The sequence below is a fragment of the Desulfosporosinus meridiei DSM 13257 genome (assembly GCF_000231385.2).
Taxonomy (GTDB): Bacteria; Bacillota; Desulfitobacteriia; order Desulfitobacteriales; family Desulfitobacteriaceae; genus Desulfosporosinus; species Desulfosporosinus meridiei.
In genome coordinates, this window is sequence record NC_018515.1 from 661544 (window position 1) to 719214 (window position 57671).

Below are 57671 nucleotides of genomic sequence, written 5' to 3' on the forward strand. Positions count from 1 at the left end.
TAACGGTTCTAAAGACCTTGAAAGAGTATTATCCGGATTTAATGATTATCATGATGACTGCCCATGGAAGTACTGCAACAGCAGTTGGAGCTATGAAGGCCGGGGCTCATGACTATTTAATGAAACCCTTTGATATTGATGAGCTGCTCATAACCGTTGCGAAAGCTTTTGAAGTGGAAAGTTTACGTGAACAGATGGATTATTTAAAAGGAGAAGTTCGCAGCGGGGGATGGCAGCTTGTGGGGAATAGTGAAACAATGAATGGGGTCAAACATTTAGTAGAGCGAGTGGCCCTTACACCCGCTACGGTACTTATTCAGGGAGAGTCAGGAACCGGTAAGGAATTGGTTGCCCATGCGATACATACCTTAAGTCCTCGTGTTAATGGACCTTTCATCCGAGTGAACTGCGCTGCTTTGACTGAAACTCTGCTGGAAAGTGAGCTGTTTGGACATGAAAAAGGAGCTTTTACAGGAGCCCATGCTCGTAAGACTGGACGATTTGAATTAGCCGATGGAGGGACACTTTTTCTCGATGAGATCGGGGAACTGTCCTTTAATGTTCAAGCAAAGCTCTTAAGGGTTCTGCAAGAACGTACCTTCGAGCGGGTGGGTGGAGAGAAGACAATCAAGGTTGACGTGCGGATTATTGCTGCCACAAATCGTGATTTACTGAAAGAGTCTCAAGAAGGACGTTTTCGGGAAGACCTCTACTATCGACTCAGTGTCTTTCCGATTTTTATTCCGCCCTTAAAGGAACGCCGGGAAGACATTCCTTTGTTAGTGAACCATTTTTTAAAGAAACTAAGGACTTACGGGCAAGCAAAAGCCTTTAGCCCCGGAGCTCTAAAGCAGCTTATGGAGTACGACTGGCCGGGAAATGTGCGGGAATTAGAAAATGTGGTAGAGCGGATGGTGATTATTTCCCAAGGGTCGGTAATCGGAGATGAAGGGTTGCCCATTGTTAACAGTGCTCGGAAAGTAAAGGAACCTGATCTCTTTGTTTTGCCTCCCCAGGGGGTTTCGCTAGAAGAATTAGAAAAGTCTTTTCTCCAGCAGGCGATGGAACAAACGGGGGGGAACCAAAGTCAGGCTGCCAAGCGGTTGGGCCTTTCTAGGCACGCTTTTCTATACCGCTTAGAAAAATACGGAATAGATCCTCATTGGGGGATTTAGGGGGGATTTTATGCAAAACCATGAAGCTCCAGAACATAATCGTTCTCGAGCTCTCTTTGATCTCATTATAATTGGGCTTGTTATAGTGATCTTAACCACTATTCATTATACTAACTATCATTATGAAGTGGATTATCATATACTCTTGCAATTTGCCTATTATCTTCCGGTTATTTACGCGGCTATGCGCTTTGGGCCGGCTGGAGGAATTATTTCCAGCTTCATTATAACCTTGCTTTTCATACCGCTGATGACTCATATGCAGAGTAGTCTAACACCGGCGGCAAAATATACCCAATGGGTAGAAGTCGGCTTAATTAACGTCATTGGTTGGTTAACAGGCTTTCTAACAGAAGAAGAACGAATAGCCAAGCGTAAATATCAGCTCGCCCTAATGGTTCAAAAAGAATTGGTGGAAAAGTTAAAGCGAGAAGGACAGGAACGGGAACGATTAGAAGGTGAGATCCGGCAGACTGAACGAGTAACAGCACTGGGACATATGAGTGCCGGCTTAGCTCATGAAATTCGTAATCCTTTAGGGATAATGAAAGTGAGTATCCAAATGCTGGCCCAAGAAAAGTTTGGCGATGGAGTGGTTTCGGAGTATTGTCGAATACTCTTAGAAGAATGTGAAAGGTTAAATCGCTTATTAAGCGAGTTCTTGTCCTTTGCCCGCCCTAAAGAACTGCTAAGAGAGAAGATTGCTTTAGGGGAACTTTTAGATGAAGGGGTATGCTTGATCCAACCTGCGCTGCAGCAAAACCACATTGAGTTGGAACGGGTACGCAGTGAGCTGGATCAGAAGGAGGTTGAGGTGGATCCGGATCAGATTAAGCAAGTGATTTTAAACATCTTACTGAATGCTATTGAAGCCCAGGGAATAGGCGGGATGATTCATTTGCAGGTCGTGGAGGAAGAAGGATATGTAGGTTTTGCGGTTACTGATCAAGGACCGGGTATTACCCAGGAGGTCATGCCCTATCTCTATGACCCCTTTTTTACAACAAAGGATAAAGGGACGGGATTAGGGTTATCTGTTGTACACCGTATTATGGATCAACATGGAGGAAAAGTGACTATTTCAAATCATAATGAACGGGGAGCGCGGGTTGGGGTACTGTTGCCTTTGGTTTAAGTAAATAGATAAAAACGATCCCTTTAGTACGCTTTTTGTACTATAAGAATCGTTTCCTGGAAAGGCCCGTTTATCAATTGCAAACACCCACTATAGAAGTGGGTGTTCCTTATCTGCTTCGGTTGAGAGGAGAGTCCTCCTTCGCTGCAAAGTAGTCCTTTAGGGTTATAGGCGGCTCGGCGAAACCATCCACCGGAGGCTTTCGTCGCCGAAGTCTCGATGTTAAGCTTTGCTGAACCAGTTATTTGCTGATATATTTCATGCGGCTTGAACCGTAATCAGTAATTTTATACCATTGATTTAGCTGGCCGTCGCCATCTGAGGTGACGTTTGTCAGGGCGATAAGGCCAACGGCTTTTAGGGAAAGCAGATAATCGTCGATACTTTTATCATTAACATTTCTATCAAGGGGGTACTCTTTTTTTAACATTTTGGTAATTTCCCGATTTGAGAGACCTTCGTTATGGAAGATCATATCTACTACTCTAAATTTCACAGGTAGCTGTCCCATGGTAAGCCTCCTTATCGATTTCTTAGATTGACGAGATCCTTAGGATTGCCAATGGTAAGGATAGTGCCAAGGCAAATTATTATGACTCCGATAATCAGGTTAGGGGTTAATTGCAAATCATTTAACAGCCATCCGAAGAAGACTGACCATAAAGCAAAGGTAACGTTCAGGCCCATAGCGCGCCCTACTCCTGTCATATTCATTGCTCGATACCAAGACAAAAAGGAGGTAGCTCCAATCATAGCTATAACAGCAATATACCATCCAGCGGATGTGGTGAAACTATGGAAAAAAATTTGGTAGGAAACTCCTCCTATCAAAGGAAGGATGGCGAAGATATAGACAAAGAATGATGTGGCTTCCCGTATACCTATTGCTATTTCTGGATCGACTAAATCCATTCCATAAGTTGAGATAACACCTTCAACTGCCCAGCCGATGGCAGCAACCGCAGCTAGTCCTATGCCCAGATAAAAGTAAGGATAGTTTGATCCTTCAGGTGGAACCATTCCAACTACGAATGAGCCAACAATTGCTAAGCTTATCCCACCCCAAACACGAGGTGAAAGTTTTTCTTTGAGAAAGATTGCCCCCAGAATTGCGCCTATGGCTGGGTAAGCAGCGGTGATGGCGGCCGTGTAGGAAGCACCTGCAAAATAAATCCCCAGCAAATTGCCGGACATCCCAATGGGCCCTCCTAGAATAGAGGCCAGCATGATCATCTTGGCCGGGCGGGTTTTTAGAGTTCGTGCGTACTCACGCCATTTCCCCTTAATCACATTATGAATAAATAGCCATAGTGCGGCGAATCCATCGTGGATACAGGCTCCCACTAAAGGTGCAGCAAAGATACTCATATTGTTTGTGAATGGCCCTAAAGCGAGTACCATGCCCATTAAAACACCGTTTAAACCCCAACAAGCGCCAGCCAATAAGCCGCTTCTGATACCTTTTTTTGCAAAGGCGAGGTCTTTTTCTAGTAATAATGATTGTGTTTGTGCATCCATAGTGTTTATATAACTCCTTAAAATAATATTTTCTTCTAAGGGTAACCGACTATGAGAAATATTTAACAAGCCTTGACATAGAACTAAAGTATAAATTACTGAATGATCGTATTATAAGATTAGATTTGACCGAAAGTAAAATACATACTGAATATGCCCCCTATAATCAATTAAAGCTGACGATATATATCATTTATGACAATAACTAGAAAAGTCGAGATAACGAAAATTTATCTCGACTTAAAATGTGCTGTTTAGTTATCTGGACATAAATGTCAGAGAGTACGGTCTGAGGCTGCAGCTCGCAAGTTTTACTTATACCTTTTGGAGCAGACGTTTTTAATGACTTTAATAAATTCTTTTTCGACTAAGGAGAGATGATGGCGATTCAGCCATATCAAAAGGATTGTAACCTCTAAATGGGCATCACTGAGGGCGATTTTTTTTATCTTACTGGATTTGACGTATTCGTCAGCCATGAACTGAGGGACGAAGGCAATTGTTTTACCTTGAGATAGAATCTTTTCCATCATCTCTAAGTTATCAACCCTGTAAGACACATTAATATCGCCGTATTTTTGCAATACACTCGATACACCACAATCAGTAATGTATTCAGTGTTGTATAAAAGAATAGGCAAAGAGAGAGCATTCTTGAGGGTCATAGTCGAGGAGTCCTTAGTCATCTCGCAGTTATTTCCGGAAATGATGACTAACTCATCTGAAAACAATTCTTTGTAATTGATATCTTTTGCTTTGGAAAAAGCATCGGTTTTTAAGATCATCCCAAAATCAGCTTTACCAGATTGAACATCCCGTAGTATATTGTTTGATTCTCCGACTTTCAAAATGGTATCAACTTTAGGATGGTCATGTTTAAAGGTTGTCAATATTTCAGGCATTACAGTTATGTTTATGCTTGGGTCAACAGCCATTGAAATATTACCATGTAACTCAATCGAATCCCCATGAGCAATGGATTTGATTTCATCCACTTTATTGAGAACGTCCTTAGCTATGACAATAATCTGTTCACCCATTTCAGTAAGTTGGGCTCCTGCATTAGTCCTTTTTAGCAGAACAACACCCAGTTCGTCCTCCAGTTTACTGATGGCAGAGCTAAGCGCAGGTTGTGAAATGTGGGAACGTTCGGCAGCAAGAGAAATCGATTTGGATTCATGGACAGCAATTAAATAGGATAATTGTTCTAAGCGCATATTATCTAACCATCCTTGAAAGTGTATTTGCTATATTGAAAAATTTGAATCTATAAACTTAGCATTATATATCATTATACTATGAGTGGTTCAATATAACAAAAGAAAGAAAGGTGCAATAAATAACCTTTTATTGGTAGAAACTAAGTATATAAGTATTTTTCTTATTAAAATTCCTAATAGCTCGCCACAATATTAACTATAGGGGGTATAATCACTAAGTATTTTACATGGAAATGCATTTTACCGTATAATCTGCAACATAAGTGATGGAAATCACAATTAAAACACAATAAAAACACAATTATGAAGGGGGAAAGTTAACGGTCTCATTTCGATTTATGAATTTTTATAAGTGGGGTGCTATAATATGCCCCCAGGCCCTCGGAGGGACTAATTAAGTTGATTATCGTCTAGTCTAAAACCCGGTTCTCAGATTAAATCACAAGAAAGGGTGAATAACTTGTCACAAGAGAAGTCAAAAGGTCTATATGCTCGAATTAATCCTGTTGTTTTCTGGGGCAGTGCTATTTTATGTGTTCTGTTATATGCCCCAATGCTTATTTATGGTGCAGAGCTGCAACCTCATGTAGCAGTCATATTAAAAGCTATAACCTATAATATGGACTGGTTATGGTTATTATTTGCTTTGGGTTGTGTACTGTTTTCACTTTGGTTAGCTTTTGGCAAATATGGCAATGTAAAATTAGGCGGAAAAGATGATAAACCTGAATTCTCAGACTTCAGCTGGATATCGATGATGTTCACTGGCGGTGTTGGAGCTGGTTTAGTTTACTGGACCATGGCTGAGCCTCTTTATTATCTTAAGTTTCCTCCTTACTGGGCTGAACCATTTTCAGCACAAGCTGGGCAATTCGCTCTTGCTTATGGAATATTTCACTGGGGTCTTTCGGCTTGGGCTATCTTTGTCCCAGGAGCCATCGCCTTTGCCTACATGATTTACGTTAGAAAAAAACCCTACTTCTACCCAAGCTATGCTTGCCGGGGATTATTGGGAGACTTGGTAGACGGATGGGTTGGCAGAGCTATCGATATCTTTGTTGTACTCGGTCTGGTCGGAGGATTAGGAACAACCTTAGGAACGGTTATACCTATGATGTCGGCTGTAAGCGCTGGTTATCTGGGTATTGAAGATACTATGACGGTAAAAGTTGTGGTCACCCTGGTGGTGGCAGCCGTATTTACCTATAGTGCTTTCTCCGGTTTAAACAGCGGAATCAAAAAGTTATCGGAATTAAATAGTTGGTTATGTATGGGATTATTAGCTTTTGTCATGCTTGTTGGCCCAACCTTATTTATGTTATCACTTTATGTTGACAACCTAGGGGTTTTGGCTACTCACTTTTTACGGATGAGTTTATACACAGATCCCATTACCAAATCCGGTTTTCCTCAAGACTGGACAGTATTTTACTGGGCCTGGTGGGCAGCATGGGCTATGTATTTCGGCTTATTTGTTGCTAGGATCTCCAAGGGGAGAACGATCAAAAACGTTGTTATTAATATGATGGTTGTAACCTCCATCGGCTGTTCACTGTTCTTCTTAGTGTTCGGCGGCTATACAGTGGATCTTCAGCTTAATCAAGGGATGGCCCTTGATCAGATTATGAAGGACGCTGGTCCCGCGGGAATGATTTCCGCAGTCTTGCATACCTTACCCTTAACCAAAATTGTAATTCCCTATTTCCTATTTGTTATGCTTATTTTCCAAGCTACTACCATTGACTCCAATGCCTTTATTATTTCCATGATTTCTTGCAAGGAGGTTAGAAATGATCAGGAATCTCCTCGCTGGACGAGACTTTTCTGGTGTGTACTCCTGGCAGTGATCGGGGTGGCTATTATGATGGTGGGCGGATTATCCGTTGTTCAGCTTTCATCCGTTGCCACCAGTATACCCATTATAGGAATTATCATCATCTTATCGCTCTCCCTGCTCAAGTGGCTCAAGGAGGATTTTGGACAAGAAGATAAAGTGCAAGTTGTCGATTATCCGGAAGAAGACTAATTATAACAGGGCTGTCGCGGTAAGCCCAGCCCGGAAAATAGCAAAAGGCGGCTTCAGCCAGAAGCCGCCTTTTGCCGTCAAATGTCTCAATGAGGTTGGGTTTTTAGGATCTTTCTGTAAAACGAACATTAGTAACAACAAGTGATGGCATATCGTTGTCACCTGTTTCGCTTTTACATTAACACTAAACATTAACTATTAAAAATCCTAATAAGCCCTAGTTAACTTAACTATACGGGGCATAATTAGTCGGTATTTTACACATAAACGCGAATTGAATATAATTCGTGTTGAAAGTGAATGAAGTTACAAGTATTAGCAACTGCGTGTTTGGCCGTTAGGTAGCAAACTTTTCCCCACTTTGTTGGAGAATTGCAAATAAGTTAGCATTAATTCATAAGGAGTGACAATTATTATGAAAAGAACTGCACTTACCCCCAAATTATTGGTTCTAGGTGTTGACGGTATGGATCCTAGAATTACTCAGAAATTCTTGGCAGAAGGAAAAATGCCTAATTTGAAGAAATTCATTGAACGTGGATCAGCTCGTGAAGATCTTAGACTTCTCGGAGCAATTCCGACAATCACACCTCCATGTTGGACAACTCTTGCCACAGGCGCTTACCCGGGAACTCATGGCATCACTTGCTATTGGAGACAATCGCCAGAAAGCCTTGACGCAGTTGTATACAATATGGATTCCCGTAATTGCACTGCTGAACAAATCTGGAATATTACATCTGAAGCTGGAATGAAGACCCTCGTCTGGCACTGGCCAGGGAGTTCTTGGCCTCCGACCTCTCACAGTGAAAACTTAAGTGTTGTAGATGGAACTCAACCAGGTTCTGTTAATATGGGTGTCGCTCAACTAGACTGGGAAAAAGTTATCGTTGCTACACCTGACATCACAGAGGTACGCTATGCACCTAGAGTAGATAAGCCGGCTGGAGTTGGCTGTATCATTACCGATTTGGAAGATTCTTTAGATGCTGATGTGGACGATGAAATGATGGAACTTTGGTGGGGGGATACAGCTCGCCAAGGTGGCGAAATTCGCACCTATGTCATGGACGATGAAGATACAGAAGTTGTTATCGGTAGTAAAGTTGCTTATGATATCGTTAACTCTCCTCTTAAAGATGCTACAGGCTGGGCAAATGCTCCAGAAGGTGCTAAAGAGTTCACTATCCTAACTTCCGGTGGAGTTATGAGACGACCTGCCTTAATTCTGAAGAATGAAGCTGGCGAATATGATCGAGTCGCCATTTATAAGAATAAGAAAGCTGAAGAGCCGATTGTTACTTTAGTTCGGGATGTAATGGAAACAGGAATTATTGATGACGTTACCAAGAAAGAAGTCACTAAGCCTGCTTGCCGTTCTATGAAAATCTTAGAACTTGATCCAGCTGGTAACAAAGTTAGACTTTGGATTAGCAACGCACTTGATATTGCCAATGACCAATTATGGCATCCTAAAACTCTCTTTAATGAAGTCATTGAAAATGTTGGCGTAGTTCCACCTGTTAGCTTAATCGGTGGTGAAGATGCTGAATTGGTTGGCGAAATTTTTGAACCTTCATGGGTAAAATACAATAAATGGCAAGCTGACTGCATGAATTATTGCATCAAAGAGAAGGGCTATGAAGTAGTATTCTCTCATCTCCACAACATTGACTGTGCCGGTCATCAATTATGGCACCTGGGTAAGACACTTGCTCCTTGGGATCACACAGATGAAAAAACCTATCAAGGGTTCATTGAGAAATTCTATGTGCAAACAGATGATTATCTTGGCGAATTCATGCATTTGTTAGATGAAGGTTGGACTGTATTCCTTCTCAGTGACCACGGTCTGATTGTAGGGGAAAACGTACCTCCGATTATCGGAGAATACGGTGGTCTTAATACAAAAGTTATGGAAGAACTTGGCTATACAGTCATGAAAAAAGATGAAAATGGCAATTCCATCAGAGAAGTTGATTGGGAAAAGACAAGAGCCGTTCAAATCCGCAGTAACTATATTTATATCAACCTTAAAGGCCGTGATAAGTATGGCATTGTCGATCCTAAAGACAAATATGATCTAGAAGAACAAATTATTTCTGATCTGTATAATTACAGAGATGACAAAACCGGCAAACGGGTTATCGGTATTTGCTTGAGAAATAAAGACGCTGTGCTTATTGGTGCTAATGGACCGGAATGCGGTGATATATTCTTCTCAGTTGAAGAAGGATACAATAGGCTGCACGGAGATAGCATCTCAACTTCAGAAGGATATTTCGAAACATCAGTTTCCCCAATTTTCGTAGCTGCTGGTTCTGGTATTAAGTCTGGATTTACAACAGAGCGTACGATCCGACAAGTTGATGTGGCTCCTTCAGTTTCAGTATTACTTGGTCTTCGTTTCCCCGCACAATGCGAGGGAGCACCGATCTATCAAATCTTCTCCGAAGAAGTTTAATAATCTATAGAACCTGTGCAGCTATCAGAGAGCAGCTGATAGCTGCCTTTCTGATAGCTGCCTTTTAAATAGATCTACGGACATGCATGAAGATAACCCTGAAAAATGGGATATATTAAATATTAGAATTAGAGCCCAAAGAGCTTGAACCTGACATGCAATTTAACGCGGTTAACTATAATGATGTTATAAGGAGTGGAGAAATATGTCTTTGCAACAATTAAACTCAAATCAGTTCGAAGAAATTATTTATGACAATGCTGAGGCCTGCTTGGTGATGTTTTCAAGAAAAGATTGTCATGTATGCAAACAAGTTGCTCCAATGTTGGAAGAAATGAAACCTCAATATGAAGGGAAATTCGGCTTCTATTATGTAGATGTTGAAGAGGATAAAAACTTATTTCAACGGTTTTCATTGAAAGGTGTTCCGCAAGTTCTCTTTTTCAATGACGGAGAATATCAAGGTAAACTGGCGGGTAAGGTTGAAGAAGAAGGTATTGAAGAGAAAATCGCAGAAGTCCTTGGAGCCTAGTTATCAAATTATAAGGGGATGTTGAAGTCGTGGATAATAGCTATGATTTGATCATTATAGGGGGAGGCCCCGCCGGACTTTCTGCTGCCATTTATGGCGGTAGGGCTAAGCTGAAGACCCTAGTTATGTATAAAGGGACAATCGGTGGTTTAGTAGATACAACTAGAGAAATAGTTAATTATCCCGGATATATCCAGGTTAGTGGACCGGATCTCATGAAGGATTTCAAGAAACATGCAGAGCATTTTAATGTTGAATTCCTAAAAGAAGAAGTCACTAGCGTAGATTTTTCCGGAGAAGATAAAATCATTAAAACCAAAAAAGGTAAAGAGCTCTCTGCCAAAGCTGTTATCGTTGGGTGTGGCAGTGAGCCGAGAATGTTAAATATCCCTGGTGAAAAATCCCTGCGAGGGAGTGGAGTTGCTTACTGCGCTACCTGTGACGCAGAGTTTTTTGAAGGGGAGGATGTTGTTGTTCTTGGAAGTGGTGACCAGGCTATTGAAGAAGGCATGTTCATCACCAAGTATGCTCGTAAAGTAACTGTAATTGTACTACATGACGAAGGAATTCTTGATTGTAATAAAGTAAGTGCGGAGAGAGCATTTAACAATGAAAAAATGGAGTTCATTTGGAATTCGACCATCGAGGAAGTTCTCGGAGAAGATAATGTTGAAGGAGTAAAAATAAAGAATCTGAAAACCGGCAGTTCATCTGAACTTACCTGCCAAGGTGTGTTTTTCTTTGTTGGAATGATTCCCTCAACACGTTTTCTCAAGGACAGCGGACTGGAAATGGACAATAGAGGATATATTCCGGTTAATGAGAGTATGGAGACGAACTTAGAAGGGATCTATGCTATCGGCGACAATCGAGTAAAATACTTGAGACAAGTTGCCTCCGCAGTTGGTGACGGTGCAACTGCAGCTGTGGCTGCCGAAAGATATATTGAAGAATTGCAGCATTTTAATGCCAATATCCTCCAAAATGAGAAAAAGACATTGTTATTATTCTTTAATGCCTTGGTCAATGAAAGCTTGGAATTTAGCACCTTATTAGAAGGACTCATCGGTGAAAATGGTGACGAATATAAATTGGTGAAAGTTGATTTAGCAACTAAGAAAAGCCTGGCAGGCAAATATGGAATAGAAAAAGCACCCACTGTAGTCGTATTGGACAAAGGAGTAGAAATCAAACGACTTGATTGTTGCATGGATAAAGAGAAACTACAATCTCAATTATTTTAGGTTCAATTCAAGTAGTTATGAAATGAAATTTAATTACAAAATTTTAAAACGACCGCAAGGCTGACCTTTGTTGGTCGTTTTTGTTATATATTAATATCTATGAAGAGTTAACATAATGATTACCATTACTTAATGATAACTTAATTTTAATACCATATACTTGATATTAACGCAACATGCAGCTCAATAATTGTTTTAATTTGGTGAATGATGATGATTATGGTAAGATATTATTGGAAGATCTGAAATACTACTATTAAAGTTAACTGTTTATTTTAGCGTTTAATTATTCTCTAAAAGCTATTAATTATTAGTAGAGCCAATCTTACCAATTGCATTGGTAATAGAGTCTTAAGACTATTGTGATAATTATCACGAATGGGATTGCATTTCTAATCATTACATATTGGCTTTTAACCTACTATATCGTAGGTCTCCTGTGATTTTGGTGGCTTCGGTCTCCTAAATAATTAAGTTAACCAAACATAACAGCAGTGAAAGGATTGATTGAGTAATGGCAGAGAAGAAAAAGATGAATCAAAGTATTTTAGCTTTAGTAATTCTTTTAATTGTTGTAGCAGTTGGGATTGGAACCTTTAATATCATGAATATCACTCGCACTGCCAAAACAAACATGGATTTATATTCAACGACTTTAAATGCCAATTACGACCAAAACCTTCGCCTTGTGACTCAGCAAGCAATCAGCACCTTAGATGGCATTTATCAACTGCAACAGCAAGGCGTACTGACAGAGGTTCAGGCCAAGGAACAAGCAATAGAAATAATGACTAAAATGAGATATGGTGACGATGGTACCGGATATTATTGGGGAGATACCACGGATGGGATATGTGTCTTTCATGGCACAAACCCTAAGGCGCCGGGCACAGACCGCAATAATGCAGCCGATTCTAAAGGATTCCTATTTATGCAGGAGATTTTAAAAGTTGGCCAGAACAATGGAGGGTATGTGGATTATTGGTTTCCTAAGGCCGATCCTAACGATAAGCAAGAATACCCCAAGCGAGGATATGCCCTAGAATTCAAACCATGGAAATGGGTTATCGGAACGGGTAACTATATTGACGATATAAATAAAGTCATCGCTGATCGACAAGCCGCAGCCGATGAAGAAATGTGGCAAAATATTGCTTACTCAGGATTAGGAATGCTAGGGGCTATTGCCATTTCAATTGGCTTTGCCTTAATGATCAATCGCAGGATTTCTCAGAAGATTGCACCTATCGCAGAATCGGCCCTGCAAGTAGCAGGAGGGAATTTAGATATCCCTGAGATTAGTGTGACGACGGATGATGATATAGGGCTTCTAGGAAAAGCCTTTAACGATATGACTAATAATCTGCGTGAGTTAGTGGAAAAAGTCTCTCAGTCTTCTGGATTGGTTGCTTCAACTTCCCAGGAACTAACTTCTGGAGCAGAACAGTCAGCTCAAGCCTCCAATCAAATTGCCACTTCTATTTCCGAAGTCTCTGCTGGTACTGAAACCCAATTAAACGTTGTTAATAACACAACTAAAATCGTTAACCAAATGCTGGTTGGTATTAATCAGATTCTCGACAGTTCTAAAGTAGTTGCCGATACATCAGAAAGAGCTGCGCAATCTGCGCTAGATGGTATGAAGGCTATTGACAAAACCATGGATCAAATGAGTAACATCGAAAGAACCGTGAACACCTCTGCTCAGGTCATTAACAATTTAGGAGAACGATCCAAAGAAATAAGTCAAATTATCGATGCGATCTCTGGAATCGCTCAACAAACCAATCTCTTAGCTCTTAATGCTGCAATTGAAGCTGCTCGTGCCGGAGAACAGGGGCGTGGCTTTGCAGTCGTTGCAGACGAGGTACGTAAACTTGCAGAACAATCAAGTGAAGCCGCAAAACAAATCTCTGCCCTTATTCTCGAAATCCAAGAGGATACTCAAAAAGCAGTTGCTGCTATGAATAAAGGAACCCTGGAAGTCTCAATGGGAACTAAAGTTGTAAACACTGCGGATGATGCGTTTAAGGACATCAACGATTTGGTCACAACGGTGTTAAACCAAGTTCGAGAAATTACTTTAAAAATCCAACATACTGCCGAGGGAAGTAATCAAGTTGCAGAGGCAGTTACCGAGATTAATCAAGTCAGCAAATCAATTGCAGTTCAGACTCAAACAGTTTCGGCAGCAACTGAAGAGCAATCTGCTTCCATTGAAGAAATTGCTGCTGCTAGCCAAGTGCTCTCGAAAATGGCTCAAGAAGTGGAGCTGACTTTAGAAAAGTTTCGATTATAAGTCAAACAATTAATCAAGAGAAGAGTTATTCCAGAGGAAAAAATAGGAGTTAAGAGATTAAGATTCTGAAACTGGGCTAGGAGCATTTTTGCTGCTAGCCTATTTTTCTAAAGAGGTATATGGATAGGACTGTTCATTGGACATTGCATAGTAAGATGGCATGGGCATCGGTAGAATAAATAGTCCTTTCAACGGTATAGATTGAATTTCTTTTTAAGAGAAGTTCATCTTCAGATCGAATGTTGCTGATATTTTTCAAACAAGCTCCATTAAAATTCTTTGGGACCTTTAGAATAAATAGTACATCTGCAGAGTATTCTCTATTTCCGTTGAAAAATAAAGTAGTACTGGAAAAGCCCTTTTCAAGTAATTTCTTTCCATCGTAGAGGGTTGATGTACTACCCAGCCCTTGAAGCCCTTCTAGATCTATCCAGCGAAAAGCAATTACATCTTCCGGAGTGGACGCTTTATTCAAGGCTGAATCTATATGCTGTGTTTTATTTTCAAACCTCGGATATTTACAATGGCGGAAATGCTCGTTATATTTGAATGAACATGAGGTATATAGTTTAATATTCTTGACTTCTTCGGAGGTTAATTGTTGTTCCCATGCACTATAGTAATGATCACACCATTGTCTAATAGCGTCTCTACACTCGAATGTTCGAAATGAACTATTATTTTTGAGGCTTTTGAGGAATTCCAAGATCTCCTGTAAGGCATCATAAAAGTCATTGTCATTATGAAGAGATAGAGGTTCTTCTTCGAAGAAAGATTGCCATATTTCTTTAATCTTTATAAATATAGAACATAACCTCCTTTGCAGAAAGGTCGTTATGTTCTATATTTACTTGGTTTACACCAAAAAAAGACTAAGAGCAACAGCAGTGTGTTGCTCTTAGTCTTTTTACGTTCCAACTTAATCGTAGCTTCTCGCTCCCAGATAACGAGAGGAGTAAAAGCTGTCGCTAAGACTTGATATTTTAACATCGCTATTAGGATTACTGGCATGGACAAAACGTCCACCCCCGATATAGATGCCAACATGTGAGGCACCCTTAGCATAGGTTGAGAAAAATACTAAATCACCTGCTTGGAGGTTGCTCTTGTTAACCGGAGTTCCTGAGGCGAATTGGGCATAAGATGTTCGCGGGAGAGAAATCCCGGAACTAGCATACACATATTTGGTAAAACCTGAACAGTCAAAGCCTTTTTGGGTGGTTCCGCCAAAGACATAGGGGGTACCTTGCAAACTGAGTGCCCGGTCTACTACTGTTGTGGAACCGCCGCTTCCTCGAGATACTGTAGAAGCAGAAGCGACCATGACAGGCCGATTACTGGGGCCTTGGGCAACAACACGGTTTACCGGACTTTGAGTTACCTTTTCTTCTAATACTTGCTTGGTAACATCAATGCCGTTTTTCTGTACATAAGAATATGTAACGATTTTTGAACCATTACTACCTTGCTCAAGTACTTTAGTTTGGCCGACCTTTAAACTGCTATCGGTCTTTGTTACAACATCATAGGGAATTGCTTCGGGGCCGGAGTATGTCCCCTGACTTACGACAGTAAGGAAGGGAGTTGAAGAAACGAGCTTGATAACTTGCCCTGGCTGCAATTTAGTGTCCTTGGTTACTCCTGGGTTACCTGCTAATACTTCATCAGTTAACATATCATTTTTACGGGCAATAAGCCACCAAGAGTCGTTCGGTTGAACAGTATAATCCTTAGCGGATATTTTACCATCAGTCAAAATTTTAAAAGCTTGGTCAGGGGAGGTTAGCTGTTCCGGTAGGACTTCAGCCTCTTCTACACTAACCTTTTCGGCAAAACTAACAGAAGTAACCTTGTTCTCCTCACTGGGTTTAACATAATAGTCTTCGTATTCTTTGAGGAGTTTGTCGGAATCCTCTTTAGTGGGCAAAAATGCGATCACTGAGCCATCGGCTTCTAACTTATAACCATCAACATAAGTACTTAATTTATCCTCTAACGTCTCCTCGCTCAAAGTAGATGTCAGATAGACCGTGGGCTTTACCCTGAGGGATTCATAGGTTATTTGGTCGTGAGTTTTAGCAACCACTCCGAAAGGCTCGCCCTGTTGTTTGAGAATGGTTTCCACAAGGTCTTTACCATAATCAACACTTCTTACTAAACCAATCTGCTGACCGTTAACCATGACAGCAGCTGCAGAAGTTGTGGTTGAAAGATAATAGGTAAGTCCTCCGGTTAGGATAACCGCAATAGATAAACCGCTGATAACACGTGGAGATTTCCATGAGACTTTTCGCAGAGTAGTGCCGCAAAATTGTTGAATTAGCATTCGTTTCTCATTCAAACTAGGAGGCAATTGCATGTTGTTTTCACCTTTCTCGGCTTACGAGGTTAGCTGACGGATTCGGGCATAAGGTGTAAGCCCTACGCATTTGGTATGCGTTTCACCCCAAAAAAAAATCCCCCGCTCTAGGTGACTAGATTAAGCCTTCATACTTTTTATCAACGTTATATATTCGACATTATACTTAAATCTCCTTTTATTTTCATAAAGAAATACATGGCAATTGATGAAGAAATTGTGAAGTAAGTGTAGCATTGCGTTAAAAAATGGGTTTATTATTTTTGTTTCAGAGAATTAATGGGATAGGCCTCGTGTAATAATATCTCGTACTTTTCCTGGTAATTCGGCAGCATCTTCTTTGCTGAGACCAGTGGTGGGGATTGGTTTAAAAATAGTTACCTTAACATGGGCGGGTTTAATCTTAAAGCCGTTTTGTTCCATTATCTTATAAGAGCCGCAAATCGAGATCGGAACAATTGGGACGCCAGCCTTTAAGGCTAACTTTAAGCTGCCAGGCTTAAAGTCTCCAATCATATCACCTTTGCTGCGAGTGCCTTCAGGGAAAATGACCATAGAGTAACCTGCTTTAAGTTGTTCCGCAGCTTGATTAATTACTTTAAGGGATTGGCGAATGTCTGAACGATCCATAAAAACGCATTTTAAATGAGTCATCCAACTTCTAATCAAAGGCAATTTAAGGAGCTCAATTTTTGCAATAAATGCCTTTGGTTTATCGATATAACCGAGGAGAATTGGAATATCGAAATTACCTTGGTGATTGCTTACAAAGAGAACCGAGCCATTAGCCGGGATGTTTTCTTCGCCTTGGATCTCAACAGTAACACCTGCAAGCTTAACAAGTGAATGGGCCCATTTTTTTGCTGTTTGATTTGTAAGTCTGTCATGTTCAAGGATTCTATCCATTCTTTCTAATCGATTAACTTTTAAAAGCGTTGGTTGTATGGACAAAAGATACGCCCAAAAATATGTAAACCAGAGGAAGGTTCGAAACATTGGGATTCTCCTCATCTTGTTTTAAAATTATTCTAGCAAAAATTTATATACTCAAAAGTATGTGCTGGAACTAAAAATACTATTACATAAAATTACCAGAAGATGTGTTGATCTTCATTTTCGAATACATGCTTAAGTGAAGTGATGATATAAACAATAAAAATAAAGGCAGCCAGTGATACCATTGGAGCAAAGTATGCAAAGGGCTGTGCCCATAAAATTGTGCCATGAGCCCATAAATACCATAATGACATATTAACACCTCATTCTATTGTTATCAATGTAGCAATATATTTGATACTTTTTCTTGTATTAAATTACTAATATGGCCTGTAAGGAAAAGTCCCATCGCTAACACCATTACAGCCAACTGCATTGGGTAGGGGGAATAAAGGTCGATGAATCTTATTAAGCTAAAAATTGTTTCGTTGGGCTCTAGCACTTGTTTAACGCTCATTTCAATATGCCTGAAATCAATGGTGAGAAACCCAATGGATGTGAAACCGTTAATAACTGGGAAGTATATTGACATTTTAGGGAGCAGGTTAGTGGGTGAGAGTTCTTTCGTTCTTTCAGGTTCATTTGAAGGGTTAGACTCACTTGATTGAAAAAGTTTGTTGATTCCATCTAATATGACCAATCCGCTGGCGGAAAATAGAACTAACATAGTTAGGGGGAATGGTAGTCGGAGGCTTAAGAGGTTAAACATAAGATAAACTGTTTCATTAGGCTCCATCTGCTGTCTCCAAAACAGCCTAACTTCTTTTAAGCTCATAATGGAAACACCTATAGCATTGTATGGTTCAATCAAAAACCAGAAATAAATTGAAAATGGACATAGCTTGAAAGGATTGATCTGACTAACAAATCTCTTAATTTGCGTAAGGATCAGTGGGGGATAATTATGAAGGGTTCTATTTTCCCAGAGAATTGACTTTAATAAAGCCGGGTGTCTATAAAGGTACTTATTCAAATATTGTTGTAGGACTGTACTTATATTAATCACACCTTGCAAAATCAGTACCCCACTTATTAAAACTTTTCTATGATTTTTTGGTTTGCCCTTTCAATTGGATCTGTAGTATAGCCAACAGTGTTTAGCAAAAGCCAAGTCCAAAAGAATGAATTAAGGATAGCGATAATGGTGGGGACTGGTAGCCAAATACCCCAAAACTTCGTACTTGGGTAGAAGGCGTTGGGCTCTTTAGAAGAGGAATAAACATGAACAGGTTTACTGCTCGGCGAGTAGTGCTGATTTCTAGGTGTATTAAAAGTTAACTTCAGGATGCTACACTCATCCACATGCTTATTTGGCTTTTTCATAGTTGCGGAAGATGACACCCCCTAAGAACATTGCGACTATAAAAGATCCAGTTAACCAGAAAATCCAATAAAACTGGATGATCCACAATGAGTATCCTTGCAAAAACGTTGCCTCCCTTGTTAATAATAACCATATTATTCCTTTCGATTATTGGCTGTGAAAATATTTTTAATGCTCAGTAAGATAGAAATGGCTTTTCATCAAAGGGCGACGAGGTTTTGTATATAATTTTCTCCTATGCCCCCTCTAAATAAAATATATTTGTTATTTTCTGATATTTATATTAGAATTATTTTAAAGTAAGTATATTTAAAAATATTTAAACTGCCAAAGAATTAATTTGCAATCCATTTAATAATTTACTGTATTTTGCAAAAGGTATGAGAGGGGGATTTGTATGCTATTACGCAATCGCAAACCAAAAACTACGGTAGCTCTTCGCCAGCGACAATTATTTCAGGTAGGAGATCGTGTCAAGACTAGTAATCATTATGTAGGAACCGTTGTTCGAGTTGATCGTGATGAAGTTGGGGAGTATATTGTTGCTCGATTAGATGAAATACCGCAAGATTTTGCATACGATCCAGACGATCTTTTGAGAATCTAAATAATCTTTGAATATTGAAAGAAGCACCCATTTCTAAAGTGGGTGCTTCTTATTGTGCACTAGGTTAATTGAGAAAAATACTTTTTTGAAGGAGTATTTGGAAACATGTTGAAATCTTAAAGGGAATTTGCTGTACTAAACTTCTCTTTAAGGGAGGGAAAGCTAAATGTACATTAGGAGTAATAATAAGCCGGATATAATAATTATCGGCGCTGGAATCATTGGCTTAAGCATCGCTTACAACTTGTTGGAAATAGACCCGAAACTTTCGATAACTCTTCTGGAAAAGGAGAAATTATTGGGAATAGGTTCCACTGGAAAATGCACAGGAAGTATTAGCTATCAATTGAGTAGCCCACTTCAGCGTCGCCTGAGTCTGCTCAGCAGAGATTTTTTTCGGAATTTTGATGCTGTCTTTGATACTCCCAGTTGGTATTGGGAGAAGGGGCATTTATTATTAGCGGATAACGAAGGCTTATTGAAGGATCTCCAATCGATCTCAGTTCAAGCCGACGCTGACAACATCCCCATGAACCTAATGAATCAAGAAGAATTGCAAAGGGAGTTCCCATATTTGCACAGAGACCGGTTCTTAGGAGGGGCTTTTTGTTCATGGGATGCCTATGCCGACCCCTATGCTGTTTTGGCAGCCCTGTACTCAGTGGTGCGCCGTAAAGGTGTCGGGGTATATTTTGAACATGAAGTAAGGAAAATCATCATTGATGGCGATACTATTAAAGGTGTTGAAACTAGACAGGGAGTATTTCAAAGTCCCCTCGTCGTGAATGCTGCTGGCCCTCATGCTGCACAATTAGCTGAAATGTCTGGCCTTACTCTTAAAATCCAGCCTTACCGTCGTCAGGTTTACGTCTGTACAAACCCTAAAGATGTTCCCAAAGCTTCTCCTACAATCATGGATTTATCCTCTGGCTTTTATCTCCATCAGGAAACTAGTGGGAAAACAGTGTTATTAGGGGGAACAGATAAGTACACTTGGCCGGGATTGCAAGAAACAGTAGACAAATCCGTGGCAGAAGACTTTTTTATGACGACCATGGAAATAATACCTTCTACGCTTGATATAAAGTGGCTGCGAACTTATACGGGACTTTGTGAACTAACCCCTGATTTTCATCCGATTGTTGGTGAAGCATCAGGATTGAAGGGGATGTTTTTCGCTAACGGGTTCAGCGGACATGGCTTTATGCATGCCCCAGCCATCGGGCGGATTCTAGCAGATCTGATTTTAAAGGGTAGTACTGACCAGATCGATGCTAGTTTACTTCATCCAGACCGATTTCTTAAAGAAAATCCATAAGTAAATTTCCTGGTACCACTGATAGTATAACCTTCGTGCATACCAGCGAGCTTCAACTTATGTTCACGAACCAGTTTACACTCATGCCGTAAGAAGATTGAATAGAGGAGAAGGATACTGAAGGTAATGAACAATATTTTTAAAAATGCTGTCCAAATATCTAAGATAATCTGTAGAGCAAAATTATCCCCAGGAGATATTGCTGTTGATTGTACCATGGGGAATGGAAATGATACGGAATTTCTATGCAGTTTAGTTGGCGAAAAGGGAAAAGTTTATGCTTTCGACATCCAAGAAGAGGCCGTTATAACTACTAGAAAGAGACTTCAAGAACTCAACTTACTAGCAAGAACCGAAATAGTATTGGATGGTCACCAGAATATTGATAAATACATCAAGGGAAATGTGGAATTAGTGATCTTTAATTTAGGCTATCTGCCTAAAGGAAATCATGCTATTACCACGAAAAAAGAGACTACCATTGAAGCAGTTCAGAAATCTATGGGGTTGCTCAAACCTAATGGAATAATACTAATAGTTGTATACTCAGGACATGAGAATGGCAAACTTGAAAAGGAAGCTTTAATAAATTTCACCACAACAATAAACCAGAAGGAATATAATGTTGCTGAAATTTGCTTCCCAAACCAGATTAATAGTCCCCCGGAACTTATTTGTATTGAAAAGGTTTAAAGGGCAAGGCTAGGTAAATATTTCTATTTGCCATTCCATTATATGTTGCGTACAATTAGATTGTAAAAAATATAAAAGAAAAAGGTGACTAGCATGTCTATTTATGATTATTCATTTCAGTCCATCGAAGGTAAAACAGTCTCTCTTTCTGATTTTCAAGGTAAGGTGATGTTGATTGTCAACACCGCCAGCAAATGCGGTTTTACTCCCCAATATGAGGGACTAGAGAAACTTTATGAAGCTTATAAAGATCAAGGTTTAGTGGTGATCGGTTTCCCCTGTAACCAATTTGCTGAGCAGGAGCCGGGGACCAATAGTGAGGTTCAGGAGTTTTGTAAGATAAGATATGGGGTTACCTTCCCGCTTACGGAAAAGGTGAATGTACGGGATGAAAATGCTGATCCAATCTTTCAATATCTTACTGAAAACACAACCTTTAAGGGGTTAGGTAAAGGCCTTAAAAACAAAGCCCTTGAACTTATGCTCAAACAGAAATACGGAAAGCAGTTCTCTGATAACTCTGTTAAATGGAACTTTACAAAATTCCTCATTGGCAGAGACGGAAAAATAGCAGGCCGTTTTGAGCCCACTGTCTCACCGGAAAGCATGGTATCCTCGATTGAGGAGTGCTTGTAAATTGAACTGGGACGCGAAGGAAATGCTCAAACTTGACAATCAGTTGTGTTTTGCTCTTTATGCCTGTTCAAAAGAAATTATTGCCTTGTATAAACCATACCTGAACTCTCAGGGACTAACCTACACTCAATATATTACACTTTTAGTATTGTGGGAGGAGGATGGACTCAATATCTCTGAGCTTGGGAACAAGCTCTTGCTAGATTCAGGAACACTTACCCCTCTTCTGAAAAAACTTGAAAAATTTCAGCTGGTAGAGAGAGTAAGGGATAGAGACGATGAGAGAGTGGTTAAAGTTTTCTTGACGGAAAAAGGAAAAATGCTGCAGGAAACTTTTAGTGATCTACCGCAAAAGATGTTTTGCAATACAGGAATCCGGGTGGAGGAAGCCATAAAGCTTAAGGCCATGCTGAATCAGCTGCTGGGAAACATTCGAAAGTTATAATGCTCCAGTTATATTGACAGCTGTAATTACTTGGCATATAATAGCTAGTATTATATTTGAATATTATACAAAATGACTGATGATGAGAAATAGTATGTCTTATGAGGGTGTCTTAGCGAGTCAGAGGTGGTGAGAGTCTGATACAAGTCTCTTAGACAGAATGGTTCTCAGAGGTGTGATCCGAAAACCGTAAAAGTTAGTAGGTGATTCCGGGGGTTTCCCGTTACAGAGACAAAGGTATCGAGAATTGTATTCTCCGTACCTGATAGATTAAGGTATTTGGTAGATTGTTTGCTTAAGTCCAATTGGTTGGTTGATTGGATTTGGAGGAAAATAATTGCCTTATACGAATTAAGGTGGTACCACGGAGCTTTCCGTCCTTTTAGGACAGAAGGCTCTTTTTTATTGTAATAAGAAAGGAGCGTTCAAATGGTTAAGGAAAAGTTACATGTACTGTCTGATGGCGGCTACGAAACAAAGGGGCATTTTGGTCCATATGGAGGTGCCTATGTTCCAGAGACCTTAGTTCCTGCTTTGCGAGAATTAGAAGAGGCCTACATGAGATCTGGCCGAGATGAGAGCTTTCAGAAAGAGTTTCGAGACCTGTTACAAAGGTATGTTGGACGACCATCTTTATTCTATGAAGCCAAGCGCTTATCAGAACAATTGGGTGGTGCCCGAATTTATCTTAAAAGAGAAGATCTCAATCATACCGGTGCACATAAAATTAACAACACTTTAGGGCAGATTTTGCTCGCTAAAGCTATGGGTAAGAAAAGAGTGATTGCTGAGACAGGAGCAGGACAGCATGGGGTAGCTACTGCTACGGCTTGTGCATTATTTGCTCTTCCGTGTGTAGTTTATATGGGAGAAGAAGATGTTCGCCGACAGAAGTTAAACGTCTTGCGGATGAAGTTATTGGGTGCAGAGGTTCGTACTGTGACTCATGGATCATGTACTCTAAAAGATGCTATTAATGAAGCACTGCGGGACTGGGTGACTAATGTTGAGGAGACGTTTTATTGCTTTGGGACGGCAGCCGGACCACATCCCTATCCAACAATTGTTCGAGATTTTCAGGCAGTAATTGGACATGAGACCAGGGAGCAAGCCTTAAAGGAATTAGGAAAACTTCCAGACGCGATCATTGCCTGTATTGGAGGTGGGAGTAATGCCATTGGTATCTTCCATCCTTTCATCTCCGACCCAGAGGTAAGACTAATTGGAGTCGAAGCAGGGGGAACAGGAAATAAGACGGGGGAAAATGCTGCGACACTTTGTTTGGGTGAACCCGGTGTTTTGCATGGAGCTTATAGCTATTTGCTGCAAGATGATGATGGACAAATTGTTGTAACCACATCTGTCTCTGCCGGACTTGACTATCCCGGCGTAGGACCAGAGCACAGCAATCTGAAGGAAACGGGTCGAGCAGACTATGTCAGTATTTCGGATCAAGAAGCGTTAGATGCTTGCTCCTTGCTTTGTCAGACTGAGGGAATCCTGCCGGCCCTGGAAAGTGCCCATGCCATCGCCTATGCAGCTAAACTTGCCCCCAGACTCTCGAAAGATCAAGTGATCGTAGTTAATCTTTCGGGCAGAGGAGATAAAGATGTAGAAACCTTAGCTCAGTATTTAGAAGGAGGTGCAGATCATGAGTGAGAGACTTAAGGCGGTTTTTCAAACTAAACCTGCAGGGGTAACTCGTCTGATTTCATATATTATGGCGGGAGATCCTACCGTAGAGGTCAGTCTGCGACGCCTAAGGGGGCTGGCTGATCACGGAGTGGATGTTTTAGAACTGGGAGTTCCCTTCAGTGATCCAATGGCCGATGGGGTGGTGATTCAAGCTGCGGCTGAGAGAGCTTTAAATGCTCAGATGACGGTGAAAAAAACCTTAGAACTGGTAGAGGAATTTCGTAAAACTCACAACACCCCCCTTCTTTTGATGAGTTATCTGAACCCACTTCTTCGTTATGGGTGGGATCGATTTGTTGAAGATGCAGCTGAGGCAGGAGTCGATGGGTTTATCTTACCGGATTTACCTTGGAGGGAAGGTCAAGGGCTTAGAACAAGAACTGAGAAAAGTGTCGGTAACAAACTATCTTTTATCCCGATGATTGCCCAAACTAGCCGTGAGCAAGATATTGAGGCTGTCTCTCAGGTAACCGAAGGATTTGCTTACGTTCTATCGCGTAATGGGATTACCGGAGGAGAAGTTGAAATCCCTGACAACGTTAGCGTGTTTATAGAAAGCTTGAGGGATAGCCTTCAAATCCCGCGTTGTGTCGGTTTTGGGATTCAGAAAGCCGAACAAGTCCGTGCATTAGCAAAAATTTGCGACGGAGTTGTCGTTGGCAGTGCTTTAGTAAAAGCCTTTGCCAAACTTGATCAAGAGGGATTAGAGGAAAAAGACTTAATCGAGCAGGAAAAAGAAGTATTTACTTGGTTGGCAAGCCTGAAGCAGTAGGCAAGCGCTTTCGAGGGATGCTTCTCAATGTCAATTAAACCCTTCACCATAACACCAGATTTTTCTGGTGTTATTCCTTATTCCCCTACCACCGAGTCTCCATGTTCAGCTTTAGCTGAACGAGTTCACTGTCGACTAAGCTAACCATACACTCTATTTAGAGCTTGCTAATTTATTGAAAAGTCTAGATTCCTAAGGGTTTACGGGTAGTGTCTTAATAAATGTGCATTAAAAACAGACTTTGGCGTCAAAAAATGTGCCCATGGTGTTAAAATCAAATGTTGCACCGGTGCACCATTTGGCCTCTCTTCCCCCACGGGAGAGTAAATCACGATTTATTAGCAAGCCCAATTTAAATCGTTAATACTTAATTAATAAACTGTTTAGAAAAAATCAATAGATTTGGCCTAGAATATAGCTTAGGAAGTTTTTGTAAATCTTCAAAACCAAAGTAAAAATAATAACTATTACACAAGTATGTGAAGTATCAGGCCAAGATTTCTCGTCTAATTAGATATAACTGATTAACTCTTATTTTGCTAAGGAAAAAAGATAAGAGTCGGTTTGCTATGGTCAATTTTCGATTAAGGGGGTGCGTAATGGAATCAGCTATTGAAACAGTAGATTTAGGGAAGATGTATAAACTAGGAACAGTCGATGTGGAGGTATTAAAGGATGTTAATGTAATTATTCACAAAGGTGAGTTTGTTTCAATTATGGGACCATCTGGTTCAGGGAAAAGTACCCTTTTATATTTGATAGGTGGGCTTGATAAACCAACCTCAGGCTGCATCAGGGTCAATGGCAAAGAGATTTCTAAAATGAAGGATAAAGAAGAAAGCTCCATGCGCAGAAAAGAAATAGGATTCGTCTTTCAATTTTATAACCTAATACCCAATTTGACTGTAGAAGAAAATATTGTACTACCAATTTTATTAGACAGTAAAAAAATAAAAAATTATAAGCAGGAGCTCAATGAAATTTTGACAATTGTAGGGCTTTCAGATAGAAGAAACCATACTCCTAAGGAATTGTCGGGAGGTCAGCAGCAAAGAGTAGCTATTGCCCGAGCGCTAATTAACGAGCCTGAAATCATTTTAGCAGATGAGCCCATAGGAAATCTCGATTCCAAAACGGGAACAGAGGTTATGGAACTTTTGAAGACAATTAATCTGGAAAGAGGAAGAACTATTATCCAGGTTACTCACTCCCGAGAAGCCGCGGATTATGGTCAACGAATCATCAACCTAAGGGATGGGAAGGTATGTCAATGATGAAAAAAGTAGTGATAGGACTCACCTTGATCTTAACGATATCAGGATGTAGTAAAGAACCCGTAAAAAATAATGAAGAAAACGTGACAAAAGTTGAAACTACGCAGGTAGTCGAAGCTTTTGGCACAGTTAAGTCTACAGATGTTAAAACGATAACTATCGATTTCATGACAGTTGTTTCCAAAATTAACGTTGTAGAAGGGCAAAGAGTCTCTAAGGGCGATGTTTTGGTTAGCTTAAACTCTCAAAACTATCTGACCCAAATTAGAAACAAGGAACTTGATATAAAAACATTACAAATTGAATTGGCTGGTTTAAATAGGGATTACGAGACGAAAAGAAGTAGTTTAGAAAAAAGCGCTGATCCAGAAATTATGAGATATATCAATGATCAGAAACATGCCCAGGTTTTACTTAGTAAAGCTCTTGAGGACTTAAAGGCCAGAGAATCTTTGTATGCTGCAGGCGCTTTATCCTTAAAAGAGCTCAATGAGTATCAACAAACTGTCAAAGACAAGGAAAAGGCCGTTGCCGATGCAGTTTTTTCGGAAGAAAACACTAGGAAAAGAATTCAGCAAGAGATAGACCAGTTGCGAACATCTATTGATCAGAAAAGCCTTCAAGTTACCTCTAAGGAGCTTGAGCTTAAAGCAATGCAGGAAAAGATGAACAAAAGCTACATACAGGGTAATGAGATTATCGCAGATGTTTCTAATGGAGTAGTCACTGATCTTGGCTGCACTCAGGGAGATATAATTATTGATCCGGAGAAAAAACTTTTGAGTATTCTCAATAAAGACAGTGTTTTGATTGAGGCGAATGTGGCGGAGGAATTTATTAAGGATGTAAAGATCGGCGCAGAAGTTATCATAAGCCCTGACGCCGATAAATCGCGAACTTACAACGGAAAAGTATTATTTATTGCAGAGAAAGCAGTTCTGAAAAACAATGAAACGACTATTCCTGTGCGCATATCCATTGAAAATCCGGATGACTTTCTGCTTCCCGAATTTAATGTCGGTGTAAAGATAAGTTTCGATAGTCCAAAAGTTGATGCCAAAGAATAATCAAGGTGCTGCGCAGGTTCTTGGTTTAGGACTGGGGAGTTTCTTTAGGAGTGATAAGATTGGGCATAATCATCAAGTTTATATTTAAAAGTATCGGTGAAAAGAAACTGCGGACTTTTCTGATCGTTTTATCAATTGTTTTATCCTCGGGAGTATTTTTTGCCTCAATAGCTATTTCCGGGAGTCTAGAGGAAATGATTATCAAGGGAATTAAAGATTCAATTGGTAATGCTGATATAATAATTACGCCCACTGAAAAATCCTCTTCTCCGTTTTTCTATATCAATAAAGCAGAGAGTTACAAAGATCGTACAGAATATATTATTGGAGAGATTCAGGAAAATGCGGTTTTCAAACCCGATAGGAATGAAGAAATAAGCATTAACTTGACAGGAGCATCTATCGAAGATGTCCAAACAATGAACCCCTTTACAATTGAGCAACAGTATAATTTATATCCTTTTGAGGGCAGGAAGATCTTCATTGGCAAATCAGCTGCAGAAAAGTATCAATTGAATGTAGGCGACAGCCTGGAACTGGAATTCGGACAAGGACAACAAACCTCTAGACAAAAGTTCACGGTGAGTGGAATAGGCTCCTCGACTGGCTTTTTTAAAGGAACCTCAAAATCAATCCCTGCCGTCGTACCCCGGGACTTCTTAAGTAATTATAATAATGCACGAGGTAAGGTAGGGACTGTCTATATTAAGCTGCTTAAGCCTGAAGATAAACAGGAAATGATTCAGCTGTTGTCAAATGACTATAAAGACTACAGGGTGTTTGAACTATTCCCTTTTGAAGAAATAAAACAGGAAACTTTGATGATCTCGGCTATATTTCTAATGTTGTCATCCATTGTTTTTTTTATGAGCATTTTCATTATTTACTCATCATTTAAGGTGATTACGACAGAAAAGCTGCCAATCATAGGAACCTTTAGAAGTATTGGGGCTACCAAAAGGATGACAAACTTTTTATTATTAGGAGAAAGTCTTCTTTATGGTATCGTTGGCGGCATTTTAGGATGTGGAGTAGGAGTAGGGATCTTATATCTTATGTCTTATGCCTTAAGTAGAATGGTCAATGGTTCTGAAGGAATGGAATTTCAAACTACAATTCAGTTTTCGGGATTGAATTTTGTACTTGCCTTTATGATGGCAGTAGTTCTTTGTTTTGTCAGCTCAATCATCCCTATCTTAAAGGTATCTAAAATCCCAATCAAGGATATCGTTCTGAACTCAGTGCAAAAGAATACTACACGAAAAAGGTTATGGCTGATACTGGGCCTAGTATTTATGGTTGCTGCTTTGGCGTCTTCCTTTATTGAATCCAACGATTTAAGGCCGATCTTTGGCAGCATAGGTATGATAATGACTCTTACTGCTATCGTAATGCTTGTACCCTATATTACTTCCGTTTTTGTAAAGATCTTTGAAACCTTGTATGTTTTTGTCTTTGGGAACATAGGTATACTTGCGGCTAAAAATTTGAGAGAGAATCAAAACATAATTAATAATATTTCTATGTTGGCAATAGGCATAGCCTGCTTACTTCTAATTAATACAGCCAGCTATGATAATGTCATAAGCATAACTGATCAGTTCAAGAATTCTTTATATGATATCGAAATGTATACGAATAAAGCGGATAGGAATATTGAGAAGCGATTACTTATTATTGATGGTGTACAAGAAGTATATGGGGATTATGAGGCTTATGGAATAGAACTGACAGATAGAAATGATCGGATTTCTCGCCTTAAAGGGATTGATAAAAGCAAGATTTTAGATTTCTGGAATATCGAGATGAATGGAGATATTGATGAAACCTTTGAAAGACTTGATGAAGGTCGCAATATTTTAATAACCCATACATTAAGAGAAAAGTTGAATTTAAAAGAAGGGGATCTGGTAAACTTAAAATTAAAAAGTGGCGAAAAGGGCTACAAAGTGATTGGATTCTTCGATGATTTTGCAACAAATAAAAATATTGGTTTGATCTCTCAAAGATTTTTTAAAGCTGACATGCAGTATAAGTATTATTCAAGTATTTATATTAAGACATCCAAAAATCCTGAGGACGTGCTGAAAAGAATTGAAGCTGAATTTATAAGACTAAAGCCCTACTTACAGACTAAAAGCAAACTTCAAGAAGAATATTTGAGTTCCAATCAACAAGTAACTTTACTGATGTCTGGTTTTTCGATTCTAGCAATCGTTATTGGTGTTTTTGGAGTATTGAACAATCTGCTAATAAGTTTTCTTGTCCGTAAACGTTCTCTTGCAGTTTTTAAATCAATAGGAATGAGTAAAGTTCAAACAGTTAAGATGATTTTTATTGAAGCTGTTACCGGGGGTGCGATAGGAGGACTTTTAGGTGTAATAGCAGGAACCTTAATGATTGTAATTTTAGCTGGAACAAATAACTCAAAGAACATACATTTCCCGATAAGTTCCTATATAATATACGTTTTCGGTGGTATAATTCTAATGGTTATAGCCTCAATAATTCCTGCCCTAAAATCTTCAAAACTTGATATTGTCTCGTCCATAAAACTTGAATAGATCCACTGCACAAGATAATATCAATATCTGAGAAATTATTAGGTATAAACCACTAATGAGGCTCGATGTTTATTGTTAAAAGGAGATTTAAGAAATGTTATTAATTGAGATTTTGAAAGCGGTTATTCTGGGTATCGTTGAGGGAGTTACAGAGTGGCTGCCTATTAGTAGTACGGGGCATATGATTTTAGTCGACCAGTTTATACAACTTAATATGAGTGAAGCTTTTAAAGAGATGTTCTTTGTCGTTATTCAACTTGGGGCAATCCTTTCAGTCGTTGTTTTATATTGGAAAAAGCTAATCCCGGTATCATTTACAAAGAAGGCATCTATAAAATACGATACAATCATACTATGGTTAAAAATTCTTACTGCCTGTCTGCCAGCGGCAATTATTGGTCTGTTGTTTGATGATCAAATAGATGCTCAGTTTTATAACTATCAGACGGTTGCTGTTACCTTAATTTTGTACGGGATACTGTTTGTCGTTATCGAAAATCGAAATTCTAATTTCAGGCCTAGGATCAATAATTTATCCCAAATCACCTATAAAACCGCTATGATCATTGGAGTATTTCAAGTTTTGGCACTAATCCCGGGCACATCCCGTTCGGGTGCAACTATTTTGGGGGCTATCTTAATAGGTACATCCAGAACGGTCGCTGCAGAGTTCACCTTTTTCTTAGCTATTCCAATTATGTTCGGAGCTAGCCTTCTCAAAATATTAAAATTTGGTTTAGTGTTTACTAATGCTGAACTTGTAATTTTATTAACTGGAATGGTAGTTGCTTACATGGTATCAATATTATCTATCAAATTTTTAGTCGGATACATTAAGAAGAATGACTTTAAGGCCTTCGGTTGGTATAGAATTATCTTGGGAATTATTGTTTTGCTTTACTTTTTAATTGTAAGTTAGTCCTTACTAAGTACTAAAAGAGGAAATTATCAAAACTGTGAGCTAAGAAAAGGAAGAGGAAGTCCTCTCCTTTTCTTTTATATAGGGATTTTGTCGTTTTTCCAGGGAGTTCTTAACAGTTAAAGAACGTAGCTATGATAAACCCTTGCATTCCAATCAAGCTAAGACACCTGTTTCTTAAGCAGGTGTTTTTTATTTTGCTTAGGTGGAGTTAGAGTCCTCCAAGTCTCTATGTACCCTTTAGTTGAAGGGGCTCACTGTATTATTACGCGGTAATAATTTTCTTCGAGGAGCTTTTTGAGGGTCATGACCTGAGCTGCGTCGATGGTCTCTAATTCTAGTTCTACCTTTGCGTAACTGATGGGTATATCTAAGGTTTCTCGCCGATGGGAAACGGCAAGCACATTCGCCCCCTTACTTGCAATTAACTGTAAGAGTTGAGCTAGAGCACCGGGGCGATCACTAATAACAGTCGTAAGAAAGCACTTACGACCATTTTTAACGAGTCCTTTGTCAATGGTGCGCGCCAGGATATTAACATCGACGTTGCCGCCGCTTAGAACTGCAACGATTTTGCGATTTTTGTAATGTGACAACCTATGTATTATTCCCGCAGCAGCGGCGGCCCCTGCGCCTTCGGAAACAACTTTAGCACTCTCTAGGAACAATAACATTGTACTGGCAATTTCATCCTCATCCACGGCCACTATATCGTCAACATATTTACTTACAAGTTCAAAAGTAAGTTCACCAGGTGTTTTAACGGCAATCCCATCAGCAATGCTTGGAGTCCCATTAATTGTAATTGGGTGCTGATTGTTAATCGATTCAATCATCGAAGGATTATTTTTACTTTGCACACCAATAATTTTGATGGTGGGATTTATAGTTTTGAGTGCCAGAGCAACACCTGAAATTAATCCGCCGCCACCAATTGGCAAGACGACAACTTCGACATCAGGCAGATCATCAAGAATTTCCAAGGCAATAGTACCTTGCCCGGCAATTACCTGTGGATCATTAAAGGGGTGTATAAATGTTGCTTGGGTTTCCGACTGAATGCGTCGTGCTTCATTGTAAGCCTCATCGTAGGCTTCGCCATGCAGAATGACTTCTGCACCATACTTGCGTGTGGCAGTTACTTTGGAAAGGGGAGCGTGCAAAGGCATGACAATTTTTGCTTCGATTCCGTAAATTGCGGCGGCTACTGCGACCCCTTGAGCATGGTTGCCAGCCGAAGATGCGATCACACCCAGTGCCTTTTCTTGGTCAGTCAAGTTAGCAATTCTATTGTACGCTCCTCTAATCTTGAAAGACCCGGTGCGTTGAAGATTTTCCATCTTTACAAAGACCTGATTACCACTCATATTACTTAAACGAGGATTAAAGACTAAAGCTGTTTTATAGGATACTCCTTGGAGAGTAGTTTTGGCATTTTTAATATCTGCTAGAGAAATATTCATAGAGTGGTTCCTTCCCTTGTAATTTATTGGTTCAAGCTATGTGAACATTACTTTAGTTTGTTCATTCGGAGTATGATCTATGAAAAAAATGTAAAAAAGATAGTCAGAACATCCAGTGTTCTGACTATCTTTTATGGGCAGTATAAGTTTTTAACTATAATCTATTATTCAATGATTCCAAAGCCTCTCATAGCGTGTATTATGTGGAGTTTCATTGCGGTTTTTGCTCCTTCAGCATCTCTTTTTGCTAAAAACTCCATAATCATACGGTGATCATTCAAAGTGTTTTGAATCATTTCCTCATTTGTGTCAGATAATAGAACTCCCTTATCAATCGCTTGATAGAGGATAGGCATCAGCCGATTCATAAATTCATTGTGGGTCGCCTTAGCTATGGATTTGTGAAATGCTTGTTCTGCCTCTGTTCGATCTTCCTTTTTTAAAATTAATTCTTCTTCGAGTCTGCCATAATATAAAATTCGTTCGAGCTCCCGATCGTTGGCCCGTTTAGCTGCGTAATAGGCTGATTGAGGCTCAAAGATCAGACGCATTTCATAGAGATCCTTTACGTCTGGTTGGAGTGTGGAAAGTTCTTTGAGGCCCAAATCTTCATTCAAATCAAGATTATTCTTAACAAAGGTGCCTTTACCACGATAAATCTCTAAAACATTATGTGCTACTAAAATACGGATAGCTTCGCGTAATGTAGTACGGCTAACTTGTAGAACTTCAGATAGTTCAATTTCGTTAGGGAGTTTGTCTCCTGAGCTGAATTTCTTATCTATAGTAATCATTGCCAGGATATTATCCGCTACATTTTCTGCCAGACTTCTTTTTTTCCTTGTCATGACGGCCCCCCTTAAGTGAATACTATTAATACTGTATCCCAATATCTTTAAAAAGCAAGTTTAAATTCTTAAGTTTAATTTGATATATTCAAAACAAAAAGGCAACCATCAATTCTTTAATTTGATGATGCCCTTTTTTGTTAGGAGAGAGACTTCGTATATTAACCGTTTCTATGAAATTTAACAAGTTAAACTAAATTCTCAAAAGAAGATCTACTCATCGTTGTGAATTGATTTTTGGCTGTTTGATAGGCTTCTATGGCATCATCCTTTAGGAATGTAGACTCTTCTTGGATCTTTTGGGTTAGATCTCTTTTCATTGCTATTGCTTCTTGCGAATCAATCTGGCCATCGCCATTTGTATCATATTCCAAGATTTCTGCGGCCGTATATTCACTTGAGGTTAACAACGCCTCTGTCGAAGTTGAAGATCCGCTCTTAGAGGAATCGGCTAGTCTTGGAACAGAGGTAGCCGGACTAGAATTTCTTGAATTAGAGGTTGTTGAGGTTGCCTTGCTTGAATCATTGCCTTGACTTTTGTTTCCGGGCCCTTGTCCACTTTTTCCTGAGTCTGTCGAAAGGTTACTTGAAGCTGTAGAATTGGTAAAAGTATCACCATCATAGCTTGTGTCGGGGTCACTGCTTATAGTGCTTTGGTTGTCGATTAAACCTTCATCTTTGTTCTTCGTCGAGCTTTTATTGTTTTCGATATAGTGACTATTCAGTAAGGATGATGCTTCTGAACTGATGGATGAAATAGACATATAAACCTCCTTTCCTTTTATAAGGTTATTTAGTTATCGATTGTAATTCTTTGAGTTAAGTTTGAAAACGCTTAACTTGTTACTTGAAATTTAATCCATGCTTGTTTAGGCGGTATAGGAGAGTTGGACGAGAAATCCCCAGATACTTTGCTGTCCTGGTCTGGTTATAATTATTCTTCTCTAAGGCTTTAATTATTAGACGCTTCTCTAACTCTTCTAATGAGAAACCTCCTTCAGGAAGATTGATGATAGGATCCGAAGTAGCCTTCTCAAAGTTCTCTAGTAACTCGCTAGGAAGATGTATTGGCAGAATTTCATTGTTTTGGCAAACAATTAGTGGTCTCTCAATGGCATTTTGCAATTCTCTTATGTTACCTGGCCAATCATATCGAGTCAGAATTTTCATGGCTTCAGGAGAGATCTTCTTGGTATGGGAAGGATCAAATTTTCCTAAGAAATGATTAACTAAGAGAGGGATATCGTCTTTACGCAATCTTAATGGCGGCATTTTGATTTGCATCACATTTAAGCGATAATAGAGATCTTCTCTGAAGGTTCCATTAGCAATGGCTGTGGAAAGTTCAGCATTAGTGGTAGCAATGACCCTTACATCGATTGGTATTGTTTCAGTTCCACCGACTCTTTCAAAACATCTTTCCTGTAAAACCCTGAGTAATTTTACTTGCATGCTTATTGGCATGTCGCCGATTTCGTCTAAGAGGATGGTACCTTTATCGGCCATCTCAAAACGGCCTTTTTTTCTGGTTGTCGCCCCGGTAAAGGCCCCCTTTTCATGCCCAAATAATTCACTTTCCAGCAGGTGTTCAGGAAGGGCGGCACAGTTCACCGCTATAAAGGGCATATTTCCGCGGTTACTGGCTTTGTGGATTTCTACAGCTGCAACCTCTTTACCGGTTCCGCTTTCACCGGTTATCAAAACTGTTGCATTAGTTTTGGCAACCTGCTGTATTAATAGGGCAACTTCTTTAATGGCATCACTTTGTCCAATCATTTTCCCGTATTTCTCGCCTAACTCTTGACGCAGGTAACTTACTTCATGTTCCAAATTGGATAAATGCAAAGCCTGTTTTACTTGGATTTTTAATTCATCAAGTTTAAAAGGCTTGGTTATATAATCAGTAGCACCAATTTTCATAGCTTCAATGGCGGTCTCGATAGTTCCGTGAGCAGTGATCATAATCACCGGTATATTAGGGTTTATACTCTTGAGCCTTTTTAAAACTTCTAGGCCATCAATATCAGGCATTTTCAAGTCCAATATAACCGTTGATGGTTCGGTTTCAAGTGCCAGTTCAATACCTTGTAAACCCCTTGTTGCAGTAACAACTTGATATCCCTCGTGACTTAACGCCCTTTCTAAGGCCCAACACATTCTTTCTTCGTCATCGATTACCAAAATTCTTGGAATCAAGAATATCACTCTCCTAAGCAGAATTAGGGTGTCACTGGTAGTTTGATTGTAAAGGTTGTACCATTATAAGGAGTGCTGTCCACATCGATCATTCCACCGTGTAGCTTAATGCTTTGATATGAGATAGATAGGCCTAATCCTGTACCGGCTTGCTTAGTAGTAAAGAAGGGGTCAAATATTCTATGAATATCCCCTCCCGAGATTCCTTCGCCTGTATCAGACAAGCTGACAATAACTATATCATCCGTTTGACTTGTTGTAATATCTAAATTGCCGCCGGAAGGCATAGCTTCAGCAGCATTTACTATAATATTTACGAATACCTGTTTGAGTTTTTCGGTATCTGCGAGGATTTTGGGAAGCTTAGGATCTAGGTGAAGTTGAACTTTTACCTCTTGTTTTCGTAACATTGCTGCTGAAAATGATAGGACTGCCATAATTAGATCATTAATTGAACACTCTCGAATAGAAACTTTAGTCGGCCGTCCAAAGTCTAACAGTTCTTGAATTACATTGTCTTGTCTGTCCACTTGTTCATCTATTGCCCGTGTATATTCCTCGATACCACTCATCTGAGAATATTCCTGTTTCATTAGGTCGACTAAAGTTTTAATAATACCGATGGGATTTCGTAATTCATGAGCTACACCTGTAGCTAATTGTCCTAGAGCTATGAGATGTTCAGATTGCCTTAGTTGATCTTCCAAACGTTCCTTTTCACTTAAACTCTCGGCCATGCGATTAACAGCCCGAGCCACCTCTCCCAGTTCACCGGACATTTCAGGTAATAGGTGGTGTATATCATATTCCATACGATGTAACCCTCGCTTTAAGCGATCTACTCCAGTAGTGATATTGCGTATTGTTCTTAGAGTAGCAAACATGACGACGGCTAATACGCCTAATGTAGAATACCGCAGCAATTTTCGATAAAAACTGCTTTGATAAAAAAACGGGTTAAGGCGCTCCCCGGCCCACATAACTGCAACTACTTTCCCTTTAAGGACAACGGGTGAAATGTATTCTACTACTTGATCATCAAAAGACCCGGAGATTCGAAAGAGGGGCTCTTTACCCATTTCTGCAGCAACAAGGCCTGATTTGGTACTTGCAAATATTTCTTTCTCTCTCTGAGTTTCTTCGGCGGGGGATAGGTTTCGATAATTATGTAAGAAACCCAATACTGTAATCTTTTCTGCTTGCGGAACATATAAACCGAAGCGAATACCGGAATTTGACGGAATATATGGTTCTACAACTTTAGTGAACTCGTTGTGCAGAAGGTTGGGGGATAAATTTTCAGGTTCAAACCCTAAAGAATCGAGATTTACCGAAAGTTCTTGATTAGTGCTTTTTACTAAAGCTGCAAGCCTCTGTTCCTTATCAAAAAAGATTACTTGGTCTGTTTGAGAAGCAAAGAAAATGTCGTACATTAAGGCTAATAAAGGGACAAGCATAATAAATGCAAAAATTGTAACTAGCTGATTGGTAAGACTTTTTCTCTTGAACGACGATAGGAAATCCTTATGGATGCCCAAAACAACGCCACCTCCAACTACCAGTGGATTCTATTAGTTGAATTATATAATACATTTAGCTGTAGCAAAAGATACATTTAGGCGGAATTCCGAGAAAAAATCTAATAATCTAAGCAATAGAGAGGAAAAGCAGGTTAACCAATGAATTTGTACTTGCTTTCCTTATGAAGAAGTATAGCATTTGCTACACTTCTTTTTTTAATGGTCATAATAAATGCATAGAATATCAGCTAATTGACGTTGGCACAGTATTTGCTATATAGAGAATTATATCACAAACCAAGGAGGGGGGATATCTCTTTAACTCAAGGTAACTTTTTACTAAATTACAAAGGAGAGATTGGTATGAGTGGAGCGGCAAAAACGAGCTCTTTAAAAACTATCGTCTATCTAGGATTATCGATCAGTGCGTATGTACTAATTTTCTTTAACATTGATCAATTAAATGGTTTCTATTTAAGCAAAGGAATAATTCCAGCAGTTTGCCTTTTAGGCACCGTCATCGGAATCGCATTTTTGTACGGGACAGCGATATCTCATACTCTAAGCATACTAGGCTTAGAAAGTAAACATTAGAAAGGGGGCTTCACCAATGGCTGGAGAAGCAGTTAATCTAGTTGGAGAGGTTATGCGGTTTATAGATATTACCCCAAAAACGGGACTCTCTATGATAGGACTTGGTTTTTTAGGAGGAACATTAAGCGGCTTTTTAGGAAGCGGTGGTGCCTTTGTAATGACACCAGGCATGATGGCCTTGGGGGTTCCCGGTATCGCAGCAGTAAGTTCGAATCTTGCTCATAAATTTGGTAAAGCAATGGTTGGGGCCAGGAAGCACTCTAAGATGGGAAATGTCGATGTCAAGCTCGGCGTGTTCATGGTAGCTTTTCTATTACTTGGAGTTAGATTAGCGGTTATTCTAAATGAGTCAATTTTTGCTAGTATGGGCAAGGAAGGTTCGAACTTGTATATTAGTGTAGTTTTTGTTGTTCTGTTATCCGGTCTTTCGGTTTTTATTTTAAGAGATATTTCTAAGCCAAACTCTAATAAGGGTTCAAGTGAACCGTCGGGATTAGCAGCTAAATTATCAAGCTTAAATATTCCACCTATGATCTATTTTAAAGTTGCTAATGTTCGTGTATCCTTATGGCTCGTTGCGATTATCGGTTTAGCAACCGGATGGTTAGCTGGAACAGTAGGTGTAGGAGGATTCATTGGAGTTCCAGCCATGATATATCTTCTGGGTATCCCTACAATGGTGGCAGCAGGGACAGAATTATTCTTAGCTATTTTCTCAGGTGCCTCAGGGTCCTTTCAGTATGCTATGAATGGTTTTGTGGATATTCGGCTGGTTTTACTGCTATATTTGGGATCTCTTTTAGGACTCCATATTGGGGCCAACGCCACTAAAATGGTTACTGAATTGCAAATTAAATTTGTAATGGCTATGGTAATTGGTATGTCTGCTCTAAGCAGAGCCTTTGCTATTCCCAAATATTTGACTGACCTGCATATGATGAACCTATCTAATGGAGTGGCTGGTCTTCTTGATTTGGCAGCTACAGTTACTCTGTACGGTGGTGCTATTATAGGCGTATTGATGATAATTCGGTATATTGTTCGATATAAACAGGCCTCAAAAGTAAACTCACTGAGCTCGGTTCAGAGTACCCTAAAGCGTGATCTTGCCTAATTTAACGCCCCTAATTTCATAAATCGAGGTGGTAATATAGATGAATCAAGGAAATCTCTTTAAGGTACTTCTTTATTTTGACGGAACCCCACATTCTTTGTCAGCTGCTGTTTACACAGCAGATTTGCTAAAAAGAATACCTCATATGTCCCTAAATATCGTACATGCGCAAGAGAGTGTTGAGGGAGTGTTTATACCGGGTGAATACAATTTGATGGGCCAGTGGTCATCAGATCTCTGCTCTGTGAAACAGGAAGTTAATAAAGCGAGTCAGGATTCTAAGATTATTGCTAAAATAAATGAGATATTCTTTAAAACAGGGCAGGATGTCAGTCAAGAAGTTATCTTTGCTAATTCGAATATTCCAGATATCGTAGACTCAATCATTGATTATTCGACCAAACAGAGACCTGAATTGATCATCATGGGTACAAGAGGGCCAAGCAGCTTTAAGGGCTTAATGCATGGAAGTTTAGCCCATAGTGTCCTGAATAAATCTAAAATACCGGTATTACTGATTAAGAAACTGCCTCAGGAATTTATTGATGAGTTTTGCTCTTCTTCGTCAGAGAAGTCTGGTCGTCGCAAAGGGCGAAGAAATCACTTATATGAGGTGAAAACAATATAATAGCATTCAGATTAAAGTCTAGGAGAGTAATAATCGCCTAGTCTTTTTTTGTGGTCTTTTCAGCGACACATAAGGGAATAGGATGGAGAAATAAAAAGAATATGACTTAGATAGGGAAAAGTTGTATAATACCCTTTGTAGATTATGTTAAAACCTGGATTTAATGTATGTGTGGGGGTATTTTCTGAATGGTCAATCCTGGATTTATGATAGTTGTTACCATGGTTCTTTTAGTTTATGGTGGGCTTAACTACTACATAGGTCTGCGTGGATGGCAGGCTCTGTTTAGCTATGTTCCATTTTTTAATTCCAAGGTTTATTGGACAATTTTCTTGCTGCTTTCTCTAGCTTACTTATTTAGTAGGTTATTGAAAAAATTTCTTCCTATCATCTTACATGAAATACTAACTGTTCTTGGAGCGTATTGGATGGCCTGTATGCTCTATTTCTTATTAATAATATTGTTGCTGGATCTCCTCCGTGTGTTTGACAGTCGGCTCCATTTTGTACCAGTAGGAATAAAACAGAGTTTGAACCCTGTCTTAGGGCTGACTGTTTTCGTATTAGTAATAGGAATTATTAGCTATGGAGCCTGGAATGCCCGTCATCCACGAATTAACCATTATGACCTAACAATTACAAAACAAGCAGGAGCCTTAAAGAAACTACACGTTGTCATGGTTTCCGATATACATCTTGGAACAATTATTCAGAATGATCATCTTACCAAGTTGGTCGACAAAGTTAATGAGCTGAAACCCGACTTGATTCTTATGGCGGGAGATGTGTTTGATGAAGATATTGAATCCAAAAATAAACAGCAAGTTGCGGATAACTTCCGTAGGCTGTCCTCTACTTATGGGAGTTTTGCTGTGTTAGGCAACCATGAATACATTGGCGGCAATGCCAATGAGGCAATAAAATATCTAAATGAAGCAGGAGTAAAAGTGTTAAGGGATAGTTCAGAAGAGGTTGGGGGGAGTTTCGCCCTTGTAGGGAGAGATGATTTATCGGGATCACGTTTTAATGGAACGAAGCGAGAAAGCTTAGCAACTCTGATGGAGGGGATAAATCCCTCTTTGCCAATTATAGTAATGGATCATCAACCCTCTCATTTGGAGGAACCGGTTGAACAAAAAGTAGATCTTCAGGTTTCTGGGCATACTCACAATGGGCAACTATTTCCCATTCAGTTTATTACACAGAAAGTTTTTGAACAGGATTGGGGATATCTGCGCAAAGGGGACTTTCAACTCATAGTATCATCGGGTTATGGGACATGGGGGCCTCCGATTCGAATCGGTAATACCCCTGAGATCGTGGATATTACAATAACATTTAAATAGTAACGTTAAATGAGCTCTGGAAGAAGTTTGCTTCCAGAGCTTTTTGTTTGTGTTTAGAGCCAAGAACTTAGCTTAAATTTCTCGTTGACGTATCAGGAGATTAGTGATAACATAAGCCTTAAAGATAATGATATTGATTATCAATTGCAAACATTTTGCAATAAGGAGTGGAAAGAATGCCTTTAACTATGTTATCACCGGGTAAAGAGGCTATAGTTGAAGCATGTAGAGCTAAAGAAACAACTAAAAAGTTTCTGGAAGGTTTAGGGATTATTCCTGGGGTTACGATATCAGTCATTACCGAGTTTAGCGGCAATCTAATTGTGGCCGTCAAAGGATCTAGATTGGCCTTAAATAGGGGAGTTGCTCAGCAAGTAATGGTACATGCATGAGGTTTTGGAGGAGGTAAATATTTTGGATAGAACTTTAAAGGAGTTACGAACAGGTGAAAAAGGCCTGATTGTCAAAGTCTTAGGTGAAAAGGGTTCTGTAAAGAAACGTTTAATGGATATGGGTGTGACCCGGGGAGCAGAAGTATTGGTAAGGAAAGTAGCGCCACTTGGCGACCCAATAGAAGTCAATATTCGGGGGTACGAATTAACCCTGAGGAAGGCTGAGGTGCAAAATATTATACTAGAATCAGGGTTGCTCCTGCATAAAGAGGAGTAATTTTTTTAAGATTCAAATGAGAATGGTTATCGACGTCTTGGGGGGAGTTGTGGAGTAGTGTGGTTAAAGTTTGCATTAGTAGGGAATCCGAACTGTGGAAAAACTACTTTGTTTAATGAAATTACTGGGGGCACTCAGTATGTTGCAAACTGGCCTGGAGTTACTATTGAAAAAAGAGAAGGAAAAGCCAAAAAGTTAAAAGAGGATGTTCTGATTATCGACCTTCCGGGGATCTATTCATTATCCCCATATTCTATGGAGGAAGTCATAGCCAGAGATTACATTATCAATGAAATGCCAGATATTGTGATCAATATCATTGATGGTACTAATATAGAAAGAAACCTATATCTGACCACTCAATTAATCGAATTAGGGGTAAATGTTATTGTTGCTCTAAACATGATGGATTCCGTAGATGCCAAAGGGGATAAGATTGATCTGGCTACCCTGGAGTCTTCACTGAATATACCAGTGGTGCCAATCACTGCGAGCAAAGGCAAGGGCGTAAAAGAACTTTTGGATAGAGCTCTTAGTGTAGCTCAAACAGCAGCTTCAGGCCATAGTTCTCCACAGCTTCAAGAGATACATAATAAAAGTATCATAGCAAGTATTGAGGAAATTGAAAGCAGGATTCTACCGGAACTAGAGAGTGAAGTGAAAAATCCTCGCTGGACAGCTTTAAAGCTATTGGAAGGGGACGAAAAAGTTCAAGAAACATTGAAGGTTCCAGCTTCATTGTTAATAAGGCTTAAAGCGTATCAGGAAAGATTAGAAAAGAAATTTGATATGGATATCGAGACAGTTATCGCCGACAGCAGATATCAATTTACGACGAATGTAACACGCAAAGTTGTTAAGAAAAAAGCAGATAACTCATACTTAACCATGTCAGATACAATTGATAAAGTTGTGACCAATAGAATATTAGCAATTCCATTGTTTTTAGCGCTGATGTTTGGAATATTCTCTATAACCTTTGGTACCATCGGCTCTTCTACTATTGACTTTGTTGATGTGTTGGTGAACGAAACAATCGCAGACTTTGCTCTGACCGCCCTTGAAGGAGCAGGAGCAGCAGTTTGGTTGCAGGATCTTATTGTAGGCGGGATTATTGGCGGGTTGGGAAGTATGTTGGTATTCGTGCCGCAAATTATGATCTTATTTTTCTTTCTATCCGTTCTAGAGGACACTGGCTATATGGCGAGAGCAGCGTTTGTTATGGATCGACTCCTGAGAAAGCTGGGCTTAAGTGGAAAATCATTTATTCCCATGCTGATAGGTTTCGGATGCACCGTTCCGGCGGTCATGAGTACAAGAACTTTGGAAAATGAAAAGGATCGGCGCTTAACGATCATGCTCGTCCCATTTATGTCCTGTGGTGCTAGACTTCCCATCTATGCTTTGTATACAGCTGCCTTCTTCGCCAGCAATCAGACCGTGGTAGTATTCTCCCTTTATATCTTAGGCATTATTGTGGCCATTTTGTCTGGAATTTTGCTTAAAAAGACTATCCTTAAAGGAGAGGTAGCACCCTTTGTAATGGAGTTGCCTCCCTATAGAATTCCCACATTAAAAGGCTTAATGTTCCATATGTGGGATCGTGGCAAAGGATTTGTCAAAAAGGCAGGGACAATCATCTTTGCGGCGGCTGTTATAATCTGGTTTTTACAATACTTCAACTTTACGTTCCAAGCGGTTTCGGAACCAGCTGAAAGTATGCTCGGATCATCAGGTAGTGTTATTGCTCCGCTTTTTGCTCCGCTGGGTTTCGGAGACTGGCGATCTGCTGTTGCTCTGCTTACTGGGTTTATCGCCAAGGAAGCGGTTGTGTCGACAATGGGTATCCTGCATGGTGTGGCAGAGGCTACTGAAAGCTCAACGGATCTTATCACGGCTCTGCAAACGGTATTTACTCCATTAACCGCCTACGCCTTCATGGTCTTCTCTTTACTTTATCTTCCTTGCATAGCAGCTTTTGCAACTATTAAACGGGAGATGAATTCCTGGAAATGGACAATGATTACTATAGGATATTCAACAGGGGTTGCAGGGCTGGTTGCATTTTTAATCTTCCAAATTGGAAAATTGCTGGGTTTTAGCTAATTAATTAAGGAATGGGTGAATTAAATGATTAATTGGTTTATCGGCAGTTTCATTGTCGGAGCGACTGCGTTTATCATTGTAAGGTCAATTTGCAGAATGAGGAAAGGAGAAATTTGCTGCAGCAGCTGCACTCAAAGCCAATGTAATTGTCTCGAAAAATCCTAAGACCTTAATTAAAAATACAAAATTATTACAAATGAAAAAAGTTTGTTAGGAGGCGGAAACAATGAGTATCGTGCTAGTTGGTGGTCATGACAGAATGCATAGTGAGTATATGGGTATCTGTAGTAAGCGGGGGCACAATGTAAAAGTCTATACTCAGATGCCCACGAAGTTCGATAAAGTAATCGGATCGCCTGATGGAATTGTTTTATTCACATCAACAGTCTCTCACAAAATGATTCATACTGCAGTAAAAGAAGCGAAGAGAAAGAAAATTCCTGTGTTTAGAAGCCATAGCAGCAGCGGTGCTTCATTGGACAGACTGCTGGATGAACTTGAAGAAAAAGTCATTGTATAATTACAATATCTTAAGATAAGCGGCTATAGATAATCTCTAGTGGAGGAAAGGTATGTTTCAATTCATTCAAAGACTATTTCGTCCTCAACACTTCCACGATATCATTGAGTGTCTAGCAGCTGCTCTGGAAGCAAAAGATTTGTACACTAGCGGTCATTCTTCTAGGGTAGGGGATATGTCCTATGATTTAGGACGCGCTATGGGACTAAAAGGGCAGGAATTAGAAAATCTTCATATTGCGGCACACCTTCATGACATAGGCAAGATGGGTATATCCGAAAACATACTCAATAAAAAGGGAAGACTTCTTCCCCATGAGTGGGCCCAGATACAAAACCATCCAGAAATTGGCTACAAAATCTTGGCTAAATCAAAGGGTCTTAAGCAAATTGCTGAAATTGTGCTGCATCATCATGAGCGCTGGGACGGGAAAGGTTATCCTGATGGCTTATATGAAAACAGAATTCCACTAGGTTCAAGGATAATTGGAGTAGCTGATGCTGTTGATGCGATAACTTCGATGAGGCCCTATCGCAAGGCCTTGTCTTGGGAAGAATGCTGGGATGAGGTTGTCTTAAATAAAGGTATACAATTTGATCCCGTTGCAGTAGAAGCCTCAGAAAGACTATGGAAAAAATGGCGAGAACGATCCCTGGAGTCTGAGAGGAATGAGGGCGATTCTAAATTGGCAGTTGCAGCAGTTCATTCGAAATGTTAGCTTAGGCCGTGTATTATCAACAAAATTTTTTTGATTTAAACAAATAGTAGACACACCACTTACAAGTAAAGTGGGTGTCTACTATTTGTTTATGCTTAGAATGTCTGTTTATCTAAGTGCCTCTGCGATACTCTGACCAAATTCTTGACACTTAATTAGAGCATCTTCATCAGGATTCCAGGTTACCCGTAACCCTTCATTGAGTAATTCAAACTTAGCGTGTTCTAATTCAGTTGAAATAAGTTTTGTGTTTTCACCACTCCAACCATAACTGCCGAAAGCGGCTCCTCTTTTGTTTTTAAACCCTAAACCTTTAACCATTTCTAGGATTCCGGCAACTGCAAATGAGATACCCTTATTAATGGTTGGTGAGCCGACTAGAATTGCCTTGGATTTAAAGATTTCGGTAATAATATCATTTTTATCGGAATGGGTAGAGTTGCAATTAAATAATTTGACTGTAACATCTGGGTCACTCAATTTTATGCCGGCTGCAATATTCTCTGCCATCTTCCGGGTACTGTTCCACATAGTATCGTAAACAATCGTTATTTGATTTTCTTGATAATCCGATGCCCATTCTACATACTTATTGACTATCTGAATTGGGTTGTCTCGCCAAATAACACCATGGCTTGGGCAAATCATATCCACTGGCAGATTAAAGCCTAAGATCTCGGTAATTTTGTTGCGGACAAAATTGCTAAATGGCGTTAAAATGTTCGCAAAATATTTCTGAGCTTCCCGATATAACTCTGCTTGGTCAACTAAATCATTAAACATGTGCTCTGAAGCCAGATGCTGTCCGAAACCGTCATTACTGAACAAAATATTATCTCCCGTTAAATAGGTGAACATGGTATCAGGCCAATGGAGCATTCTAGCCTCAACAAAAACGAACTCTTTCGAACCAAGACTCAGTTTATCTCCGGTTTTAACGGGTACGAAGTTCCAATCTTGATGATACTGCCCTTTTAGGGATTTGATGGCATTAGCGGTACAATAAATTGGGGTATTAGGGATTTCCCGCATTAGCTCAGGTAAAGCACCACTGTGATCAGGTTCTCCGTGATTAACAATTATAAAATCAATTGTGTTTAAATCAATTTCTTTCTTTAAATTTGCGACAAATTCTTTGGCAAAAGGCGTCCATACGCAATCAATTAAGGCAGTCTTCTCGTCGCGAACTAGATATGAATTATAGCTGGAACCGTTGTGTGTAGAGAGCTCATCACCATGGAACTTTTTCAATTCCCAATCAATTTTACCCACCCATTGTACATTTTTATTAACTGTAAAACTCATAATACGACCTCCTGAATTTGTTTTGTTGAGTCATCAATCTTTTAATAATGTTAAGCCTCGGCTAATCTGAAGCAATTACGTCCGTTCTGTTTTGCTTGATAAAGGGCTTTGTCCGCAGCTTCGATTAGAGGTGTGGGAGAATTAGCGAGGTTAGCATGTCCAACGGCTATTCCTAAACTAATCGTAACTTTAGGTGTAACAGAGGAAAGACGATGGGGTATTTCTAGATTTTCCACACTAACACGTAAGGTCTCAGCTACAATTACGGCACCCTCCACAGTGGTATTTGGGAGAACAACCACAAATTCTTCTCCCCCATAACGTGCGATAAAATCCCCTTGGCGTTTAAGGGAGCCTTTTAAGGAGGCTGCGACTTCTTTAAGGCATTCATCCCCTTGCAAGTGACCGTAAGTATCATTATACGCCTTAAAGAAGTCGATGTCACATAATATAAGTGCGATAGGTTCTCTGTTGTGTGTCGCCAATAACCATAGCTGGTTAAGGAACTGATCAAAGTGACGGCGGTTAGCTATTCCTGTTAATCCGTCAACTGAGGAAAGAAAACTTAGTTCTTGGTTGGCATTTTCTAACTGAAATCTTTCCATAAGTAGAGTGTTTGCTAAAGGTCGGAAAATATACAATCCCAGAAAAGCGAGGGTTATAAGAATTACCAAGCCACTCGTAATTTCTACTAGCCTAAGTTGATGAACCTTGGCTTCACTTTCTTTCTGGTGCAAAGATACTATCTGATCCAGAGATTCTAGGATATTTCCACTTTCTTGAAGCAGATATATTAAATGAGAGTTATTAGGAGTAAGTAAGTGTTCAGGATCTTGGGCTAAGGCCAAGGCTTCAGATAAGTAGCGGTTAAGCCGAGTGTGCATATTTACGGGTGGACTAAAATACATTTCTTGCATTTGAGGTGATAAGCAATGTGATGGAATTATATGAGTACTATCTTCAATTAAGGTTTGGTGATTTGACTGCAGTTGAGCTATTGTTTCCGACAATTGCTCTCTAATCTGCTTGCGATCACTAGTATTAGAACTGTAAACTAGTTCAACACTAAGAAGTGCTGCTTTTTGAGATAGCCAGCGTTGGCTCCCGCTAATATTAACAAGCAGCGCACTATCAGATTGAGTCGAAATAACTTGGTGCATTGCAAAGAATGTAGCAAGCGTAAGCAGGGCTATTAAACTCAAGGCTGAAATGTATGTGCGTGTTAGTTTAGACGGGGAAAAAAGTTTCATGTAGTATACTCCTAAGCTCTGTTATGTCGATAGAGATAGATATGTAAATTATTTCTTCTACATTGTCATAAAATATTCCTGCCGAAGAGGGGTAAAGTTAGATATTACACAAATTGGACTTCGCAGTCCAATTTGGTCGAGTGTATGGCTGCTTTTCGTTTATAAAAATAGGGATAGAAATGCGTTTGCATTTCTATCCCCTTTCAGGTTTAGGCTCTACTTGGCCAGTTCCGGCAGCTGCTTTTTAATCAATTCGATCATTGTAGGATTTTTGATCTCAATAGGTTTAGTAGCAGGGTCATCTTGCAGGTCTTCATATTTCATAGCTCCAAAGCTATGATCACGAGTAAAGTGTCCACGTTCATCAGTTGGGTTTTTCCACATAAGTTTATCCAGATCAAAGGTTTTACCAGCATGACACTTGACACAGTTGTCGGTCGGTTTGTCAGTCGGCAGCAGAGAACCATTGGTGTTAGCCTTATGGGTTGTATGACATGTCAGACATTGGTTTAATTGTGAACTCTGAGCATGTTTGCTAGCGAAGTAGTTACGTGTACCATAGTGTGTGTTTGCAGTGAAGTTTCCTTGAGCATCCTTGGAAGGATTACTTTCATGGCAACTTAAGCAAGATTCTTTTGCAGTCTCGGAGTTCATTGTTCCCTTCTTATCGGTAGCACTTACATGGTTTCCACCAGGGCCATGACAAGACTCACAGGATACACCGTAACTGGGAGATCCAACTTCAATTCCGGGAGCATGGCATTTTCCGCAAGTAAAACTTTCTGCAGTCCAGTCATTTTTACCATCATTATCAATGTCAGCTTGTTTTGGTGCTTCAACAGTCCACTTGTCATTTGTTTTATGAACCGCACCCACTCGATATAGCTTTTCCTTAAATCCAGCTGATTCTGGAATTTCAGCAATTACGTAATCGTCCATCATTACGCCGTAAATTTTCGCCTTGGATAAATCAAGAGTCGTTGAGGTTGGCTTATCTTTGTTAGCTGCATCAAAAATTGTAATTTCGCCTAAAGGTTTTTCCAAAGGAAAATCGGCAAGGGGTTTAAAGGCGGCGTGATGTTTTGTATGAGTTACATTTTCAAAAGTTTCGGTATGACAGGCCTTACATGCATCATCCCCTGCATAGGACACTTTAGGGGTTTCGGTTAACTGAGGACCCGATGGTTGAGGTGTTGGAGTTTCATCGGTCTTGTTGCAACCCATAGCTAGTACTGTTAAAAAAGTAAGAGAAATAATTGAAGCGATAAATGGTTTCTTCCAGTTCATTGAGTCGTTCCTCCTTTAATGTAGTTTCCAAACAAATTTCGACAATTTATTGTTTCGACCAGAATTGGTCAGGAAGACAGGGATATATATTAATTGGTCTAAGATAGTGATTAAACAATGGTCTTAGTTTGCTTATTATTTAATCGGATAATGCTTAAAAACTAAAATAATTTGTATGAAATTTATGGTAATTAACCGATATAAATCGAAGATTCATTTTTCTCAATCAATTTATCCTAAAATTAAAGGTTTTTTGATTCCGTTCGCGAATAATCCTAATTACCAATTCTCTTATTGATTAAGACAGAAAGAAGGGAACTTTGTGCGTTCGCTAAAAAATCAAATTCTTATTGTGTTGTTGTCATCGCTTTTTTTACTGGCAGCTTGTTTTCTCGTAGTTCTTGGACTATATATGAAGGATCGAGCAGTGGCAGCAGCGATAATTAAGGTTAAGGCGGATTTGGCTACCTGTGAGGAGATTATTGATAAGACATATCCCGGGGCGTGGTCAGAAAACGACGGAAATCTCTATAAAGGGACAGAGAAAATTAGTTTAAACAATGACTTGGTGGATCATTTATCCAGTTTGACTGGGGATACAGTAACCATTTTCCTTAGAGATACCCGGGTTGCCACAACCATACGTGGTTCAAATAATGAACGAGCAATTGGTACTAAGGTTTCTGAAAGTATTGTTCAGACGGTTCTCAAAAATGGTCAAACCTACGTAGGGGAAGCCGATGTAGTAGGACAGTGGTATCAAACAGGTTATGTACCATTACGTGCAGAAAACGGTGACATCATTGGCATTTTTTATGTGGGAATATCTCATGCCTATGAACAAGAGATAATCACCCGGTCTTTGATTATAATGGCAGAAATAGGACTTGCCTTGACTCTATTGGTAGCGTTTCTTACTTGGTTTTTTCTCCAGAAAGTTATTATTTACCCTTTGCACAATATTATGTTAGGGACTCGGGACGTAGCAACCGGTCACCTTACAGAGAAGGTTAAAGTGTCTGGAGCGAAAGAAATTGAAGAACTTGAAGATGCCTTTAACCAAATGGTAGAGCAGATTCAATCTCTTACTTCGGAAGTGAATCGAATAAACAGCCTTAATTCTAGCAATACCCCAAACGAGACGCTAAATCTTACTCCAGCTTATATGCCCCCGCCTAGCTTCGAGCTTCCGGGGAATATAGGAGATACTGGATTACCAAAAGGATTACATCAAGCAACTCTTGGTCAGATAGTGCAGTTTCTACAGGCAAATAAACGTCCACTCTCCGCAGAGGAAGTTGCAGAAGGAGTTAAGCTTACTAGGGTAACAGTACGCCGCTATCTAGAATTTCTAGAACATTGCGGAGTATTAAAATCTGAGCAGAAGTATGGCACAGTAGGGAGACCTGTGAAATTATTTATACCACAGTGAAATACAACTATTGTCAATAGACTTCGCCCTGGATTTTAGGCGGAGTCTATTTTGATGTTTAAATAAGGCGAAGTATCATGAGCTTTGGATTTCATACAACAAAACTAATAGGATTTCCATAAGGGTATAAATGTAAGATATGTCTGATTTGGTAAATTGATAGATATTTTCTTAATTAACTTAATTTTCTTTATTGATAAAACGCTTATTTAATGTTCATAAACACGACAGTAAGCTGACGGAGAGGTAAACTGTTCACAGCAATCGAAATTGACAAACAATTTCGATTTATCTGAGAGGATATTCTTGAAGAGGAATAAAGAAGAGAGGTGAGAAACGGGGTAATAAAAATCTTTATATAAAGGAGGATTATCATGTGTGAAGCCGGTACACCTAATCAATTTGCCCAAAAGCTGGATAATTATATTGACAGTCTGACCCACAAAAAGGAAAATCTTATTGCAGTTCTTCATTATGCTCAAGAAATATATGGATATTTGCCTGACAATGTGCAATGGCATATTGCTCAGAAGTTAGATATACCTTCCGCTACAGTTTACGGTGTAGTAAGTTTCTATTCATTTTTTACGATGATACCTCGTGGGGAACATGTAGTTAATGTCTGCACGGGTACAGCTTGCTTCGTACGGGGGGCAGATAAATTAAAAGAAGAACTTGAAAGTCAGCTAAAAATTAAGGCCGGAGAGACAACTCCTGATAATCTCTTTACCTTAGAGACATTGCGCTGTGTTGGAGCCTGCGGTCTCGCTCCAGTCATGATTGTCGATGGCAAAGTGCATGGACGCATGCAAAAGCCACAAGACATAAATGAAGTTTTAGCGAAGTACCGTGCAGAAGGATAGATCCATATCTCAATTTACCGTGTTTTTTTAGAAGTAACCGTCCCCAGTATACGCTCTGAGAAGCGTCACCGAAGGAAGGGAAAGCCATATGAAACTCAAAAGTATTGATGCATTGAATGAATTACAAGCTCAAAGCCTTAAACTCCTTGAAACTAGACGGATTATGGATTCCGCTGGAAGCGAAAAAACTCAAGGGCCGGTAAGGCATGTTATGGTCTGTGGAGGACCTGGTTGTCATTCCTCGGGAAGTCCGGGAATTGCCCAACGTTTAGAGGAAGAACTGAACAGATTGGAATTGTCTGAACAGATTAAAGTCTTCCAACCTGGCTGTTTTGGCTTTTGTGAAAAGGGCCCGATGATTCAAATTTTCCCTGAAAATGTAACTTATTGTGAGGTCTCTAGTGAAGATGTAACAACTATTGTCGAAGAACACTTCATGCAAGGAAAGATAGTAGAACACTTGCTTTTTATGGATCCTGAGACTAAAGAGCGTTTTGCTCGTAGCATCCCTTTTTACAACGGACAACTTCGGATAGCTCTTCGCAATGTTGGATATATTGCCCCGGAAAATATCCTTGAATATATTGCAGCAGATGGTTATCAAGCCTTAGCCAAAGTTCTTTTTTCTATGAAGCCCTTTGAGGTTATAGATGTTCTTAAGCAAAGTGGACTGCGGGGGCGTGGTGGTGCCGGGTTCCCCACAGGTTCAAAGTGGGATTTTACCCGTAAGAGCCCAGCTGACCAGCGATACATTATTTGTAACGCTGACGAAGGAGATCCGGGTGCTTTCATGGACCGCTCAGTCTTGGAAGGTGACCCCCATAGTGTTTTAGAAGCAATGCTTATTGCAGGTGCAGCCATTGGAGCATCCGAGGGATATATCTACGTTCGGGCAGAGTATCCAGCAGCAATTAGTCGCTTAAAAATTGCCATAGAGCAAGCCCGAGAATATGGGTTACTAGGAAAAGGAATTTTAGGCAGTGATTTTAGCTTTGAGATTGAGCTTAAATACGGAGCAGGTGCCTTTGTCTGTGGTGAAGAAACGGCGTTGATTCATTCCATTGAAGGGGCCAGAGGGGAACCTTCTGTAAAACCGCCATTTCCGGCTCAAAAAGGTTTGTGGGGTAAACCCACTTGCGTCAACAATGTAGAAACCTTGGCCAATATTCCGCCGATTATCCTCAAGGGAGCAGAATGGTTTTCTAATATTGGTACTGAAAAAAGCAAGGGGACTAAGGTCTTCGCTCTAGCAGGTAAAGTGAATAATGTAGGACTCGTAGAAGTTCCCATGGGCACAACACTGCGGCAAATTATTTTTGATATTGGCGGGGGACTTAAGCAGCATAAAACATTTAAAGCGGCTCAAACCGGGGGCCCTTCGGGCGGATGCATTCCGACCAAGTATCTGGATTCCCCTATTGATTATGAGTCTCTGGCAGCTATAGGCTCCATGATGGGTTCGGGTGGACTCATAGTCTTGGATGAAGATGATTGCATGGTCAATATCGCCAAGTATTTTCTAGAGTTTACGATGGACGAATCCTGTGGTCGATGTACAGCTTGTCGGGTTGGTACCAAACGTTTGCATGAAATCCTGGAGAAGATCACCGAAGGAAAAGGGACGTTAGAGGATTTAGACAACATGGAAAGATTGTGTAATATCATTAAAGACACAGCTCTTTGTGGTTTAGGGCAAAGTGCCCCGAATCCCATTCTCTCTACCTTAAAGTATTTCCGGGAAGAATATATTGCCCATGTTGTTGACAAGACCTGTCCTGCAGGCGTTTGTAAGAGCCTGCTCAAATACGAAATTACAGATAAGTGCGTTGGGTGTTCCCTTTGTGTTAAGAAATGTCCAATGCATTGTATCACTGGCACAACTAAAAAACGTCACGTTATTGATCAAGAACGTTGCCTAAAATGTGGGGCATGTATGGAACAATGTCGTGTCGTCGGAGCAATCATCTGCCATTAAGGTATCCCTAAAGGAGGACTCCATATGGATATACAGTTAACTATCAACGACATAGCGCTTAAAGTACCGGAAGGAACGACTATTTTAGAAGCCGCTAGAACCGTAAACATTGATATTCCAACTTTATGCTACTTAAAGCTTAACGAAATGCACTATAATAACAATATTGCTTCCTGCCGTGTCTGTGTCGTTGAAATAGAGGGACGACGCAATTTGGCCTCCTCATGTTCAACTCCGGTTTCCAGCGGAATGGTAGTCAGAACAGACTCATTGCGTGCTATCCAAGCCCGAAGAGCAATGGTTGAACTGCTTCTCTCCGATCACCCAAAATCTTGTTTAACTTGTGCTAAAAACCAAGATTGTGATCTTCAATCCCTCGCCTCAGAATTAGGAGTCCGCCATATCTCTTATGAAGGTGACGAATCTGAGTTTGAGATCGATACGTCAAGTTCTTCCATTGTTAGAGATCCTAACAAATGCATCCGCTGTCGCCGTTGCGAGACGATGTGCAACGATGTTCAGACGGTAGGTGTTTACTCTGCTGTAGGCCGCGGCTTTGAAACCGTCGTTAAAACAGCTTTTGATTTACCCCTTAGTAAAACTGCTTGTACCTTCTGCGGACAATGCATTGCAGTATGTCCTACGGGTGCATTAACAGAACTAGACCAGGTTGACAAGGTTTGGAAGGCTCTCAACGATCCCAATCAATTTGTTGTTGTACAAACAGCACCAGCTGTACGAGTTGCTTTGGGTGAAGGGTTTGGACTAGAACCGGGGACGATTGTAACAGGTAAAATGGTTGCTGCGCTTCGAAGGCTTGGTTTTGACAGAGTCTTTGATACAGATTTTGCGGCTGACTTAACAATTATGGAGGAAGCAACAGAGCTTGTTCACCGCATACAACATGGCGGACGCTTGCCGCTTCTTACGAGTTGTTGCCCTGCCTGGGTCAAATTCTTTGAACATCAATTTCCGGATTTATTGGACATTCCTTCAACTTGTAAGTCCCCGCATGAAATGCTAGGAGTCTTGATTAAAAGTTATTATGCGAAGACTTTAGGCATTGACCCTAAAACTATCACAGTAGTCTCAGTTATGCCTTGTGTTGCTAAGAAATATGAAGCGGCACGTCCGGAACTTTCCCAAGGAGCAGAAACTGCCGACGTGGATATTGTGATCACGACCCGGGAACTTGCGCGTATGATTCGAGAAGCCAGCATTCATTTTGACAATCTTAAAGAACAAGAGTTCGATCATCCTTTAGGGGAATCGACAGGAGCCTCAGTAATTTTTGGAACGACTGGCGGAGTTCTCGAAGCTGCCTTAAGAACAGCCTACGAGGTACTCACCGGAGAAACCCTAGAGAAAGTAGAATTTGAGGTTCTACGGGGAATGGATGGACTCAAAGAAGCCGTTGTACCAATTGCTGGTCGGGATTATCGGGCTGCAGTTGTTCATGGGTTAGGAAATGCTCGAACAATTCTAGAGAAAATCCAAGCCGGCGAAAGTGATTATGATGTAATAGAAATCATGGCATGTCCGGGAGGATGTATCGGTGGTGGCGGACAACCCTATCACCATGGAAATTTAGAAATCCTATCCTCACGGGCAGAAGCATTATATCGAGAGGATCGCGCCAAACCTTTAAGAAAGTCCCACGAAAATCCAGCTATTATTGGTCTCTATAAAGATTTCTTAGGTGAACCTTACGGAGAAAGAGCACATAAATTACTTCATACCAGTTATGTGGCACGGAAAAAAATCTAGATACTTGTAAGAGTGTAAACAATAACAAGAGGAGTAAGCGTCATATTGATGCTTACTCCTCTTTGCTAGTGCGCCACCCCTGGCTCTAAACTGGCTATTTTGTTGGATGAATTTCTCTTTTTTCTTGCCACGGCAAAAATGTAGTCTCCAATCGGCGAAAAGCAAAGTCTAATGATAAGCCGACAAGCCCAATCACCAGAACCCCACCAAGCATCAAATCTGTCTGAGCCATTTCACGGCCCTCCTGAATCAGATAACCAATACCCTGAGAAGAACCTAGTAGTTCTGCCGCTACTAAGGATCGCCAACAATAACTCAGGCCCAGCCTCATACCGACAAAGACAGAAGGAGCGGCTGATGGAAGATATACTTGGGTTATTAGGCCCCAGCGAGAAAGACCATAAATGTAGGCTACTTCTTTAAGTTCTGTATCTGTACTAGCAATGCCGTGTAAGGTATTAAGAAAGATTGGGAAAAAGGCTGAGTACATAATAATGGCAAACTTCGAGGTCTCATCAATGCCCAACCAGAGGATAAACATGGGAATCCAAGCAATAGCCGGAATTTGTTGAAAAAAGCTCAGGCTGGGTGATAAAAAACTACGTACCCCTGGCAACAGGCCGAGCAGGAAACCGAGTGGAAGAGCCAGACAGAGAGCCAGGGTAAAGCCGATAACAACACGGTATAGGCTGGTGCTTATATGCTTTATCAGCAGACCATTACTAGCGATGGTTAACAGACGATCCCAAATCTGAGAGGGCGGGGGAAGGAGATAGCCGTTCAGCCTGCCCAAGGCACTGAGAATTTCCCAGATTACTAAAATAATCACGGGAAGAGCTAATCCTTGAAACAGTGTTATCAAAAACCTCGTCCTCATTGAGTTAGTTAAAGCTCCCCTCAAAGTTTTGGGCTTTTTTCGAGGAGTGTTTGAGGAAGCCTTCATAAAAACCTCCATGAATTACGTTGTGGGTAGGTAACTTGGATCAACTAAGTCCTCAACAAGTTTATTAATGTCGACATCAGGACGGATCATTCCTTCCTTTTGCAAAAAGGAAGCGGATTCTTGCAAGTCGGACTTAACATCATTAAGGCTTATGTCAAAGTTAAACGCGGGATAAAGGTTTTTTACGCCCTTTATATCAAGTTGATTTTGCGTTGCGGTAATTGAGAATGCTTCTTCAAGGTTTGTTTTGCTCCAGTCGACGGAGGCTTTATGAACTTTTAAGAAGCGTTTTACTAGTTCGGGTTGGGTCTGGGCAAATTCGCTGCGAACAGCAATTACGGTCAAGCCGGAAATTAGTCCTTCTGCTGTGCGTAATTTTTTAACCTTACCTGTAGCAATGGTTTTGGAAAGGAGTGGTTCAGGCAGAATTGTAGCATCCACCTGACCTGTTGCAATAGCTGTAGCTGCGGCATTTGAATCCATATTTACAAGTTCTAGATCCTGAGTTGTCAGATTTACTTCTGCCAGGGCTCGAATTAGCATTTCATGAAGCATAGTCCCTTTTTGTAGGGCGATTTTCTTTCCCTTAAGGTCGGCAATAGTGCTTATAGATCCATTAGGAGTTACAACGAGACTTATTCCTTTGGGAAAGCGAGAGTAGGAGGAAATGACTTTGATATCATTCCCGCTAGCTTTTGCTAAGATAACAGAAACATAATTGAGACTATTGGAAAAATCAAGTGATTTACTAGCTAAGGCTTCTAATTGATTGCTTGGGGCCGGTATATCGTGCCATTTAAATTCTATACCGTCTTTCGCAAACTCCTCTTCAAACATTTTCTTTTCCTTAGCGACAACTGAAGGGATGTTGATAGGCCGGGAGACATAGGAAGCGTTTATTTCTTTAGGTTTATCCGGTGGGGTTTGATTAGAAGAACTTTGAGTTGCACAGCCAATTAGCAAGGTTGTGCATAAAAGGAAAATAAGTAATAGTTTTGAACGAAACATAATTAAACCACAATCCTTTTTGTTAAACTTGAATTATCCTATTTTTAGGTTATTAATAGTTTAACACACCTAAGGTACATGAAGAGTAAAATTACAAAGAAATTTAAAGTAAATTAAATATTCAAATTTTATCCTATAAGCTCTGTGTTTTTTATAGTAAGTAATTAGGAGAATAAGGTTCATGACTATAATGCTGTCCAGGCTCGTATCGATTCTTTCAGAATTGAAAAGTTCCTGAATCAGCAATAATAAATCCTGATTCTTTTGGAGGCTATCTAAAGAGGAAGGTGTCTATTAAGTTATTGACATGGATAATGTATATGGTATCATAGGAGTGAGTAATCACTCATGTTATTAGTAAATTATCTTTAGTTCTTTGGAGGGGCGTCATGAAATCAATTCGTCAAACAGAACAATTGGAGAAAAATAAGAAGAAAACCACAGAAGAGCGGCGTCAAGATATCCTTGAGGCAGCGTTAAATATTTTTACTGAAAAGGGTTATAATGGCTCTACAACGGCGGAAATTGCCAAAGCAGCTGGAGTTGCAGAAGGAACCATCTTTCGTCATTTCGCTACCAAGAAGGAATTATTAATCGCTGTTCTCAAACCAAAAATCCTTACTGGGATTATATCTCTTGATAAGGAACAAGAAGATCCGGTAGAATTCTTTCGCTGTTTTTTAAAGAATCGCTTGGAGTTAATCAAAGAAAACGATGGTCTTGTCCGTTTTATGTTTGCTGAAGCTCAGTACCATGATGAAGTCAGAGAGGCCTTATCGAATGGGATTTTAGGAGATGGTATAAACATCGTCAAACCTTGGTTTAATAAGGGCGTTGAAGAGGGGGTTTTTAAACCGATCCCATTTCCGGCTATGATGCGGAGTTTTATGGGGATGGTTTTGTTTTATGGGATATTCAATCATGTTTTCCCTGGATTTTCGCCGGAAAAAACCATTGATGAGGCCGCCGATCAGATTCTTGAGCTTTTCTTAAATGGTTTGCTTATCAAATAAGACGTAAGTTAGATGAATTAGAAGTTATTGGGAGTATTGATTAGCTAAGTTAAAGGAACAGGAGGAGAAAAAATGAAAAAAAAGGCAGTAGTTGTAATCATTGTTATAGTTTTTATTGCCCTGTCGGTCTTAGGGGATCGCTATTTAAACCGTTCTGCAGAGTCGAACCTGTTTTCTGGGACGATTGAAGGAACTGAACTTTCGGTGCAGCCGGAGTTGGGTGGCAAGATTGTTGAATTATTAGTGAGTGAAGGTCAGGTTATTAAAACTGGAGATATTATTGCTAAGCTAGACGACAGTCAGGCGAAGATTTCCTTGGATACTGCCAAGAGCCAACAAACCCAAGCACAAGCTAAACTTAATGATCTTTTAGGCGGAGCGAGGGCAGAGGAAATAAAACGGCTTGAACATCTGGTAAGCCAGGCTAATGCTAATCTTTTAGCATTAGAACCCAATCTTAAGTTTGAGGAAGATAATCTGTCAAGAAATCAAAAACTCTATGAGAGTGGTGCTATCAGTCAACAGATTGTAGAAGCTCAGCAAAATAAAGTCGCAACCCTAAAGGCCCAATATCAAGGGGCCCAAGAGAGTGTTAAGGTAGCCCAAGCTGGTTTAGATCAGGCACTTGCCGGGTATACTCAACCCACCATTCAGGCTCAGAGAGCGGCGGTTGATATTGCAGCTCAGTCCGTTAAAACCGCAGAACTAGGTATAAATAAGCTTACTATTAAGAGCCCCGCTGATGGTCAGGCTCTCTATAAAAATGTCGAGGTAGGCCAAGTTGTCAATCCTGGCACAACCCTGGTAACGATACTAAATCCTAA

At 40.0% G+C, this 57671-nt stretch carries 50 protein-coding genes and 1 riboswitch (2 of these 51 running past the window's edge); of the genes, 33 read left to right on the forward strand and 17 right to left on the reverse strand.

Annotation, left to right across the window (positions count from 1 at the left end):
- Both DESMER_RS03070 and DESMER_RS03075 read left to right on the forward strand, forming a co-directional pair.
- Nucleotides 1–1175: the 3' portion of a sigma-54-dependent transcriptional regulator gene (locus tag DESMER_RS03070; protein WP_014901597.1), read on the forward strand. It extends 181 nt beyond the left edge of the window; 1175 of the gene's 1356 nt are visible here — the last part of the coding sequence; the start codon falls outside the window, past its left edge; its stop codon occupies nt 1173–1175.
- 10 nt (nt 1176–1185) lie between these two features.
- Nucleotides 1186–2310, forward strand: a complete 1125-nt coding sequence (locus tag DESMER_RS03075; RefSeq protein ID WP_014901598.1) for a two-component system sensor histidine kinase NtrB — start codon at nt 1186–1188, stop codon at nt 2308–2310.
- A gap of 241 nt (nt 2311–2551) precedes the next feature.
- Here the strand turns inward: DESMER_RS03075 and DESMER_RS03080 are convergent, their stop codons facing one another.
- From DESMER_RS03080 to DESMER_RS03090, 3 genes are all read right to left on the reverse strand, one after another.
- Nucleotides 2552–2821 carry a hypothetical protein gene (locus tag DESMER_RS03080; protein WP_014901599.1) on the reverse strand — a complete coding sequence of 90 codons (270 nt, stop codon included), beginning with the start codon at nt 2819–2821 and terminating at the stop codon, nt 2552–2554.
- An 11-nt stretch (nt 2822–2832) separates the two neighbouring features.
- The gene (locus DESMER_RS03085) at nt 2833–3828 is read right to left on the reverse strand and encodes a DMT family transporter (RefSeq protein ID WP_014901600.1); all 996 of its coding nucleotides are present in this window, start codon (nt 3826–3828) and stop codon (nt 2833–2835) included.
- 311 nt (nt 3829–4139) lie between these two features.
- A complete protein-coding gene (locus DESMER_RS03090) occupies nt 4140–5045 on the reverse strand; it encodes a LysR family transcriptional regulator (RefSeq protein ID WP_014901601.1) in 906 nt (301 codons plus the stop codon).
- A 463-nt stretch (nt 5046–5508) separates the two neighbouring features.
- On the opposite strand from DESMER_RS03090, the gene DESMER_RS03095 reads away from it, so the two are divergent.
- The 5 genes from DESMER_RS03095 to DESMER_RS03120 all read left to right on the forward strand — a co-directional run bounded on the left by DESMER_RS03095 (nt 5509) and on the right by DESMER_RS03120 (nt 13613).
- Entirely contained in the window at nt 5509–7074 is a 1566-nt protein-coding gene (locus DESMER_RS03095) for a BCCT family transporter (RefSeq protein ID WP_014901602.1), read from the forward strand.
- A gap of 415 nt (nt 7075–7489) precedes the next feature.
- Nucleotides 7490–9538 carry an alkaline phosphatase family protein gene (locus DESMER_RS03105; protein ID WP_014901603.1) on the forward strand — a complete coding sequence of 683 codons (2049 nt, stop codon included), beginning with the start codon at nt 7490–7492 and terminating at the stop codon, nt 9536–9538.
- Between the two features lie 205 nt (nt 9539–9743).
- Nucleotides 9744–10070 carry a thioredoxin family protein gene (locus tag DESMER_RS03110; protein ID WP_014901604.1) on the forward strand — a complete coding sequence of 109 codons (327 nt, stop codon included), beginning with the start codon at nt 9744–9746 and terminating at the stop codon, nt 10068–10070.
- Between the two features lie 29 nt (nt 10071–10099).
- A complete protein-coding gene (locus DESMER_RS03115) occupies nt 10100–11314 on the forward strand; it encodes an FAD-dependent oxidoreductase (protein WP_014901605.1) in 1215 nt (404 codons plus the stop codon).
- Nucleotides 11315–11828: 514 nt separating this feature from the next.
- Complete coding sequence (locus tag DESMER_RS03120; RefSeq protein ID WP_014901606.1) at nt 11829–13613, forward strand: methyl-accepting chemotaxis protein; 1785 nt, start codon at nt 11829–11831, stop codon at nt 13611–13613.
- 133 nt (nt 13614–13746) lie between these two features.
- On the opposite strand, the gene DESMER_RS03125 is transcribed toward DESMER_RS03120, so the two are convergent.
- The 4 genes from DESMER_RS03125 to DESMER_RS03140 all read right to left on the reverse strand — a co-directional run bounded on the left by DESMER_RS03125 (nt 13747) and on the right by DESMER_RS03140 (nt 17743).
- Nucleotides 13747–14319 carry an ADP-ribosyltransferase gene (locus tag DESMER_RS03125; RefSeq protein WP_014901607.1) on the reverse strand — a complete coding sequence of 191 codons (573 nt, stop codon included), beginning with the start codon at nt 14317–14319 and terminating at the stop codon, nt 13747–13749.
- Nucleotides 14320–14532: 213 nt separating this feature from the next.
- The gene (locus tag DESMER_RS03130; protein WP_014901608.1) at nt 14533–15972 is read right to left on the reverse strand and encodes an NlpC/P60 family protein; all 1440 of its coding nucleotides are present in this window, start codon (nt 15970–15972) and stop codon (nt 14533–14535) included.
- Nucleotides 15973–15975: 3 nt separating this feature from the next.
- Nucleotides 15976–16109: riboswitch (cyclic di-AMP (ydaO/yuaA leader) on the reverse strand.
- Nucleotides 16110–16248: 139 nt separating this feature from the next.
- A complete protein-coding gene (locus tag DESMER_RS03135) occupies nt 16249–16968 on the reverse strand; it encodes a lysophospholipid acyltransferase family protein (protein WP_014901609.1) in 720 nt (239 codons plus the stop codon).
- Between the two features lie 277 nt (nt 16969–17245).
- Entirely contained in the window at nt 17246–17743 is a 498-nt protein-coding gene (locus DESMER_RS03140) for a hypothetical protein (RefSeq protein ID WP_242831043.1), read from the reverse strand.
- Nucleotides 17744–18689: 946 nt separating this feature from the next.
- On the opposite strand from DESMER_RS03140, the gene DESMER_RS03150 reads away from it, so the two are divergent.
- From DESMER_RS03150 to DESMER_RS03200, 11 genes are all read left to right on the forward strand, one after another.
- Complete coding sequence (locus DESMER_RS03150) at nt 18690–18899, forward strand: hypothetical protein (RefSeq protein WP_014901613.1); 210 nt, start codon at nt 18690–18692, stop codon at nt 18897–18899.
- Between the two features lie 166 nt (nt 18900–19065).
- A complete protein-coding gene (locus DESMER_RS03155) occupies nt 19066–20217 on the forward strand; it encodes an NAD(P)/FAD-dependent oxidoreductase (protein WP_014901614.1) in 1152 nt (383 codons plus the stop codon).
- A 126-nt stretch (nt 20218–20343) separates the two neighbouring features.
- On the forward strand, nt 20344–20910 hold the full coding sequence (gene mnmM / locus DESMER_RS03160) for a tRNA 5-(aminomethyl)-2-thiouridylate-methyltransferase MnmM (protein WP_014901615.1): 567 nt from the start codon (nt 20344–20346) through the stop codon (nt 20908–20910).
- Between the two features lie 93 nt (nt 20911–21003).
- Nucleotides 21004–21546, forward strand: a complete 543-nt coding sequence (locus DESMER_RS03165; protein WP_014901616.1) for a glutathione peroxidase — start codon at nt 21004–21006, stop codon at nt 21544–21546.
- A gap of 22 nt (nt 21547–21568) precedes the next feature.
- A complete protein-coding gene (locus tag DESMER_RS03170; protein ID WP_042334235.1) occupies nt 21569–21991 on the forward strand; it encodes a MarR family winged helix-turn-helix transcriptional regulator in 423 nt (140 codons plus the stop codon).
- Nucleotides 21992–22420: 429 nt separating this feature from the next.
- A complete protein-coding gene (gene trpB, locus DESMER_RS03175) occupies nt 22421–23650 on the forward strand; it encodes a tryptophan synthase subunit beta (RefSeq protein WP_014901618.1) in 1230 nt (409 codons plus the stop codon).
- Nucleotides 23643–24458, forward strand: a complete 816-nt coding sequence (gene trpA / locus DESMER_RS03180; RefSeq protein WP_014901619.1) for a tryptophan synthase subunit alpha — start codon at nt 23643–23645, stop codon at nt 24456–24458. The genes trpB and trpA overlap by 8 nt, the downstream gene beginning before the upstream one ends.
- A gap of 599 nt (nt 24459–25057) precedes the next feature.
- Nucleotides 25058–25732, forward strand: a complete 675-nt coding sequence (locus DESMER_RS03185) for an ABC transporter ATP-binding protein (RefSeq protein ID WP_014901620.1) — start codon at nt 25058–25060, stop codon at nt 25730–25732.
- A complete protein-coding gene (locus tag DESMER_RS03190) occupies nt 25729–26799 on the forward strand; it encodes an HlyD family secretion protein (RefSeq protein ID WP_014901621.1) in 1071 nt (356 codons plus the stop codon). The genes DESMER_RS03185 and DESMER_RS03190 overlap by 4 nt, the downstream gene beginning before the upstream one ends.
- Nucleotides 26800–26849: 50 nt before the next feature.
- The gene (locus tag DESMER_RS03195) at nt 26850–29363 is read left to right on the forward strand and encodes an ABC transporter permease (protein ID WP_242831044.1); all 2514 of its coding nucleotides are present in this window, start codon (nt 26850–26852) and stop codon (nt 29361–29363) included.
- A gap of 94 nt (nt 29364–29457) precedes the next feature.
- Entirely contained in the window at nt 29458–30282 is an 825-nt protein-coding gene (locus DESMER_RS03200) for an undecaprenyl-diphosphate phosphatase (RefSeq protein WP_014901623.1), read from the forward strand.
- A gap of 254 nt (nt 30283–30536) precedes the next feature.
- Here DESMER_RS03200 and ilvA read toward each other — a convergent pair whose 3' ends face one another.
- The 5 genes from ilvA to DESMER_RS03225 form a co-directional block, all read right to left on the reverse strand.
- Complete coding sequence (ilvA, locus tag DESMER_RS03205) at nt 30537–31745, reverse strand: threonine ammonia-lyase (RefSeq protein WP_014901624.1); 1209 nt, start codon at nt 31743–31745, stop codon at nt 30537–30539.
- 164 nt (nt 31746–31909) lie between these two features.
- Nucleotides 31910–32593 carry a FadR/GntR family transcriptional regulator gene (locus DESMER_RS03210; RefSeq protein WP_014901625.1) on the reverse strand — a complete coding sequence of 228 codons (684 nt, stop codon included), beginning with the start codon at nt 32591–32593 and terminating at the stop codon, nt 31910–31912.
- A 188-nt stretch (nt 32594–32781) separates the two neighbouring features.
- Nucleotides 32782–33357, reverse strand: a complete 576-nt coding sequence (locus DESMER_RS03215; RefSeq protein ID WP_014901626.1) for a hypothetical protein — start codon at nt 33355–33357, stop codon at nt 32782–32784.
- Nucleotides 33358–33436: 79 nt separating this feature from the next.
- Nucleotides 33437–34789 (reverse strand): sigma-54-dependent transcriptional regulator, encoded by a 1353-nt coding sequence (locus DESMER_RS03220; protein ID WP_014901627.1) that lies wholly within the window; start codon nt 34787–34789, stop codon nt 33437–33439.
- Between the two features lie 23 nt (nt 34790–34812).
- Complete coding sequence (locus tag DESMER_RS03225; protein WP_427854279.1) at nt 34813–36246, reverse strand: sensor histidine kinase; 1434 nt, start codon at nt 36244–36246, stop codon at nt 34813–34815.
- 426 nt (nt 36247–36672) lie between these two features.
- Between DESMER_RS03225 and DESMER_RS03230 the strand changes: the two genes are divergently transcribed.
- The 9 genes from DESMER_RS03230 (at nt 36673) to DESMER_RS03270 (ending at nt 44004) form a co-directional block, all read left to right on the forward strand.
- Nucleotides 36673–36903: a hypothetical protein gene (locus DESMER_RS03230; RefSeq protein WP_014901629.1), complete on the forward strand. Its 231-nt coding sequence runs from the start codon at nt 36673–36675 to the stop codon at nt 36901–36903.
- 16 nt (nt 36904–36919) lie between these two features.
- Entirely contained in the window at nt 36920–38017 is a 1098-nt protein-coding gene (locus DESMER_RS03235) for a sulfite exporter TauE/SafE family protein (RefSeq protein ID WP_014901630.1), read from the forward strand.
- Between the two features lie 40 nt (nt 38018–38057).
- Nucleotides 38058–38645, forward strand: coding sequence for a universal stress protein (locus DESMER_RS03240; RefSeq protein ID WP_014901631.1), 588 nt, complete (start codon nt 38058–38060; stop codon nt 38643–38645).
- 188 nt (nt 38646–38833) lie between these two features.
- Complete coding sequence (locus DESMER_RS03245; RefSeq protein ID WP_014901632.1) at nt 38834–39991, forward strand: metallophosphoesterase; 1158 nt, start codon at nt 38834–38836, stop codon at nt 39989–39991.
- Between the two features lie 176 nt (nt 39992–40167).
- The gene (locus DESMER_RS03250; protein WP_014901633.1) at nt 40168–40383 is read left to right on the forward strand and encodes a FeoA family protein; all 216 of its coding nucleotides are present in this window, start codon (nt 40168–40170) and stop codon (nt 40381–40383) included.
- 22 nt (nt 40384–40405) lie between these two features.
- The gene (locus DESMER_RS23895) at nt 40406–40660 is read left to right on the forward strand and encodes a FeoA family protein (protein WP_014901634.1); all 255 of its coding nucleotides are present in this window, start codon (nt 40406–40408) and stop codon (nt 40658–40660) included.
- Nucleotides 40661–40717: 57 nt separating this feature from the next.
- Nucleotides 40718–42766 (forward strand): ferrous iron transport protein B, encoded by a 2049-nt coding sequence (feoB, locus tag DESMER_RS03260; protein ID WP_014901635.1) that lies wholly within the window; start codon nt 40718–40720, stop codon nt 42764–42766.
- A 226-nt stretch (nt 42767–42992) separates the two neighbouring features.
- Nucleotides 42993–43286 carry a DUF2325 domain-containing protein gene (locus DESMER_RS03265; RefSeq protein ID WP_014901636.1) on the forward strand — a complete coding sequence of 98 codons (294 nt, stop codon included), beginning with the start codon at nt 42993–42995 and terminating at the stop codon, nt 43284–43286.
- Between the two features lie 52 nt (nt 43287–43338).
- Complete coding sequence (locus DESMER_RS03270; RefSeq protein WP_014901637.1) at nt 43339–44004, forward strand: HD-GYP domain-containing protein; 666 nt, start codon at nt 43339–43341, stop codon at nt 44002–44004.
- 108 nt (nt 44005–44112) lie between these two features.
- On the opposite strand, the gene DESMER_RS03275 is transcribed toward DESMER_RS03270, so the two are convergent.
- From DESMER_RS03275 to DESMER_RS03285, 3 genes are all read right to left on the reverse strand, one after another.
- The gene (locus DESMER_RS03275) at nt 44113–45309 is read right to left on the reverse strand and encodes an anaerobic nitric oxide reductase flavorubredoxin (protein WP_014901638.1); all 1197 of its coding nucleotides are present in this window, start codon (nt 45307–45309) and stop codon (nt 44113–44115) included.
- 50 nt (nt 45310–45359) lie between these two features.
- Entirely contained in the window at nt 45360–46559 is a 1200-nt protein-coding gene (locus DESMER_RS03280) for a diguanylate cyclase domain-containing protein (protein ID WP_014901639.1), read from the reverse strand.
- Nucleotides 46560–46775: 216 nt separating this feature from the next.
- Complete coding sequence (locus DESMER_RS03285) at nt 46776–47846, reverse strand: cytochrome c3 family protein (RefSeq protein ID WP_014901640.1); 1071 nt, start codon at nt 47844–47846, stop codon at nt 46776–46778.
- Nucleotides 47847–48168: 322 nt separating this feature from the next.
- Between DESMER_RS03285 and DESMER_RS03290 the strand changes: the two genes are divergently transcribed.
- From DESMER_RS03290 to DESMER_RS03305, 4 genes are all read left to right on the forward strand, one after another.
- Nucleotides 48169–49278, forward strand: a complete 1110-nt coding sequence (locus DESMER_RS03290) for a cache domain-containing protein (RefSeq protein WP_014901641.1) — start codon at nt 48169–48171, stop codon at nt 49276–49278.
- 374 nt (nt 49279–49652) lie between these two features.
- Complete coding sequence (locus tag DESMER_RS03295) at nt 49653–50141, forward strand: NADH-quinone oxidoreductase subunit NuoE family protein (RefSeq protein WP_014901642.1); 489 nt, start codon at nt 49653–49655, stop codon at nt 50139–50141.
- 88 nt (nt 50142–50229) lie between these two features.
- The gene (locus DESMER_RS03300) at nt 50230–52116 is read left to right on the forward strand and encodes an NADH-quinone oxidoreductase subunit NuoF (protein WP_014901643.1); all 1887 of its coding nucleotides are present in this window, start codon (nt 50230–50232) and stop codon (nt 52114–52116) included.
- Nucleotides 52117–52140: 24 nt separating this feature from the next.
- A complete protein-coding gene (locus tag DESMER_RS03305) occupies nt 52141–53883 on the forward strand; it encodes an NADH-dependent [FeFe] hydrogenase, group A6 (protein WP_014901644.1) in 1743 nt (580 codons plus the stop codon).
- Between the two features lie 94 nt (nt 53884–53977).
- Here the strand turns inward: DESMER_RS03305 and DESMER_RS03310 are convergent, their stop codons facing one another.
- Together DESMER_RS03310 and DESMER_RS03315 are read right to left on the reverse strand one after the other, a co-directional pair.
- Nucleotides 53978–54745, reverse strand: coding sequence for an ABC transporter permease (locus DESMER_RS03310; protein WP_242831045.1), 768 nt, complete (start codon nt 54743–54745; stop codon nt 53978–53980).
- Between the two features lie 96 nt (nt 54746–54841).
- Nucleotides 54842–55834 (reverse strand): ABC transporter substrate-binding protein, encoded by a 993-nt coding sequence (locus DESMER_RS03315; RefSeq protein WP_014901646.1) that lies wholly within the window; start codon nt 55832–55834, stop codon nt 54842–54844.
- 389 nt (nt 55835–56223) lie between these two features.
- Between DESMER_RS03315 and DESMER_RS03320 the strand changes: the two genes are divergently transcribed.
- Nucleotides 56224–56847: a TetR/AcrR family transcriptional regulator gene (locus DESMER_RS03320; protein ID WP_014901647.1), complete on the forward strand. Its 624-nt coding sequence runs from the start codon at nt 56224–56226 to the stop codon at nt 56845–56847.
- Nucleotides 56848–56919: 72 nt separating this feature from the next.
- On the forward strand, nt 56920–57671 hold the 5' portion of the coding sequence (locus DESMER_RS03325) for an HlyD family secretion protein (RefSeq protein ID WP_014901648.1). It continues 265 nt past the right edge of the window; 752 of the gene's 1017 nt are visible here — the first part of the coding sequence; the start codon lies at nt 56920–56922; its stop codon lies off the right edge, out of view.

What these genes read in the sequence shown, in the direction of transcription:
- DESMER_RS03075 (WP_014901598.1), top strand. Translation starts at nt 1,186, where the DNA reads ATGCAAAACCATGAAGCTCCAGAACATAATCGTTCTCGAGCTCTCTTT.
- DESMER_RS03080 (WP_014901599.1), bottom strand. Translation starts at nt 2,821, where the DNA reads ATGGGACAGCTACCTGTGAAATTTAGAGTAGTAGATATGATCTTCCAT.
- DESMER_RS03085 (WP_014901600.1), bottom strand. Translation starts at nt 3,828, where the DNA reads ATGGATGCACAAACACAATCATTATTACTAGAAAAAGACCTCGCCTTT.
- DESMER_RS03090 (WP_014901601.1), bottom strand. Translation starts at nt 5,045, where the DNA reads ATGCGCTTAGAACAATTATCCTATTTAATTGCTGTCCATGAATCCAAA.
- DESMER_RS03105 (WP_014901603.1), top strand. Translation starts at nt 7,490, where the DNA reads ATGAAAAGAACTGCACTTACCCCCAAATTATTGGTTCTAGGTGTTGAC.
- DESMER_RS03110 (WP_014901604.1), top strand. Translation starts at nt 9,744, where the DNA reads ATGTCTTTGCAACAATTAAACTCAAATCAGTTCGAAGAAATTATTTAT.
- DESMER_RS03120 (WP_014901606.1), top strand. Translation starts at nt 11,829, where the DNA reads ATGGCAGAGAAGAAAAAGATGAATCAAAGTATTTTAGCTTTAGTAATT.
- DESMER_RS03130 (WP_014901608.1), bottom strand. Translation starts at nt 15,972, where the DNA reads ATGCAATTGCCTCCTAGTTTGAATGAGAAACGAATGCTAATTCAACAA.
- DESMER_RS03135 (WP_014901609.1), bottom strand. Translation starts at nt 16,968, where the DNA reads ATGTTTCGAACCTTCCTCTGGTTTACATATTTTTGGGCGTATCTTTTG.
- DESMER_RS03140 (WP_242831043.1), bottom strand. Translation starts at nt 17,743, where the DNA reads ATGAGCTTAAAAGAAGTTAGGCTGTTTTGGAGACAGCAGATGGAGCCT.
- DESMER_RS03150 (WP_014901613.1), top strand. Translation starts at nt 18,690, where the DNA reads ATGCTATTACGCAATCGCAAACCAAAAACTACGGTAGCTCTTCGCCAG.
- DESMER_RS03155 (WP_014901614.1), top strand. Translation starts at nt 19,066, where the DNA reads ATGTACATTAGGAGTAATAATAAGCCGGATATAATAATTATCGGCGCT.
- mnmM (WP_014901615.1), top strand. Translation starts at nt 20,344, where the DNA reads ATGAACAATATTTTTAAAAATGCTGTCCAAATATCTAAGATAATCTGT.
- DESMER_RS03165 (WP_014901616.1), top strand. Translation starts at nt 21,004, where the DNA reads ATGTCTATTTATGATTATTCATTTCAGTCCATCGAAGGTAAAACAGTC.
- DESMER_RS03170 (WP_042334235.1), top strand. Translation starts at nt 21,569, where the DNA reads ATGCTCAAACTTGACAATCAGTTGTGTTTTGCTCTTTATGCCTGTTCA.
- trpB (WP_014901618.1), top strand. Translation starts at nt 22,421, where the DNA reads ATGGTTAAGGAAAAGTTACATGTACTGTCTGATGGCGGCTACGAAACA.
- trpA (WP_014901619.1), top strand. Translation starts at nt 23,643, where the DNA reads ATGAGTGAGAGACTTAAGGCGGTTTTTCAAACTAAACCTGCAGGGGTA.
- DESMER_RS03185 (WP_014901620.1), top strand. Translation starts at nt 25,058, where the DNA reads ATGGAATCAGCTATTGAAACAGTAGATTTAGGGAAGATGTATAAACTA.
- DESMER_RS03190 (WP_014901621.1), top strand. Translation starts at nt 25,729, where the DNA reads ATGATGAAAAAAGTAGTGATAGGACTCACCTTGATCTTAACGATATCA.
- DESMER_RS03200 (WP_014901623.1), top strand. Translation starts at nt 29,458, where the DNA reads ATGTTATTAATTGAGATTTTGAAAGCGGTTATTCTGGGTATCGTTGAG.
- ilvA (WP_014901624.1), bottom strand. Translation starts at nt 31,745, where the DNA reads ATGAATATTTCTCTAGCAGATATTAAAAATGCCAAAACTACTCTCCAA.
- DESMER_RS03210 (WP_014901625.1), bottom strand. Translation starts at nt 32,593, where the DNA reads ATGACAAGGAAAAAAAGAAGTCTGGCAGAAAATGTAGCGGATAATATC.
- DESMER_RS03215 (WP_014901626.1), bottom strand. Translation starts at nt 33,357, where the DNA reads ATGTCTATTTCATCCATCAGTTCAGAAGCATCATCCTTACTGAATAGT.
- DESMER_RS03225 (WP_427854279.1), bottom strand. Translation starts at nt 36,246, where the DNA reads ATGCTTGTCCCTTTATTAGCCTTAATGTACGACATTTTCTTTGCTTCT.
- DESMER_RS03230 (WP_014901629.1), top strand. Translation starts at nt 36,673, where the DNA reads ATGAGTGGAGCGGCAAAAACGAGCTCTTTAAAAACTATCGTCTATCTA.
- DESMER_RS03235 (WP_014901630.1), top strand. Translation starts at nt 36,920, where the DNA reads ATGGCTGGAGAAGCAGTTAATCTAGTTGGAGAGGTTATGCGGTTTATA.
- DESMER_RS03240 (WP_014901631.1), top strand. Translation starts at nt 38,058, where the DNA reads ATGAATCAAGGAAATCTCTTTAAGGTACTTCTTTATTTTGACGGAACC.
- DESMER_RS03245 (WP_014901632.1), top strand. Translation starts at nt 38,834, where the DNA reads ATGGTCAATCCTGGATTTATGATAGTTGTTACCATGGTTCTTTTAGTT.
- DESMER_RS03250 (WP_014901633.1), top strand. Translation starts at nt 40,168, where the DNA reads ATGCCTTTAACTATGTTATCACCGGGTAAAGAGGCTATAGTTGAAGCA.
- DESMER_RS03265 (WP_014901636.1), top strand. Translation starts at nt 42,993, where the DNA reads ATGAGTATCGTGCTAGTTGGTGGTCATGACAGAATGCATAGTGAGTAT.
- DESMER_RS03270 (WP_014901637.1), top strand. Translation starts at nt 43,339, where the DNA reads ATGTTTCAATTCATTCAAAGACTATTTCGTCCTCAACACTTCCACGAT.
- DESMER_RS03275 (WP_014901638.1), bottom strand. Translation starts at nt 45,309, where the DNA reads ATGAGTTTTACAGTTAATAAAAATGTACAATGGGTGGGTAAAATTGAT.
- DESMER_RS03280 (WP_014901639.1), bottom strand. Translation starts at nt 46,559, where the DNA reads ATGAAACTTTTTTCCCCGTCTAAACTAACACGCACATACATTTCAGCC.
- DESMER_RS03285 (WP_014901640.1), bottom strand. Translation starts at nt 47,846, where the DNA reads ATGAACTGGAAGAAACCATTTATCGCTTCAATTATTTCTCTTACTTTT.
- DESMER_RS03295 (WP_014901642.1), top strand. Translation starts at nt 49,653, where the DNA reads ATGTGTGAAGCCGGTACACCTAATCAATTTGCCCAAAAGCTGGATAAT.
- DESMER_RS03300 (WP_014901643.1), top strand. Translation starts at nt 50,230, where the DNA reads ATGAAACTCAAAAGTATTGATGCATTGAATGAATTACAAGCTCAAAGC.
- DESMER_RS03305 (WP_014901644.1), top strand. Translation starts at nt 52,141, where the DNA reads ATGGATATACAGTTAACTATCAACGACATAGCGCTTAAAGTACCGGAA.
- DESMER_RS03315 (WP_014901646.1), bottom strand. Translation starts at nt 55,834, where the DNA reads ATGTTTCGTTCAAAACTATTACTTATTTTCCTTTTATGCACAACCTTG.
- DESMER_RS03320 (WP_014901647.1), top strand. Translation starts at nt 56,224, where the DNA reads ATGAAATCAATTCGTCAAACAGAACAATTGGAGAAAAATAAGAAGAAA.